General features: G+C 64.8%; 43 protein-coding genes and 3 pseudogenes (1 of these 46 only partly in view). 16 read left to right on the top strand and 30 right to left on the bottom strand.

All coding sequences use genetic code 11. The features are described from left to right. The first annotated feature begins 503 nt into the window (after positions 1–503). Complete coding sequence (locus BDI24065_RS09760; RefSeq protein WP_006486027.1) at positions 504–902, top strand: GreA/GreB family elongation factor; 399 nt, start codon at positions 504–506, stop codon at positions 900–902. Positions 903–1,068: 166 nt separating this feature from the next. On the opposite strand, the gene BDI24065_RS09755 is transcribed toward BDI24065_RS09760, so the two are convergent. Next, positions 1,069–2,151 (bottom strand): porin, encoded by a 1,083-nt coding sequence (locus BDI24065_RS09755; RefSeq protein ID WP_175031058.1) that lies wholly within the window; start codon positions 2,149–2,151, stop codon positions 1,069–1,071. A 609-nt stretch (positions 2,152–2,760) separates the two neighbouring features. Here BDI24065_RS09755 and BDI24065_RS09750 point away from each other — a divergent pair. Next, positions 2,761–3,135, top strand: coding sequence for a YXWGXW repeat-containing protein (locus tag BDI24065_RS09750; protein WP_175031057.1), 375 nt, complete (start codon positions 2,761–2,763; stop codon positions 3,133–3,135). 489 nt (positions 3,136–3,624) lie between these two features. Here the strand turns inward: BDI24065_RS09750 and BDI24065_RS09745 are convergent, their stop codons facing one another. Continuing rightward, entirely contained in the window at positions 3,625–4,011 is a 387-nt protein-coding gene (locus BDI24065_RS09745; protein WP_175031056.1) for a winged helix-turn-helix transcriptional regulator, read from the bottom strand. 329 nt (positions 4,012–4,340) lie between these two features. Between BDI24065_RS09745 and BDI24065_RS09740 the strand changes: the two genes are divergently transcribed. The 3 genes from BDI24065_RS09740 to BDI24065_RS09730 all read left to right on the top strand — a co-directional run bounded on the left by BDI24065_RS09740 (position 4,341) and on the right by BDI24065_RS09730 (position 7,913). Beyond that, positions 4,341–4,817 carry a nuclear transport factor 2 family protein gene (locus tag BDI24065_RS09740; protein WP_175031055.1) on the top strand — a complete coding sequence of 159 codons (477 nt, stop codon included), beginning with the start codon at positions 4,341–4,343 and terminating at the stop codon, positions 4,815–4,817. Positions 4,818–5,052: 235 nt separating this feature from the next. Beyond that, complete coding sequence (locus BDI24065_RS09735) at positions 5,053–5,868, top strand: helix-turn-helix transcriptional regulator (protein ID WP_254609720.1); 816 nt, start codon at positions 5,053–5,055, stop codon at positions 5,866–5,868. A gap of 419 nt (positions 5,869–6,287) precedes the next feature. After that, positions 6,288–7,913, top strand: coding sequence for an amidohydrolase (locus BDI24065_RS09730; protein WP_175031054.1), 1,626 nt, complete (start codon positions 6,288–6,290; stop codon positions 7,911–7,913). A gap of 19 nt (positions 7,914–7,932) precedes the next feature. Here BDI24065_RS09730 and BDI24065_RS09725 read toward each other — a convergent pair whose 3' ends face one another. From BDI24065_RS09725 to BDI24065_RS09715, 3 genes are all read right to left on the bottom strand, one after another. Then, positions 7,933–8,544, bottom strand: coding sequence for a cysteine hydrolase family protein (locus BDI24065_RS09725; RefSeq protein WP_175031053.1), 612 nt, complete (start codon positions 8,542–8,544; stop codon positions 7,933–7,935). A gap of 173 nt (positions 8,545–8,717) precedes the next feature. After that, the gene (locus BDI24065_RS09720) at positions 8,718–9,968 is read right to left on the bottom strand and encodes an MFS transporter (RefSeq protein ID WP_175031052.1); all 1,251 of its coding nucleotides are present in this window, start codon (positions 9,966–9,968) and stop codon (positions 8,718–8,720) included. 156 nt (positions 9,969–10,124) lie between these two features. Next, complete coding sequence (locus BDI24065_RS09715) at positions 10,125–11,441, bottom strand: MFS transporter (RefSeq protein ID WP_175031051.1); 1,317 nt, start codon at positions 11,439–11,441, stop codon at positions 10,125–10,127. A 322-nt stretch (positions 11,442–11,763) separates the two neighbouring features. Between BDI24065_RS09715 and BDI24065_RS09710 the strand changes: the two genes are divergently transcribed. From BDI24065_RS09710 to BDI24065_RS09700, 3 genes are all read left to right on the top strand, one after another. Beyond that, positions 11,764–12,681, top strand: coding sequence for a LysR family transcriptional regulator (locus BDI24065_RS09710; protein WP_175031050.1), 918 nt, complete (start codon positions 11,764–11,766; stop codon positions 12,679–12,681). A 208-nt stretch (positions 12,682–12,889) separates the two neighbouring features. After that, positions 12,890–13,426: a VOC family protein gene (locus BDI24065_RS09705; protein ID WP_175031049.1), complete on the top strand. Its 537-nt coding sequence runs from the start codon at positions 12,890–12,892 to the stop codon at positions 13,424–13,426. 40 nt (positions 13,427–13,466) lie between these two features. Then, the gene (locus BDI24065_RS09700) at positions 13,467–14,222 is read left to right on the top strand and encodes a glucose 1-dehydrogenase (RefSeq protein ID WP_175031048.1); all 756 of its coding nucleotides are present in this window, start codon (positions 13,467–13,469) and stop codon (positions 14,220–14,222) included. 181 nt (positions 14,223–14,403) lie between these two features. Here BDI24065_RS09700 and BDI24065_RS09695 read toward each other — a convergent pair. Both BDI24065_RS09695 and BDI24065_RS09690 read right to left on the bottom strand, forming a co-directional pair. Then, positions 14,404–15,920, bottom strand: a pseudogene (locus BDI24065_RS09695) (purine-cytosine permease family protein). Positions 15,921–16,122: 202 nt separating this feature from the next. Further along, positions 16,123–16,770 (bottom strand): glutathione S-transferase family protein, encoded by a 648-nt coding sequence (locus tag BDI24065_RS09690; RefSeq protein WP_175031047.1) that lies wholly within the window; start codon positions 16,768–16,770, stop codon positions 16,123–16,125. Between the two features lie 104 nt (positions 16,771–16,874). Here BDI24065_RS09690 and BDI24065_RS09685 point away from each other — a divergent pair, with 104 nt between their 5' ends. After that, complete coding sequence (locus tag BDI24065_RS09685; protein WP_175031046.1) at positions 16,875–17,993, top strand: transketolase-like TK C-terminal-containing protein; 1,119 nt, start codon at positions 16,875–16,877, stop codon at positions 17,991–17,993. Between the two features lie 18 nt (positions 17,994–18,011). Here the strand turns inward: BDI24065_RS09685 and BDI24065_RS09680 are convergent, their stop codons facing one another. Continuing rightward, positions 18,012–18,467 (bottom strand): MarR family winged helix-turn-helix transcriptional regulator, encoded by a 456-nt coding sequence (locus BDI24065_RS09680; RefSeq protein WP_175031045.1) that lies wholly within the window; start codon positions 18,465–18,467, stop codon positions 18,012–18,014. A gap of 173 nt (positions 18,468–18,640) precedes the next feature. Here BDI24065_RS09680 and aceE point away from each other — a divergent pair, with 173 nt between their 5' ends. Continuing rightward, entirely contained in the window at positions 18,641–21,325 is a 2,685-nt protein-coding gene (gene aceE, locus BDI24065_RS09675) for a pyruvate dehydrogenase (acetyl-transferring), homodimeric type (protein WP_175031044.1), read from the top strand. Positions 21,326–21,384: 59 nt separating this feature from the next. Here the strand turns inward: aceE and BDI24065_RS09670 are convergent, their stop codons facing one another. From BDI24065_RS09670 to BDI24065_RS09660, 3 genes are read right to left on the bottom strand one after another with little or no spacing between them, the layout of a single operon-like run. Then, positions 21,385–22,893 (bottom strand): efflux transporter outer membrane subunit, encoded by a 1,509-nt coding sequence (locus tag BDI24065_RS09670; RefSeq protein WP_175031043.1) that lies wholly within the window; start codon positions 22,891–22,893, stop codon positions 21,385–21,387. Then, positions 22,890–26,063 carry an efflux RND transporter permease subunit gene (locus BDI24065_RS09665; protein ID WP_175031042.1) on the bottom strand — a complete coding sequence of 1,058 codons (3,174 nt, stop codon included), beginning with the start codon at positions 26,061–26,063 and terminating at the stop codon, positions 22,890–22,892. Before BDI24065_RS09665 ends, BDI24065_RS09670 begins: the two co-directional genes overlap by 4 nt. A gap of 13 nt (positions 26,064–26,076) precedes the next feature. Beyond that, the gene (locus tag BDI24065_RS09660; RefSeq protein WP_175031041.1) at positions 26,077–27,303 is read right to left on the bottom strand and encodes an efflux RND transporter periplasmic adaptor subunit; all 1,227 of its coding nucleotides are present in this window, start codon (positions 27,301–27,303) and stop codon (positions 26,077–26,079) included. 80 nt (positions 27,304–27,383) lie between these two features. Here BDI24065_RS09660 and soxR point away from each other — a divergent pair, with 80 nt between their 5' ends. Further along, positions 27,384–27,863: a redox-sensitive transcriptional activator SoxR gene (soxR, locus tag BDI24065_RS09655; protein ID WP_175031040.1), complete on the top strand. Its 480-nt coding sequence runs from the start codon at positions 27,384–27,386 to the stop codon at positions 27,861–27,863. Positions 27,864–27,918: 55 nt separating this feature from the next. Here soxR and BDI24065_RS41020 read toward each other — a convergent pair. Next, positions 27,919–28,005 (bottom strand): annotated as a pseudogene (locus BDI24065_RS41020) (SDR family NAD(P)-dependent oxidoreductase); the annotation flags it as partial. On the opposite strand from BDI24065_RS41020, the pseudogene BDI24065_RS09650 reads away from it, so the two are divergent. Beyond that, a pseudogene (locus BDI24065_RS09650) lies at positions 27,978–28,220 on the top strand (LysR family transcriptional regulator); the annotation flags it as partial. The pseudogenes BDI24065_RS41020 and BDI24065_RS09650 sit on opposite strands and share 28 nt — an antisense overlap. Before the next feature lie 13 nt (positions 28,221–28,233). On the opposite strand, the gene BDI24065_RS09645 reads toward BDI24065_RS09650, so the two are convergent. Further along, entirely contained in the window at positions 28,234–28,887 is a 654-nt protein-coding gene (locus tag BDI24065_RS09645) for a TetR/AcrR family transcriptional regulator (protein WP_175031039.1), read from the bottom strand. A 150-nt stretch (positions 28,888–29,037) separates the two neighbouring features. Here BDI24065_RS09645 and BDI24065_RS09640 point away from each other — a divergent pair, with 150 nt between their 5' ends. Both BDI24065_RS09640 and BDI24065_RS09635 read left to right on the top strand, forming a co-directional pair. Next, on the top strand, positions 29,038–30,330 hold the full coding sequence (locus BDI24065_RS09640) for an NAD(P)/FAD-dependent oxidoreductase (RefSeq protein ID WP_175031038.1): 1,293 nt from the start codon (positions 29,038–29,040) through the stop codon (positions 30,328–30,330). A gap of 44 nt (positions 30,331–30,374) precedes the next feature. Further along, positions 30,375–30,773, top strand: coding sequence for a DUF3331 domain-containing protein (locus BDI24065_RS09635; RefSeq protein ID WP_175031037.1), 399 nt, complete (start codon positions 30,375–30,377; stop codon positions 30,771–30,773). Positions 30,774–30,802: 29 nt separating this feature from the next. Here BDI24065_RS09635 and BDI24065_RS09630 read toward each other — a convergent pair whose 3' ends face one another. Both BDI24065_RS09630 and ggt read right to left on the bottom strand, forming a co-directional pair. Beyond that, on the bottom strand, positions 30,803–32,131 hold the full coding sequence (locus BDI24065_RS09630; protein WP_175031036.1) for a dicarboxylate/amino acid:cation symporter: 1,329 nt from the start codon (positions 32,129–32,131) through the stop codon (positions 30,803–30,805). Between the two features lie 225 nt (positions 32,132–32,356). Then, positions 32,357–34,108, bottom strand: a complete 1,752-nt coding sequence (ggt, locus tag BDI24065_RS09625) for a gamma-glutamyltransferase (RefSeq protein WP_175031035.1) — start codon at positions 34,106–34,108, stop codon at positions 32,357–32,359. A gap of 362 nt (positions 34,109–34,470) precedes the next feature. On the opposite strand from ggt, the gene BDI24065_RS09620 reads away from it, so the two are divergent. After that, positions 34,471–35,349 carry a MurR/RpiR family transcriptional regulator gene (locus tag BDI24065_RS09620; RefSeq protein ID WP_175031079.1) on the top strand — a complete coding sequence of 293 codons (879 nt, stop codon included), beginning with the start codon at positions 34,471–34,473 and terminating at the stop codon, positions 35,347–35,349. 48 nt (positions 35,350–35,397) lie between these two features. Here the strand turns inward: BDI24065_RS09620 and icmH are convergent, their stop codons facing one another. The 15 genes from icmH to tssH all read right to left on the bottom strand — a co-directional run bounded on the left by icmH (position 35,398) and on the right by tssH (position 56,653). After that, positions 35,398–36,612 (bottom strand): type IVB secretion system protein IcmH/DotU, encoded by a 1,215-nt coding sequence (gene icmH / locus BDI24065_RS09615; protein ID WP_175031034.1) that lies wholly within the window; start codon positions 36,610–36,612, stop codon positions 35,398–35,400. Positions 36,613–36,631: 19 nt separating this feature from the next. After that, positions 36,632–40,726: a type VI secretion system membrane subunit TssM gene (gene tssM, locus BDI24065_RS09610; protein WP_175031033.1), complete on the bottom strand. Its 4,095-nt coding sequence runs from the start codon at positions 40,724–40,726 to the stop codon at positions 36,632–36,634. A gap of 25 nt (positions 40,727–40,751) precedes the next feature. Then, on the bottom strand, positions 40,752–42,062 hold the full coding sequence (gene tssL, locus BDI24065_RS09605) for a type VI secretion system protein TssL, long form (protein WP_175031078.1): 1,311 nt from the start codon (positions 42,060–42,062) through the stop codon (positions 40,752–40,754). A gap of 12 nt (positions 42,063–42,074) precedes the next feature. Then, positions 42,075–42,356 carry a PAAR domain-containing protein gene (locus BDI24065_RS09600; protein WP_175031032.1) on the bottom strand — a complete coding sequence of 94 codons (282 nt, stop codon included), beginning with the start codon at positions 42,354–42,356 and terminating at the stop codon, positions 42,075–42,077. A gap of 25 nt (positions 42,357–42,381) precedes the next feature. Beyond that, the gene (locus BDI24065_RS09595; protein WP_175031031.1) at positions 42,382–43,239 is read right to left on the bottom strand and encodes a DUF4123 domain-containing protein; all 858 of its coding nucleotides are present in this window, start codon (positions 43,237–43,239) and stop codon (positions 42,382–42,384) included. 23 nt (positions 43,240–43,262) lie between these two features. Continuing rightward, positions 43,263–45,479: a T6SS phospholipase effector Tle1-like catalytic domain-containing protein gene (locus BDI24065_RS09590; RefSeq protein WP_254609717.1), complete on the bottom strand. Its 2,217-nt coding sequence runs from the start codon at positions 45,477–45,479 to the stop codon at positions 43,263–43,265. After that, on the bottom strand, positions 45,479–46,081 hold the full coding sequence (locus tag BDI24065_RS09585; RefSeq protein ID WP_175031030.1) for a DUF3304 domain-containing protein: 603 nt from the start codon (positions 46,079–46,081) through the stop codon (positions 45,479–45,481). Before BDI24065_RS09585 ends, BDI24065_RS09590 begins: the two co-directional genes overlap by 1 nt. A gap of 16 nt (positions 46,082–46,097) precedes the next feature. Further along, the gene (locus BDI24065_RS41015; RefSeq protein ID WP_254609716.1) at positions 46,098–46,379 is read right to left on the bottom strand and encodes a DUF3304 domain-containing protein; all 282 of its coding nucleotides are present in this window, start codon (positions 46,377–46,379) and stop codon (positions 46,098–46,100) included. A gap of 359 nt (positions 46,380–46,738) precedes the next feature. Beyond that, positions 46,739–49,264: a type VI secretion system Vgr family protein gene (locus BDI24065_RS09575; protein WP_175031029.1), complete on the bottom strand. Its 2,526-nt coding sequence runs from the start codon at positions 49,262–49,264 to the stop codon at positions 46,739–46,741. A 71-nt stretch (positions 49,265–49,335) separates the two neighbouring features. Beyond that, on the bottom strand, positions 49,336–50,682 hold the full coding sequence (gene tssK, locus BDI24065_RS09570; RefSeq protein WP_175031028.1) for a type VI secretion system baseplate subunit TssK: 1,347 nt from the start codon (positions 50,680–50,682) through the stop codon (positions 49,336–49,338). Positions 50,683–50,713: 31 nt separating this feature from the next. Next, positions 50,714–51,217 carry a type VI secretion system lipoprotein TssJ gene (gene tssJ / locus BDI24065_RS09565; protein ID WP_175031027.1) on the bottom strand — a complete coding sequence of 168 codons (504 nt, stop codon included), beginning with the start codon at positions 51,215–51,217 and terminating at the stop codon, positions 50,714–50,716. A 78-nt stretch (positions 51,218–51,295) separates the two neighbouring features. Then, a complete protein-coding gene (locus BDI24065_RS09560; protein WP_175031026.1) occupies positions 51,296–51,781 on the bottom strand; it encodes an Hcp family type VI secretion system effector in 486 nt (161 codons plus the stop codon). Positions 51,782–51,874: 93 nt separating this feature from the next. Continuing rightward, complete coding sequence (gene tssC, locus BDI24065_RS09555; RefSeq protein ID WP_175031025.1) at positions 51,875–53,368, bottom strand: type VI secretion system contractile sheath large subunit; 1,494 nt, start codon at positions 53,366–53,368, stop codon at positions 51,875–51,877. A gap of 27 nt (positions 53,369–53,395) precedes the next feature. Further along, positions 53,396–53,935 carry a type VI secretion system contractile sheath small subunit gene (tssB, locus tag BDI24065_RS09550; RefSeq protein WP_175031024.1) on the bottom strand — a complete coding sequence of 180 codons (540 nt, stop codon included), beginning with the start codon at positions 53,933–53,935 and terminating at the stop codon, positions 53,396–53,398. A gap of 36 nt (positions 53,936–53,971) precedes the next feature. Continuing rightward, positions 53,972–56,653, bottom strand: coding sequence for a type VI secretion system ATPase TssH (gene tssH / locus BDI24065_RS09545; RefSeq protein WP_175031023.1), 2,682 nt, complete (start codon positions 56,651–56,653; stop codon positions 53,972–53,974). Between the two features lie 538 nt (positions 56,654–57,191). Between tssH and BDI24065_RS09540 the strand changes: the two genes are divergently transcribed. Further along, positions 57,192–57,671 carry the 5' portion of a TagK domain-containing protein gene (locus BDI24065_RS09540; RefSeq protein WP_175031022.1) on the top strand. Its footprint extends 171 nt past the window's final position, so only the first 480 of its 651 coding nucleotides appear in the window; its start codon is at positions 57,192–57,194; the stop codon falls past the right edge of the window.

Genomic DNA, 57,671 nt, shown 5'->3' with positions numbered 1-57,671 from the left:
CCGGTATATGTTCTCTTATGGCGTCGCCTCGGCAGGACTGTCTGAAGCGAATGAATCCAGTGTAGTTCTCGCCCACCCGAGGGGAAACCCTTAGTTTGAACATACAGCGTTGCGATTTTGGCAAAAATCGCCGACATATCCCGAACGATATCGTTGCAACTTGCTTCACCTGCACAACAATCGCTGACGAAATGCCGACAGCCAAATCACATATGCCGAAGGTTGTGTTGTAGAATCGTAAGGTTATATTCGCCAGTCGATCTTCCATCCACCATGTACGCGCTCACGCCCCTTTCGGTTTCGCCGTCCGGCCCCGCCGGCGTGCGCGCGCGCGCCGGTCATCCGGCGCATCCCCTCGCTCGACGCACGGCCCAGGCGCCGCTCGCCCCTGCCCGGCGCCTGATCTGACGGCTCGGCCTCCTCCCGGAGCCAGGTCAGACAGGCTCCGGGCGATCCTCATAGGCACGCCCTGCCTGCCCCTGCCGATCATTTGGAGAACTGCCATGAAACAACGCCTTTACCAGTTGACCGAACTCGACGTTGCTCGCCTCGAGAAGCACGCCGAACACAACCCGCGCTTCCAGACGATGCTCGATACGCTGCTCGAGCGCGCCGACATCGTCCAGCCCGATGCCATCAAGGCGAACGTCGTCACGATGAACTCGCAGATCACGCTGCTCGACGAAGCGACCCAGGAACAAGCCACCTGGACGATTGTTTATCCGGACGCCGCCAATCTCGAGCTCGGCCGCCTGAACGTCTTCTCGCCCGTCGGCATGGCCCTGCTGGGCACCCAGCGCGGCCAGATGGTCAAGGTGATGCAGCCGAGCGGCGCCGAAAAGCTGATGAAGGTCGCCGCGATCGTGTTCCAGCCGGAAGCCAACGGCGAATACACGCGCTGACACCATCCGTCGCCGTAACGGCGCACAACGAAAAAAGCGAGGCACAGGCCTCGCTTTTTTGCGTCCGGGCGATGTGAATCGTCGACATCGCATTCCGCAGACGAAAAAAAAGGCGCCCGAAGGCGCCTTTTTCGATGCTGCGAAGCGGGTTACCCCGCCGTCACGCTTAGAAGCGGTGACGCAGACCAACCGTTGCTGCGGTTTGGTTGATCGACGAGCTCGGAGCCGTCGAGTTGTCGCCGTTGTAGATCGACGTGCCGATCACGTTACCCTTCGCGCCGCGCTGGTACACAGCTTGTGCGTACACGTCGGTGCGCTTCGACAGAGCGTAGTCAGCTTGCACGCCGAACTGGTTCCAGTGCGAGCTGCCACCGCCAACCTTCGTGTTCGTGTACGTGTACGCTGCGCCCAGGCCGAGAGCCGGCGTCAGGTTGTACTTTGCGTTGACTTCGTAGTTGTCCGTGCGGAATGCACCAGCTTGACCCGGGACGTTGTCGATACGCGATTGCGTCCAAGCAGCACCGACTTGCGCCGGGCCGAATGCGTAGCCAGCGCCAGCACCGTACGTGCGGATGCGACCTTGCGAAGCAATGTTCGTCGCGCCGTTCGCGTTGGTACCGTCACCCAGGTTAGCTTGCGAGTACGCTGCACCCAGCTTCAGGCCTTGGAACTGGTACGCTGCACCAGCGCTGTATGCGCGGTTGTTGCCGAAGTTCTGGTTGTTCGAGAACGAGTACGTGCCGCCGAATTGCAGGCCAGCGTAGTTAGCGCTCGTGTACTTGATCGAGTTGTTCAGCGCGACGTCGCCGTTCGTGCTCAGGCGATCGTTGTTACCCGGGTGCGCGAAGTACGTGCCGCCCCACGTGCCCGTTGCCGTCAGCGGCGCCAGGAAGTCTTGCGTTGCGTCGTACTGCTTGCCCAGCGTGACCGTGCCGTACTGGCTCGACAGGCCGACAAATGCTTGACGGTTGAACATGCCGCCGTTGTTGCCCAGCTTGCCGTTACCGATGCCGAAGCCGCTTTCCAACGTGAAGATTGCCTTCAGGCCGCCACCGAGGTCTTCCGAACCACGCAGGCCGAAACGGCTTTGGTCGATACCCGAGCCCATCGACCACAGCGACTTGCTGGCGACGTTGCTTTGGTAGGTGATGCCTGCATCCAGCACGCCGTACAGCGTGACGCTGCTTTGTGCGTGAGCGACGGTAGCAAACGATGCTGCAGCTGCTGCAACGATCAGAGTCTTGTTCATTCGTGGAGCTCCCTTCTAAAAAGAGGCAGGTCTCGCGACCTTGTTCATAAACGGTCTGCAACCGCCCGGGAGCGCCATCGATCCTGCTGGCCGCGCCCGGATAGTTGCCCGTTTGGGAACCGTGAGTTTAGGGGTGTACCCTAGGGGAGCGATCCGCAAATAAAGAAATAAGCTTTTCCAGAACTAGAAATAATGAAAGTGGGGCCGCGTTATAAGTATTTGTTTTGACGTTTGTTTTTGACTTCTTGACGGGGCCTTTTTGGAGGCTCTCATCGCACCATTCTTTCATGTCATCGTCTTGACGGTTGCATAGAAACAACAAACGGATTCGACGCGACACCCCGGAATCGGCAAATTTTACCCGATTCGGTCTCGAATTTCAGGCTCCGGGCACCTAAAACGCATCCGTCAGCCAGTAAACAGGGCGCGACGCTCGCGCAGCGGGTCACCTCCACCCGTCAGCCGCACATGCAGAAAGACCGGCCTCCACCTGCCGACGGTTCGCCCGCCCGCCGTGACACACGGTAACAGCCTTAACGGCTCGCGTAACCCGGCCGGCGGACTGGCAGGCTAATGTAAGGCAGCCTCGAATACAGAACAGGACACGCCATGAATCGACGCTCGTTGTTACGCGCCATCGGATTGACCGCTGCCTTCGTCAGCACCGGCGGCTGGCTGCGTGCGGCCTCGGCCCAGCCCGCGCCGCCCGCTTACCGGCCGTCCGGCCCGAACCGCGTGCCCGGCGGGCCGCCGTATGGGGACCGCCCGGGCTTCGCGCCGCCGGCCGCCAGGTACGACCGCCGCCCGCCGCCGCCACGCCCGCACGGCTATATATGGACGGACGGCTACTGGCGCTGGCAGCGTGGCCGCTATATATGGGTGTCGGGCCGGTGGGTCGCACGGCGCCCCGGGCATCGATGGGTGCCCGGCTACTGGCGTCGCCAGGGGCAGGTGTGGATTTACGTCGACGGTACGTGGCGATAGGCAGCCAACCGGCGCCTGCCGATGGCAGTCCCGGAGCCGGGCGGTGCGAGCGAACCCGCACCGCGCCGCCCCGGCATCATGATGCCCGGCGGGCACCTCCGCGAATCCTGCCCCACCCCGCCCCGACGCCGGCGCCCAAACCGGCGTCGAGGCGTCCGGTCACGCGACTTCGACCGTCGACACGCTCGCCAATCTACGGCGCACCATCCCGCCTCGACCGGCTCCTGCCGCACCTGCGTTGCGCCATGCAGCAGAAGACCGCCGTTTCGGTCACCCCGCGCGTCCCCTTGAAAGCAGAGCACCACCAACACATTGCCGCACTCGGGACGAATGGAACACATCGCAGCATTGGCCCCCGCTCACCGCAACGAGATCATTCGGATAACGAAATCATGCAATGGCGAAGCCCATGGAGTCATGCCATGCCTCGTCGCATCGCACCCGATTCCCAGCACAACGTCCATCGGCAGAGCCGTGCGTGCGTCCCGCTCAGCGCCCACCGCCCTCCAGCCCCCGTGCACGACGTCGCGCCGCGCAGATCGCGCGATGATGTTCGTCGGCCCACCGGATCATCGCCTGCATCGGCGTCAGGAACGAACGGCCGAGGTCGGTCAGCGCATATTCGACACGCGGCGGCACTTCGGCGAACAGCGTGCGACTGACGAAGCCGTCCTGCTCGAGTCGCTTCAGCGTGCGCGACAGCATCTGGTTCGACACATCGCCGATCGAGCGGCCGAGTTCGTTGAAACGCATCGTCCCGCCGGACAGCGCCTCGAGCACGAGCAGGCTCCACTGGTCGCCGATGCGGTCGAGCACATCGCGGATCGGGCACGGCTGATCGAGTTCGACGGGTTCGTCGGTGGGCGGGAACGACATGGCTGGATTCTCTTTCAAGGGCAATGTGCGGTCAGCGCGGCGTGACCTGTTCACACCGCGCTGACTTCTTGTGACGGGTTCGCGGCAACTGTACCATTCGATCGGCCCGGCAGCCGCGCGGATTCGCCAGTTCAACGAAGCATGACGACGACGAACGGCCTCGCCCGATCTGTATCGTGACGATCCGGACCGGGCGGTGAATCCCTGGCGTCGGCAACGCAGGTGTACTCGCAACCATGCCCCGTCGCCCGCCGATCGCCACGGCAGGCTCGACCAGCCGTCGCGCATCGCGCGCCAACCCACGCTTCGTCAAACAAGGAACCCGCTACATGTCATCGCTCCGCTCCCCCGTTCGCGCCGTCGCCGCGCTCGTCCTGCTGGCCGCGTCGACGGCCGCGCTGGCCGCCGGCCCGGCCACGCGCGACCTGGCCGCCGAGGAAACCAACCGCCAGCTCGTGCTGACGTTCTACGACCGCTTCTTCAACAAGCACGAAGCGGTCGAGGCCGCCGCCGTCGTCGCGGACGACTACAAACAGCACAACCCGCACGTGCCGGACGGCAAGAAGCCGTTCGTGTCGTACTTCGTCGGCGCCTTCCAGAAGAACCCGGCTTCGCGCGCGCGCATCGTGCGCAGCGCAACCGACGGCGACCTCGTCTACCTGCACGTGCATGCAACCGAGCGCCCGGGCGATCGCGGCGAAGCCGTCGTCGACATCTTCCGCGTGAAGGAAGGCAAGATCGTCGAACACTGGGACGTGATCCAGCCGGTACCCGAGAAGTCCGCGAACGCGAACACGATGTTCTGACGCGCGGGGCCGGTATGCGGTGCGCAACGAGGCGTGCCGCCCGTCGACGGATGCTCGGCCGCCCGCCGGGCAAGCACGCCTGCCCCACGCCGGCGAAGTCCCCTACAATCGAGCTTCGCCGCCGCGCCGGCCTCCGTCCCGCCTGACCGCACCGCCAGCCGCCGCGCCGCCGGCGCGCCGTCGCCAAGCGAAGCACGGCCGGCACGGGCGGCCGTTCGCGAAGACGGTGTCAACGATGAGCCCCGCCCAACTATCCCTGAGCAATGCCGGCGACCTGGTCGCCAGCCTCGGCAGTCCGCAGTTTCCCGCCCGGCTTTGGGCGTGGCTGCGCGAAACCGTCGATCCGCAGTCCCATTACAGCGTCGCGACGCGCTACCGTCGCGATGCGCCGTCGCAGTCGGTCGACAGCGTCGACGTGCTGTTCTTTGCGGGCGGCGACGATCCGGACGGCACGCGCCACGCGCTCGACCTGTATACCCAGGGCGACTGGCGCACCGACACGCTGCTCCCGCATATCGAGCGCGCCACCGATTCGCAGCTCGTGTTCTCGTGCAACGAGGACATCGATACGGCAACCGAATACGGCCGCCATTTCGCGCTCGGCGAACTCGGCGAAGACTGCACGCTGCTCGGCAGCGAGCGCGACTACGTCTATGCGTTCTCGCTGTTCCGCCGGCGCGGCCAGCCGTCCTATACGCTGGCCGAACTGGCGCTGCTGCGGCAGCTCGGCGATTTCGTGCTGCCGCTCCTGATCCAGCATGCGCGGCTCGCACGCCTGACGCCGCGCTCGGACGACGGCGCGCTGCTGCAGCGGTTCGAGCAGCGCCTGTCGGCCAGCGGCGCGGCGCTGTCGCAGCGCGAACGGCTCGTGTGCCGCGCGGTGCTGCAAGGCCAGCCCGTCCCGCAGATCGCCGACACGCTGGCGCTCAAGCCCAGCAGCGTGCGCACCTATCTCGGGCGCGCGCTCGCGAAGCTCGGCGTCGCGAACCGGGCCGGGCTGTTCGCGTGGTGCGTGACCGAAGAAGAACCGCCGGAGGACCGCGGTCAATAGATGGCACCTCGACCTCGCTGCAATCCCACGCGCCCCCCGCCCGCTTTGTCGCGCGTTGTCCTCAAAACGATGACAGACAGCCGGCCGCCCCGCTCCTAGTATCTGACTCACCCGACGACAGGAACGCGTCGGATCTCACGGAGACACGGCATGCCGAATACCGGATGGACGCCGGCCCGCACGGCCGCGCGCGCGTCGCCCATCGATCCGCCGGTTCAGACCCGGTGGCGCGATCGGCATGACGCTCCGGCCGCGGCCGGCCTTCACCACGACGCATCGCCGCGCCTGCCGCGCGGCACCGGCACCTAGCCGCCCCGCATCTCATTCCAACCCGACCGGGTTCACGCGACCGGACGAGCCACACGGCCCGCCCGCCGGACACGTGCGCCCGTCGATTCGCCCCCATCCGGAGGAGACACATGCAACACGCCGACACCGTCTATCTGAACGGCCTGCTTTACACGGGCGACGCACAGCGCCGCTTCGCGCAGGCGCTCGCCACCCTAGACGGCAAGATCGTCGCCGTCGGCCGCGACGACGACATCCGCCCGCTGGCCGGCCCCGCGACGCGCACCGTCGACCTGGCCGGCCGGCTGATGCTGCCGGGCCTCATCGACGGCCACGTGCACCCGCTCGAAGGCCACCAGATCCTCGGCGACTTCGACCTGTCCGGCATCAACGATCCCGACACGATCCTGCAGCGCATCCGCGCATGTGCCGATGCAACACCGAACGAGCCGTGGGTCTATCTCGGCGGCGCCAACCTGGCCGCATTCGGTGCATATCCGACCCGCGAACTGCTCGACCGGATCGTGCCCGACCGGCCGCTGCTCGTGGTCGGCTTCGACGTGCACAGCGGCTGCCTCAACACGAAGGGCCTCGAAGCGGCCGGCATCCACGCGGACACGCCCGACCCGGCCGGCGGCGTCTACGAGCGCGATGCGTCCGGCGCGCCGAATGGTGTCGTGCACGAAGCGGCGTTCTATCGCGTGTGCCCGATCATTCCGCAACTGAGCCCGGCCGGCTACCCGAAGTCGCTCGCGAAAGCGCACGCGATGGCACACGGTTTCGGCATCACCGGCTGGTTCGACGCGCGCGTCGAGGAAGCCGAACTCAAGGCCTACGCCGACGCGCAGCGCGCGGGCACACTGAAGGTGTACATGAGCGCGGGCCTCTATGCGAACCCGCGCCGCGATCCGCGCGAGCAGATCGAGCGCTTCGCCAGATGGCGTCGCGAATACGAATGCGACAACCTGCGCCTGCATACGGTGAAGATCTTCGTCGACGGCGTGCCCGAATCGAAAACCGCCGCGCTGCTCGAGCCGTACGCCGGCACCGACGACTGCGGCCTCGCGCTGTGGAGCCAGGACGCGCTGAACGAGATCTGCCTGCTCGCCGATACGGCCGGCTTCGACCTGCACTTCCACACGCTCGCCGACCGCGCGGTGCGCATGACGCTGGACGCACTCGAATATGTCCAGATCCGTAACGGCATGCGCGACCGGCGCGCGCAGCTCGCGCACCTGCAGATTGTCGATCCGGCCGACATGAGCCGCTTCAACCGGCTCGGCGCGATCGCCAGCGTGCAGACACTGTGGACGGCCGCGCGCGAGGAACAGCAGCAGCTCTATCGCGACCTGCTCGGCGCGGAACGCACTGCGCGCAACTATCCGTTCCGCAGCCTGCGCAACGCGGGCGCGCTGCTCGCGGCCGGCTCCGACTGGTCGGTCAGCACGATGGACCCGATGCAGATCATCCAGACGGGCGTCACGCACCTGCTGATCGACCAGCCCGACAGCCCGCCGTGGAATCCGCACGAACGCCTCGACCTGCTCACGATGCTCGAAGCCTATACGGTGAACACCGCGTATGCACTGCGCTTCGACGACTGCACGGGTTCGCTCGAAGCGGGCAAGGACGCGAGCTTCGCGATCCTCGACCGCAATCCGTTCGCGCACCCGGTCGAGACGTTCGCGCAAACCCGCGTGATCGAGACGTGCTTCCGCGGCGAAGTCGTGTACGCCGCGCCGGGCTGGGCCGACTGAAGCACGCACCCGGCAGCCGTCAGGCGACGGCCAGCGCCAGCACCTGCTCGGTCGTCAGCACGTCGCCGAATGTGTCCGACAGCGCGGCCAGCGTCGCGCGATGGAGGTCGCGGTGCGATACCGTGCCGCCATCCGCGATGTCGAGGTCGCGCGTCGCACAGGCGTCGTCGACGACGATCACCGCGTAGCCGAGCGGCACCGCATCGCGTGCCGCGCCGGCAACGCACGCATGCGTCATCAGGCCCGTGACGATCAGCGTGTCGATGCCGGCCGCCTTCAGGCGCGCATCGATGTCCGTCGTCGGAAACACGCTCACCGACGTCTTTTTCACCACCGTGTGATGCGGCGCCGGCTGCAGGTCCGCATGAAAGCGGAAGCCGTCGCTGCCATCGGCGAAGATCGGGCCGTCGGCCGCATCGACGTGCTGGACGTGAAACACCGGAATGCCCGCGCGATCGGCGAACGCGATCACACGCTGCGCATTGCCCAGCGCACGCGATCCCTCCGGAATCGGCAGGCGGCCGCTGAAGTATTCATTCTGGAAATCGATCACCAGCAGCGCGGTGCGGGCGGCGGCGATCGACGTCGGCGCGGTCGCGCCCGCCAGGGTACGGATGGTCGGATGTTGCATGGGTCGCTCTCTCGGTTGGCATGTCGAAGGAACGGCGCGCCGGGCCAGCCGGCGCCGCCGGACGCGGCCCGGACACTCCCGGGACGCGAGGCGCCAGTGTCGGGCCGCACGCGCTGACGCGACAGCGGCGCGCGGGACAACGTCCGACAGATTCGGGCCAACGTGCAAATCGGCTATGACAGCGCAGCCGTTCGCGCGCCGGGCTGCGTGCGGCCATACGCGACCATCAAAGCGAAGCTGAGCAGGAAGCCCGCGCCGCCGATCAGCAGCAGGCCGATCTCGCCGAACACCGGCAGCAGGTTCGTGAGCGCGCCCGTGACGACCCACGCGACAGCCATCACCGAACCGGCCACGCCGAGCGCCCAGCCTTGCCGGTCCTCGCTGACCGCGTCGGAGAACGCCGTATACATCGTCGTGTACGCGACCATGTCGAAGCAGCCGACGACCATCGCGAGCACCCACAGCACGGGCTCGTGCGGGAACAGCGCGGACAGGACCTGGCCAATGCCCGCGACGAGCAGGCCCGTCTTCGCGATGTCGACCACGCGCCACATGCGCAGCATCAGCCGCACGACGAACAGCAGCCCGAACACGAAGCAGAGGCCGATCACGCCGCTGAACAACCCGAGCCGCGCGCTCGTGTAGCCGAATTTCGCCTGCAGCAGCAGCATGATGGTCTGCAGGTAGAGTCCGTAGCCGACCTGCATCAGGAAGAACACCACCGACAGGAACGCGACGTTGCGCTGGCGCGCGGCTTCCCCGATGATCCGCAGCGGCAGCAGCGGATCGATGCGGGTGTCGCCGCGCGGCGCGGCCGAGTCGCGATACGACGCCCAGGTCCACGACGCGCAGACCAGCGACAGCGCGGCGACCAACACGAACGGCGTGCCGTAGTCGAACAGCGGCGAAATCGTGCGATCGGACGTCACGCCGCCGAGCACGGGGCCGACAATCACGCCCGCGCTGAACGCGAGCGACATGATGCTCATGTTGTACGCCTTGTTCTCCGGCGTGCTCAGGTCGGTGATCGCTGCCTGCGCGATGCCCTGGCAGCCGGCCATCAGCCCGGTGAGCCCGCGGCCGGCCAGCAGCAGCGCGACGCTCGCGTGCCATGCGCCGGCCGCCATCATCGCGTAGCCGGCCGCCAGGCCGAGCACGCACAGCAGCAGGATCCTGCGGCGGCCGTAGCGATCGGACAGGTCGCCCATCAGCGACGAGCCGAAGAACATGCACAACGGGTAGATCCCGTAGCCGAGACCGAGGTAGAAATTGCGCGCGTGCGCACCGGCGTCGGCCGGCAGGATGCCCGCATGCGGATCGCTGAAGATCGCGGACATCATCGGATAGACGAGCCCGAATCCCATCGCGTCGATCGCGATGGCGAGCAAGCAGGGGCCGAGCAGCTTGTAGTCGAGCCGGGACATGGCGACCTTCCGGACAGAGTGGATGATCGCCCAAGCGTAACGACCGGGCGGCGGCCGCGGTAGGCCGCCGCCCGCGATGCTAAGTATCGGCTGCGCCAATACCCTGCCTGCCGCCGGCGCCGATGGCTCGCCGGCGCGGGCGTCGGGCCACGGCTGCTACTTGGCGCTCAACGGCTCGCCCTGAAACTGCCGGCGCGCGAGCACGCAGGGCGCGCCGTCGTGCATGAACACGCTCGCGAGCAGCCCGAACGATGCCGCGAACAGCACGTACCACGCGGGGGCGACAGGCGACCCGCTCGCGTGCGTCAGCCACGTGACGATGAACGGCGCGAAGCCGCCGAACACCATCACCGCGATGTTGTAAGCGAGCGCGATGCCGGTCGAGCGAGAACGCGTCGCGAACTGCTCGGCAAGCGTGGTCGGCGCGGGCCCGTAGCAGATGCCGATGATCGTGCAGATCACGAGCTGCATCACGAGCAGGCGCCCGATGCCCGGCGCCGCGGCCAGCCACGTGAACAGCGGATACGTGACCGTCAGCAGCGCCAGCGTGCCGGCGATCAGCACGGGCCGCCGGCCGATGCGGTCGGACACGAGCGCCGCGAACGGGATCGTCACCGTCAGCAGCGCAACCGCCGCCATCTGCACCTTGAAGACCTGGTCGAGCGGCAGCCCGAAGGTCTTGTGCACGAATGTCGGCATGTTGACGAGCATCACGTAGAACACGGCCGTGCCGGTGATCGTCTGCCCCATCGACACCAGCACGCCGCGCAGGTTGTCGCGCAGCACGCGTGACACGCTCGCCGGCGGCTCGACGGTCGACTTGCTCGCGTCGAGGAACGCCTCGGTCTCCTCCATGTGCCGGCGGATCCACAGGCCGACCGGCCCGATCAGCAGCCCGAGCGCGAACGGCACGCGCCAGCCCCAGCTATGCAGTGCCGCATCCGACAGCGACTGCGTGGCCCACGCGCCCATCGCGGCGCCCGAGAACACCGCGAGGCACTGGCCGATCAGTTGCCACGATCCATACAGCCCGCGCCGATTCTCTGGCGCACTTTCCACGAGGAAGGCGGTCGCGCTCGCGTATTCGCCGCCGGTCGCGAAGCCCTGCAGCAGCCGCGCGACGACGATCAGGACCGGCGCCGCCGGGCCGATCGCCGCGTACGACGGCGCGAACGTGATCAGCGCGATCGACAGCGTCATCAGGAAGATGATGAGCTGCATCGCAGCCTTGCGGCCCTTGCGGTCCGCATAGAGCCCGAGCAGGATGCCGCCCACCGGGCGCATGAAGAAGCCGACGCCGAAGGTCGCGAGCGACATCAGCAGCGACGCGTACTGGCTCTCGGCGGGAAAGAACAGCCGCGCGATGATGCCGGAGAAGAAACCGTAAACGATGAAGTCGTACCACTCGAGGGTGTTGCCGACGACAGCGGCAACCACCTGCCGATGCCGCGAGTTCCGACGTGAGTCGCGCATGCTTTTCTCCTGCAGTCTCATGGCGCCGCGCCGCATGCGTGCCGCGTTTCGTGGCGGGCATGGGCGAATCGGCGGTTCGGATCACCGGCCGGTGCGGGACTGGCACGCACCGTCGAAACCTCTCGGCCGTGCGCACGACCAGCGCGAAACGATCATAGGGACGCCAAAAACCCGCATCAATTAATGCCCGCGGCGGATGATTAGCCGGAGATTAAATGTTTCCCCGCCGGGCTCCACCGCGCGAAAACCCCGGAAATTCGCGCATTGTTGCAGCCCCGGTTCTGCGGCAGAATCGTTGGCCGCCCTTCCCGCCGTCCGCACCATGCGCAACCGCATCAACGAAGAGATCACGTTCCGCAAGCTCGAGGTGCTGCTCGCCTTCATGGAAGCCGGCAGCCTCGCGAAGGCTGCCGAGGCGCTGGGCGTCAGCACGGTCAGCGTGCACCGTGCGCTGCACACGCTCGAGGAAGGGATGCACTGCGCGCTGTTCCGCCACGAGGGGCGCAACCTGATTCCGACCGACGCCGCGCAGGTGCTCGCCGAAGTCGCGGGCGAAGTACTGAAGACGATGACGGACGGGATCCGCTCGACGCGCGAGGCGGCCGGCTACGGCGCCGGCCAGTTGAAGATCGGTTCGCTCTACTCGCTGACGATCCGCACCGTCCCCGAAGTCGTGATCGCGCTGAAGGAGCGTCGTCCCGAGCTGCAGGCCGAACTCGTGCTCGGCTCGAACGCCGACCTGCTCGACAAACTGCGGCAAGGCGCGATCGACGCGACGCTGATGGCGCTGCCCGAACCGGACGCCGAGATCGAATCGATCGCGCTGTTCGAGGACGAGATGTTCTTCGCCGCGCCGATCGATTCGCCGTACGCGCGGCGCGACGCCATCGATCTCGGCACGTGCGGCGACGCACCGTTCGTGTCGCTCGGCGAAGGCTTCGCGACCCATCACGGCTTCACGGAAGCATTTCGCACGGCCGGCGTCACGCCGAACGTCGTGATGCGGGTGGGCGACATCTTCTCGCTGATCAACCTCGTGTCGGGCGGCATCGGCTGCTCGCTGCTGCCCGGCCGCGTACGCGACCTGTTCGCGCACAAGATCGCACTCGTGCCGCTCGCCGGGCCGACGATCCGCCAGACGATCGGCCTGAGTTTCCTGCACCGGCGCGAGCGCGATCCGAACCTGCTTGCACTCGCGACCGTGTGCCGGCTGACGGTCAAGGGGCCGCACGCGCGGTAACGCGCGGATCGCCCGGCAACACCCCCTCTCCGCTCCGCTTCGCTTTCGCGCATCGTCGCGGCGTCGCGGCGTCGCGCGACCACCCGCCTCGTCAGGACGAGAAACGCACGCACTCATCCGTTTGGACGGCACGCCGCGCGCGCTTTGTTGCGATCATGGCCGTCATTCATTGCGCGGCACGCACACGTGCGTCCGCCACGGAGACGCCATGAACGACCCTGTCCTCGGCCCCATCGACCAGATCGGCTACGTGGTCGCCGATCTCGACCGCAGCATCGCACGCTGGCGCGAACGCCACGACGTGGGCCCGTGGACCGTGTTCCGCAACGTGCGCCTCGACGGCCATCATCTCGGCGAACCGGTGACGGTCACGATGGACGTCGGGCTCGCGTATCGCGGCGATCTGCAGATCGAACTGATTCACGTGACGAACGACACGCCGTCGCCGTACCGCGATGCGCCTGGGCAGCCGCTCGTCGGGCTGCATCACGTCGCGTGGGTCGTCGACGATCTCGATGCCGCACTCGCACGGCTCACATCCCGTGGCCTGCGTGTCGTGTTCGAAGCACGCAACCCGGCCACGCGCGTCGCGTATCTCGACGACGCCGACGATCCCGGCGTGCGCGTCGAAGTGATCGAAGGCGCCGGCATGCGCGACATGATCGCGCACGGCATCGCCGAAGCCCGCGCATGGGACGGCACCGATCCGGTTCGCATCATCGACGCGGCGGCCGCGGCCGCGTAAGCGGCCCCGCGCGCCCCTCTCACTCACAGGAGCAAGCAGCATGAAACGACTCGAAGGCAAGGTGGCGCTGATCACGGGCGGCGCCCGCGGCCAGGGCGAAGCGGAAGCGCGCAGGTTCGTTGCCGAAGGCGCACGCGTGGTGATCGCCGACGTGCTCGATGACGCCGGCCGGCGCGTCGCGGCCGAACTCGGCGACGCCGCACGTTTCCAGCATCTCGACGTGACCCGCGAAGCCGACTGGCAGGCTGCCGTCGATGCGACGCTTGCGCAGTTCGGCCGCCTCGACATCCTCGTAAACAACGCGGCAATCCTGAAGCTCGTGCCGATCGAAACGTGCTCGCTGGACGACTATCGCAAGGTGATCGACGTGAACCAGGTCGGCTGCTGGCTCGGCATGAAGTCGGCACTGGGCGCACTGAAGGCGGCAGGCGGCGGCTCGATCGTCAACGTATCGTCGACGGCCGGGATGGAAGGCGTCGCGGGGGGCAGCGCATACGTATCGAGCAAATTCGCGGTGCGCGGGATGACGAAGGCCGCCGCGCTCGAATTCGGCCGCTACGGCATTCGCGTGAACTCGGTGCATCCGGGCGGCATCGATACCGTGATGGCGCGCCCGCCCGAGTTCGCGGATTTCGATCCGTCGTCGATCTACAGCGGCCTGCCGATCGCGCGCATCGGCAAGCCCGACGAAGTGGCGAACCTCGTGCTGTTCCTCGCGTCCGACGAATCCGCGTACTGCACGGGATCGGAATTCATCGTCGACGGCGGGATGCTCGCAGGCAGTTCGTTCCACTGACACGCATCCAGGTCGACGCACGCCCGCCAATCCGGCGGGCGTTTTCGCTTTCGCTTGCGAGGCGTCGCGTGAAAAGTACGGCCTCGCCCTCAGCCGATCACTCGCCCGGAAACGACAATGCCGCCGGCGGCTCTCCCGCGCGGCGGCATTGTCATTTATCGAGCGACACTTTGCGCGCCGCTTAATAACCCTTCGGCTGAATCGCAGGTGCACCAACGCCGCGCGACGCATGCTTGCCGCCGCGCACCAGGCGGCGCCCATGCGGGCCGTACACGCCATCCGGCTCCGGATACAGCGTCAGCAGCACGAAATACAGCACGCCGCCCACCAGCAGCGATACCGGCACGCTCAGGTCGAGCCCGCCCGCGAGGTTGCCGAGCGGCCCCACGAACTGGCCCGGCAGGTTCACGAACGACAGCCCGACGAACGCCGCCGGCAGCCACGCGCCCATCGCGCGCACGTTCCAGCCGTGCGTGAACCAGTAATGGCCGCCGCGCAGCCCGCGGTTGAACACCTGCAGGTCGTCCGCGAGATAGTAGCCGCGCCGCGTCACGTAGCCGATCACCATGATCGCCATCCACGGGCAACTGAACGTATCGATCAGCGTCGAGAACGTCGCGACGCTTTCGACGAGGTTGAACCAGAAGCGGCCGACGAAGATGAACGCGATCGCGATCGTGCCGATCAGCAGCGTCGCACGCACGCGGTTCAGCAGGCGCGGGAACATGCTCGACACATCGAGGCCGGTGCCGTACAGCGCGGTCGTGCCGGTCGACATCCCGCCGATGATCGCGATCAGGCACATCGGCAACAGGAACCAGCGCGGCGAGATCGCGAGCAGCCCGCCGACGTAGTCGTTCGATGCGATGAACGCGGGCGCCTTCGTCGCGATGATCGTCGCGGTCGCGAGACCGAAAAAGAACGGTACGAAGGTCGCGATCTGCGCAGCGAACACGGCGCCCATCACGCGATGCTTCGGCGTGTGCTGCGGGATGTAGCGCGCCCAGTCGCCGAGCGTCGATGCGAACGACACCGGGTTGCTCAGCGCGACCAGCACCGCGCCGACGAACGCGGCCCAGAAGCCCGCACTACCCTGCTGTACCGTGCCGGCGTAGTTCATGTCGAACAGGCCGGCGAATGCGAACAGGCCCGCGACGAACAGCACGCTCGCGGCCCACACGGCGATCTTGTTGACCCACAGCATGAAGCGGAAGCCGTAGATGCAGACGATCAGCACGAGCACCGCGAACACCATGTATGCCGCGCCGAGCGTGAAGCCGTTGACCGGCACGCCGACCATGTTGTGCGCGCCGCCGACGAGCGCATCGCCCGAGCTCCACACGGCGAGCGAGAAGAACGCGATCGACGTGAGCAGCGCGAGGAACGAGCCGACGATCCGGCCGTGGATGCCGAAATGCGCGCCGGACGACACGGGATCGCTCGTGCCGTTGCGCGGGCCGAACAGGCTCATCGGTGCGAGGATGCAGGTGCCGGCGAGCACGCCGAGCACGATCGCGCAGACACCCGCCTTGAACGACAGCCCGACCAGCACGGGAAAGCTGCCGAGCACCGATGTGGAAAAGTATTGCAGCCGCCGAACAACAACCTGAACAGATCGATCGGCCGTGCATAGCGCGATACATCGGGAATGCGCTCGAAACCGAACGACTCGACCTGCGTAATCCTGCCTTCACTCATTTGTCTCCCACTCCTCTGGTGCATCTGTACGGCCCGGTGCTGCGGCGATACGACACATCGTCATCGATTCGCGGCCACTCTAAACCGGATCGCGCGGCGCAAATATCACGCATTCGAGACGTTTACGACGAAGGAGAACAATGTTTCCCGGCAGGCTGGCGGCCGGCGCCCGCGCCATCCGTACGGCGCGGGCGATGCGACGTCAGCGCGCGCCCTCCGCCGCCGGCGCGCGGCATGCGATCAGGCCCCGCTGAACGGCCTGGCGCGCCTCGATGCCGGCGAGCCAGCACTCGACGTGCGGGTAGCCGGCCAGGTCGAGATCGAGTTCGGGCGCCGTGCGCAACCACGGGAACGCGGCGATGTCGGCGATCGAGTAGCGCGGCGATGCCAGATACGCCGATTCCGCCAGGCGGCCGTTCACGACCCCATAGAGACGCCGCGCCTCGTTCCGGTAACGCTCAAGTGCTTGCGCATTGACCGTCTTCGATGCATGCAGGAACCACCAGAGCTGGCCGAGCATCGGCCCGATCCCGCCGATCTGGAAGTGCAGCCATTGCTGGACCGCCGTGCGCTCGGCCAGCGTGTCGGGCTGCAGAAAGCCCGTCTTCGCGGCGAGATAGCTCAGGATCGCGCCGGATTCGAACACGGTCAGCCCGGTATCGCGATCGACGATGGCCGGGATCTTGCCGTTCGGGTTGATCGCGAGGAACGCGGGGCTGCGCTGCTCGCCGGCGGAGAGGTTGACGTGCACGCGGTCGTACGCGAGTCCGGCCTCTTCCAGGTAAATGGCGATCTTGTGCCCGTTCGGCGTGTTGGCCGTATGAAACGTGAGGGGGTGCGTCGAGATCATGTTGGTCCTTGTCTTCCGGTTATCGTTGCAACTACAATCGTTGCAATTGCAATCCTATGCCGGAACCGACAGCCCGGCGACATGCCAGTACTCGAAGGAGGGACATGCAGACTGCGCGATCCGGTCCGCCCGTGCGGACACTCGACACCCGCCGCGCCGCGGCGGCCTGCCTCGACAGCCTGATCACGCAGCGGCTCGCGCCGCGTGGCCGTGCGGTGTCGCCGCTCGGCGCGATGCGCGCGGCCGCCGATTGCCTCGAACGCGATGCGGCGACATCGGAGCGCGTGTGGATCGTGCGTGCCGATGCGCGGGAGCCGTTGGAAGACGCGGGCGCGCATCGCCGCATCAGCGCATGGCCGTTGCGGTTTCTCGACGCGCGCAAGCGGTCCGAGCGGCCGCTGCTGTACCTGCTGCATGCGCGCGCGACCGACCGGCTGCGGCTGGCGTCGGTCGAAACCGTCGATCGCGGGATCTTCGTGAACGATGCCGAAACGGTCGCGTCATCCTGGCCGAAAGGCGTGACGCCCGACGTCCCGCACTGGCTGGCCGCGAACCCCGCGTGCACGCCGTACGATCCGGCGTCCGGCCATGAGGCGATCGCGATCCTGCGCCACGCGCTGCGCACGCTCTATGTCGCCGGCCGGCCCGGATTCTGTTACCTCGCGAGCCACGACGCCCCCGCGCCCGATGCGAAGCCGCTGTCGGCCGCGGCGGCCCGCGATGCGTTCAGCGGCATGGTGCGGGCCGGCCGGCGCGCGGCAGCCGGCGCGGCCGCGCAGATCCGGCTGTGCGGCGCGGGCAGTACGCTCGCGCAAGTGATGGAGGCAGCCGATCTGCTGCACGACGAATGGCGCATCGATTCGACGATCTGGAGCTGCCCGAGCTACACGCAGCTCGCCCGCGACGGTCATGCAGCCGACCGGTGGAACCTGCTGCACCCGCACGACGAACCGCGCATCGCGCATGTGCGCCGATGCGTCGGCGACAGCCGCACGCCGGTGCTCGCGGTGACGGGCTACGCGGGGCACGTCGCCGCGCAGATCGGCGCGTTCGTACCGGCCCGCTTCGCGGCGCTCGGCGCGGATCTGGCCGGCCCGGGCCCCGCCACGCGCGCGCCGAGTGCGCGCTGGATCGCCGCGGTCGCGCTTCGCCTGCTGGCCGACGACGGCCGCGTGCCCGCCGACTGGGCCGCGCAGGCGATGCGCCGCTATGCGAGCGGCTGACGCGCTGGCCTGCCGCCGCTACTTCGCGTCGGCTCCCGCGTCGCGCGCCGCGGCGGTCGCACGGTCGAGCGCGGCGGCCATCGCTGCCTGCTCCTTGCCGCCGAACTGGTCGAGGAAGAGTTCCGCGACCGTCGACTGGTACACCTTCCACATCTTCTTGCGCAGTGTCCGCCCCTTGTCGGTGATGCTCGCATACGCGGCGCGGCCGTCGTCCGCCGAACGGGCGCGCGTGACGAACCCCTCCTGTTCGAGCCGGTCGACGAGGCGCGTGAGGTTGTAGCGCTCGATCGCAAGTACGTCGGCCAGCTCGTGCATGCGGCGCGTGCCGTCGGGCCCGCTTTCGAGCCCCCACAACGCGTCGTACCACGCATAGGCCGGCAGGCCAGCCGCCGCGAGGCGGCGCTCGATCTCGCGAATCATCGTCCGGTGTGCGCGGACGAACGAGAACCACAGATCGGGTTCGGGTGCGCTCATGTCAGGTCGTTCCTCTCGTTGAATTGCAGTTGCAATTAAATTTTACCTCGATAACAATTGCCCTCATACGATTGCAATTGCAACTATATGCCCACCGATCGGCGGGCGTTCCGTCGCGCGACGCGGCGCCACGACCGTCGCCCCGCGCAGCCTTATGCTTCTGGAGACATTACATGACCCCACCTCTCGCGCTACCCGACATCGACCCGCAGGAAACCCGCGAATGGCTCGATGCACTCGAATCCGTGATCGCGCTCGAAGGCCGTCCGCGCGCGCACTACCTGCTCGACCAGCTTTCCGACCTCGACGCCGCACGCCACGGCGACCTGCACGGCCGCGTGACGACTGCGTACGTGAACACGGTGCCGCGTGAACGGCAACCGGCCTATCCGGGCGATCTCGCGCTCGAACGGCGCCTGAACGCGATGATCCGCTGGAACGCGATGGTGATGGTGCTGCGCGCCGGCCGGCATTCGAACGTCGGCGGGCACATCGCGACCTACCAGTCGGCCGCGGTGCTGTACGACGTCGGCTTCGATCACTTCTTCCGCGGCCGCACCGACACCTTCGACGGCGACATGGTCTACATCCAGGGCCATTCGGCGCCCGGCATCTATGGCCGCGCGTACCTGGAAGGCCGCATCACGGACGCGCAGCTCGACAACTTCCGCCGCGAGACCGGCCGCGAAGCGGGACGCGACGGGTTGTCGTCGTATCCGCATCCGCGGCTGATGCCCGATTTCTGGCAATTCCCCACGGTGTCGATGGGGCTCGGGCCGCTCACGGCCGCGTATCAGGCGCGCTTCATGCGCTACCTCGAATATCGCGGGTTGAAAGCGCATCAGGGCCGCAAGGTCTGGGCATTCCTCGGCGACGGCGAAATGGACCAGCCCGAATCGCTCGCCGCGATCTCGCTCGCCGGCCGCGAACGGCTCGACAACCTGATCTTCGTCGTCAACTGCAACCTGCAGCGCCTCGACGGCCCCGTGCGCGGCAACGGCAAGGTCATCCAGGAGCTCGAAGGCACGTTCCGCGCGGCGGGCTGGAACGTCATCAAGGTGATCTGGGGCGCCGGCTGGGATCGCCTGCTCGAACGCGACACGACGGGCCTGCTGCGCCAGCGCATGATGGAGTGCGTCGACGGCGACTACCAGACCTTCAAGTCGCAAAGCGGCGCGTACGTACGCGAGCATTTCTTCGGCAAGTATCCCGAACTGCTCGCGCTCGTCGCCGACCTGTCCGACGACGACATCTGGAAACTGGCGCGCGGCGGCCATGACCCGGAAAAGGTGCATGCGGCCTATGCGCAGGCGATGCGCGCGGACGGGCGGCCGACCGTCGTGCTCGCGAAGACGGTCAAGGGCTTCGGGATGGGCGAAGCCGGCGAAGGCCAGAACGTGAACCACCAGTTGAAGAAGATGAGCGCGGATGCCGTACGCGCGTTCCGCGACCGCTTCGCGCTGCCGGTCAGCGATGCGCAGCTCGATGACCTGCCTTACCTGAAACCGGAGCCGGGCAGCGCCGACGCACGCTACTTCGCGGAACGCCGTGCCGCGCTCGGCGGCCATGTGCCGGCCCGCTTCAGCACCGTGGCGCCGCTGCCGGTACCGCCGCTCGCCGCGTTCGACGGTCAGCTGAAGGACAGCGGCGAACGCGGGCTGTCGACGACGATGGCGTTCGTGCGCATCCTCGGCACGCTGCTGAAGGATCCGGCGCTCGGCAAGCTCGTCGTGCCGATCGTGCCGGACGAGTCGCGCACGTTCGGGATGGAAGGCCTGTTCCGCCAGATCGGCATCCACTCGCATCTCGGCCAGCTCTATACGCCGCAGGACGCAGGCCAGCTCAGCTACTACAAGGAGGCGAAGGACGGGCAGATCCTGCAGGAAGGCATCAACGAATCGGGCGCGATCGCATCGTGGATCGCGGCCGGCACCGCTTACAGCAACCACGGCCTGCCGGCGATCCCGTTCTACATCTTCTATTCGATGTTCGGGCTGCAGCGCGTCGGCGATCTCGCGTGGGCGGCCGGCGACGCGCGGACGCGCGGCTTCCTGCTCGGCGCGACGTCGGGCCGCACGACGCTGATGGGCGAAGGGTTGCAGCACGACGACGGGCACAGCCACGTGCTGTCGTCGGTGATTCCGAACTGCGTGTCGTACGACCCGACCTATGCGTACGAACTCGCGGTGATCGTGCGCGACGGCCTGCGGCGGATGTTCGCGGAACAGGAAGACGTCTACTACTACATCACGCTGCTCAACGAGAACTACCCGCATCCGGCGCTGCCGGACGGCGCGGAGGCCGGCATTCTCAAGGGGCTTTACCGGCTGCGTGAAGGCGCGTCGTGCGCGGCCGATGCGCCGCATGTGCAGTTGATGGGCAGCGGCGCGATCCTGCGCGAAGTGCTCGCCGCGAGCGACCTGCTCACGCAGGACTTCGGCGTGTCGAACGACGTGTGGAGCGCGACGAGCCTGAACGAGTTGCGCCGCGACGGGCTTGCGGCAGAACGCTGGAACCTGCTACATCCGGATCAGGCACCGCGCGTGCCATACGTGCAGCAATGCCTCGACGGCCGCACGGGGCCGGTGGTGGTCGCGACCGATTACATGAAGATCGTCGGCGACCAGATCCGCGGGTTCGTCGACGGCCGGCGCTTCGTGTCGCTCGGCACCGACGGCTTCGGCCGCTCGGATACGCGCGACGCGCTGCGCACGTTCTTCGAGGTCGACCGGCACTTCATCGCGATCGCGGCGCTGAAGGCGCTCGCCGACGACGGCGCGATTCCGCGTGCACGCGTCGGCGAAGCCATCCGGCGCTACGGCATCGACATCGACAAGGTCGATCCGGCCAGCGTGTAGTCACGCGGCGCGCGGCAGGCAGGAGGGTTCCGGCCTGCCGCGCCGCCGTCCTGCCCGCGCTACTGCCCCGACTGCGCGAGCGGGCCTTGCGGGCCCTGCCCCGTTCCCGACGGCCAGCCGCCCGCCAGCGCCTTGTACAGCGCCACCGTCGACGCCGCGCTGCGCATCTGCCCGTCGGCCGCCGCATCCTGTGCCTGCAGCAGCGTGCGTTGCGCGTCGAGCACCTCGTAGTAGTCGATCGCGCCCGCCGAGAACCGCGCCTGCGCCAGTTGCGCTGCACGCGCGCTGTCGGTCGCGGCCTGCACGAGATGGCCCGTCTCGTCACGCGTGCGGGCGGCGCGCAGCAGCGCGTTCTCCGTTTCCTCCAGCGCCCCGAGCACGGTCTGCCGGTACTGCGCGAGCTGGCCGGCCGCTTCCGCATCGCTCGCGGCGATCCGCGCACGCACGCGGCCGACGTCGAGGAACGACCAGTCGATGCCGAGCGCGATCAGGTTCGTGTCGCTGCCTGCTCGGAAGAACCCGTAGCTGCTCGTCGCGCTGCCGAGCAGCCCCGACAGCGTAAAGCGCGGAAACAGGTCGGCCGTCGCGACGCCGATGCGTGCGGTCGCCGCGTGCAGCCGCGCCTCGGCAGCCGCGACGTCGGGCCGACGCCGCAGCAGGTCGCCCGGCGTGCCGGGATCGATGTCGGCGGCCAGCGCCGGCAGCGGCACCGGCGTGCCCGCCGACGCGGCTGCCTTCGGGAGATCGAAGCGGCCGATCAGCGCGTCCGGCGTCTGCCCGGTCAGCACCGCGAGCCGGTGCTCGTCGACGCCGATCGCCGCTTCGTACACGGCGATCCGCGACGTCGTCGATTCGTACTGCGCGCGCGCCCGCGCCGCATCGAGTTCGGAACCGCGCCCCGCGCCGACGCGTGCATTGATCAGCGCGAGCGTCTGCTTCTGGTTGTCGGCGTTCTCGCGCGCGATCCGCAGCCGCTCCTGCGAGCCACGCAGATCGACATACGTGCTCGCCACCTCGCCGGCGATCGCGACGCGCACCGCGCGCACGTCCGCCGCGCTGGCAGCCGTTTCCGCACGCTGCGACTCGATCGAACGGCGCACGCGGCCGAACAGGTCGAGCTCCCAGGCCGCATTGATCCCGACGCTGGACGTCGGCGAATCGCGCTGGCTGCGCGGCGCGCCGAACGCCTGGTCCTTGCTCATCAGCTGATGGCCGATCTGCCCGCTCGCGGTGATCGTCGGGTAGCGGTCGAACGTGGCCTGCGACAGCAGCGCATTCGATGCGTCGTAGCGCGACACCGCGACCTGCAGGTCCTGGTTCGCCGCGAGCGCCGTGTCGATCAGCTGCGTCAGCGCTGGATCGCCGAAGCCGCGCCAGAACGCGGCATCGGCATCCGCCGACGCGTCGGGCGGCATCTCCGGCGTCGCACCGGACGGCGCCGCCGGATGCGCATCGCGCGCGAACCGCGCAGTCGTGGCCGTGTCGGGCCGCTTGAAATCGGGGCCGACCGCGCACGCGGCGAGCGTCACCGACATCGCGAGCGCGGAAAGACGGAAAGCGGCGCTCATCGGTTTTCTCCTTCGAGGGTGCCGTGGTGTTCGCTCCACACGGCCGGTGTGCCGCCCGCGAGCTTGCGGATCGCCACATAGAACACAGGCGTCAGGAACAGCCCGAACAGCGTGACGCCCAGCATCCCCGCGAACACGGTGATGCCGGTGGCCGCACGCACTTCACTGCCCGCGCCGCCGCCGATCAGCAGCGGCACCGAGCCCGCGATGAACGCGACCGACGTCATCACGATCGGGCGCAGCCGCAGCTTGCACGCTTCGAGCGCGGATTCGATCACGCCCTTGCCCTGGATTTCGAGCTCGCGCGCGAACTCGACGATCAGGATCGCGTTCTTGCACGCCAACCCCATCAGCACGACGAGACCGACCTGCACGAACACGTTGTTGTCGCCCCCCGACAGCCACACGCCGAACAACGCGGCGCAGATGCACACGGGCACGATCAGGATCACCGCGAGCGGCAACGTCCAGCTCTCGTACAGCGACGCGAGCACGAGGAACACAAGCATCACCGCAAGCGGGAACACGACGATCGCCGCGTTGCTCTGCGTGACCTGCTGGTAGCTGAGGTCGGTCCATTCGAGCGTGATGCCCGGCGGCAGCACGTCCTTCGCGATCTGCTGGAGTTTCTCGATCGCCTGCGACGACGACATCACCTTCGGATCGGCATCGCCGATCAGGTTCGCAGCCGGGTAGCCGTTGTAGCGCACCACCGGGTCGGGCCCGTATGCTGGCGCCACCGTCACCATCGAGCCGATCGGCACCATCTCGCCCTTCGCGTTGCGCGTGCGCAGGTTCGCGATGTCGGCGGCCGTCTGCCGGTGGCCGGCATCCGCCTGCGCCATCACGCGATATACGCGGCCGAACAGGTTGAAGTCGTTCACGTACATCGAGCCGAGATAGACTTGCAGCGTGCTGAACAGGTCGGTCAGCGCGACGCCCTGCGCCTTTGCCTTCAACCGGTCGACCTTCACCTCGAGCTGCGGGATGTTCGCCTGGTACGAGCTGACGGGGTAGCTCATACCCGGCGTCTTCGCGACCGCGGCCTGGAACGCAGTGAGCGCGTTCTGCAAGGCGCCGTAGCCGAGCCCGCCGCGATCCTCCAGGTACAGCGAATAGCCCGAGCCGTTGCCGAGGCCCTGGATCGGCGGCGGCATCAGCGCATAGGTAATGCCGCCACCGATGGCCGCGAAGCGCGCGTTCAGGTCCGCGTTGATCTCCGCGGCGCTGCGGTGGCGCTGGTCGAACGGCTTCAGGATCACGTACGAGTTCGTGATGTTCGGCGTGTTCACGCCCTGCAGCGCATTCAGCCCGGCAAACGCCGGCACCATCTCGACACCGTCGGTGCCGAGCGCGATCTTCGTCATCTGCTCGGTCACCTCGCTGGTGCGCGCGAGCGACGCGCCTTCCGGCAGCTTCGCGCCCGCGAACAGGTACAGCTTGTCCTGCACGGGGATGAAGCCGCCCGGCACCGCGTTGAGCAGCAGCGTGGTCGCCGCGAGCAGCGCCGCATAGACCGCGAACACCACCCCGCGCCGCTTCAGCGTGCGCGACACGAAGCCGTGATAGCGATCGGAACTGCGGTCGAAGAAGCGGTTGAACGGATGGAACAGCCAGCCGAACGCGCGATCGAGCCCGCGCGTGAGCGCATCCTTCGGCGCGCCGTGCGGGCGCAGCAGCTTCGCGGCGAGCGCGGGCGACAGCGTCAGCGAGTTGATCGCGGAGATTACCGTCGAAATCGCGATCGTCACCGCGAACTGCCGGTAGAACTGGCCCGTGACGCCGGACATGAAGGCCATCGGCACGAACACCGCGCACAGCACGAGCGCGATCGCGACGATCGGCCCCGACACCTCGCGCATCGCCTGGTGCGCGGCGTCGCGCGGGCTCAGGCCCTGCGCGATGTTGCGCTCGACGTTCTCGACGACCACGATCGCATCGTCGACGACGATCCCGATCGCAAGCACGAGCCCGAACAGCGTCAGCGTGTTGATCGAATAGCCGAGCAGATAGAGCCACGCGAACGTGCCGACCACCGACACGGGCACCGCGACGAGCGGGATGATCGACGCGCGCCACGTCTGCAGGAACAGGATCACGACGAGCACGACCAGGACGACGGCCTCGATCAGCGTGTGCTGCACCGCGCGGATCGATTCGCGCACGAACACCGTCGGATCCCACACGGGACGGAACGCGACGCCGGGCGGGAAGCGCTTCGACAGTTCGTCGAACTTCGCATACACGGCCTTCGCAACCTCGAGCGCGTTCGCGCCCGGCGACAGGAAGATGCCGACCACCGCCGATTGCTTGTCGTTGAAGTACGAGCGCAGCGTGTAGTCGCCCGCGCCAAGTTCGACACGCGCGACGTCGGACAGCTTCACGACCTGGCCGTCGTCGCCGGTGCGCAGCACGATGTCGCCGAACTCCTGCGCCGTGCGCAGCCGGCCGCGCACGTTGATCGACAGCAGGAAGTCGTTTTTCTTCGGCGTCGGCTCCGCGCCGAGCTGGCCGGCCGACACCTGCACGTTCTGCTCGCGCACGGCGGCAATCACGTCGCTCGCGGTCAGCCCGCGCGATGCGAGCCGGTTCGGGTCGAGCCACAGCCGCATCGCATAGTCACCGGCACCGGACAGGCCGACATCGCCTACGCCCGTGAGCCGCGACAGCTCGTCCTTCACGTGCAGCGTCAGGTAGTTGCGCAGGTACAGCGAATCGCGGCTGTTGTCCGGCGAATAGAGGCTCACGTACATCAGCGGCGTGGGCGACTGCTTCTGCGTGGTCACGCCGTACTGGCGCACCTCGTCGGGCAGGCGCGACAGCGCCTGGCTCACGCGGTTCTGCACGCGCACGGCGGCCGTGTCGGGATCGACGCCCTGCAGGAACGTGACGACGACCTGCAGGCTGCCGTCCGAACCGGCCACCGACTTCATGTACATGATGCCTTCGACGCCGTTGATCGCCTCTTCCAGCGGTTCGGCGACCGATTCGGCGATTTCCTTCGGGTTCGCGCCCGGGTACGTCGCACGCACGACGACGCTCGGCGGCACGACCTCCGGGTATTCGCCGGCGGGCAGCATCGGGATCGAGATCAGGCCGATCGCGAAGATGACGATCGACAGCACGACCGCGAAGATCGGCCGGTCGATGAAGAATCGGGAGAAATCCATTGCCTGTCTCCCGTTATTGCGCGGCCGGCGCGCCGGCATCCGCGACGGCCTGCGTGCCGTTGCCCGGGCCGTTGCCCGCGCCATTGCCGGCACCGGCGTCGGCGCGTACGGGCAGCGCCTTCGGCTTCACCTGCGCGCCCGGATAATAGATCCGCTGCATCCCGTCGACGACCACGCGGTCGCCCGCCTGGATCCCCTTCTCGATGATCCGCTCGCCATCCAGCCCGCGGCCGATCGTCACGTCGCGGCGCAGCGCCTTGTCGCCGGGCCCGATCACGTACACGTACTTGCGGTCCTGGTCGGTGAGCACGGCCTTGTCGTCGACGAGCAGCGCATCCTGATCGCGGCCGCTGACGAGCTGCACGCGCGCATACAGGCCCGGCGTAAACGTATGGTCCGCATTCGGCAGCCGCACGCGCGCGCGGATCGTGCCGGTTTGCGGGTCGAGCCGGTTGTCGAGGAAGTCGACGGTGCCCGCATGCGGGAAGCCCGTCTCGTTTGCGAGGCCCACACGCACCGGATCGGCGCCGATCGCCCGATGCTTCGGATCGGCACGCCGCGCGTTGTAGCGCAGGTAGCTCTGTTCGTCACAGTCGAAATACACGTAGACGGGGTTCTGCGACACGACGGTCGTCAGCAGCGTGTCGTCCGCGCGCGCCAGGTTGCCGACGGTAGCGACCGCGCGGCCGACGCGGCCCGCGATCGGCGCACGCACTTCGGTGAAGCCGAGATTGAGCTTCGCATCGGCGACGGCCGCTTCGGCCGCCTGCAGGTCCGCACGCGCCTGCTCGGCCGTGGCGCGCGCGTTGTCGAGTTCTTCCTGCGACGTCGCATGCGCATCGATCAGCGTCTGTACGCGCTTGAGCTGCACGTTCGCGAGGCTTGCGGCCGCACGGGCCCGTTGCAACTGCGCGTTCGCGCGATCCAGCGCGATCCGGTACGGGCGCGGGTCGATCTCGAACAGCAGCGCGCCCTGCGCGACCAGGTCGCCCTCCTTGTAGGCGACGCGTTGCAGATAGCCGCTCACGCGCGGCCGCAGCTCGACTGCGTCGACCGCTTCGACGCGTCCGTTGAATTCGTCCGCAAGGCGGATCGTGCGCGGCGCGATGGTGGCGACGCCGACTTCGGGAAGGGATTGGGCCGACGATGCGCCTTTGCCGTCGTGACAGCCCGACAACGCCAGCAGCAGTGCACAGGCCGCGCCCAAAGGCGACGTCCTGCGTAGGGATAAGGAGAGCATGATGCCTCGCGACGGGTTAAACTGCCGCGTAGCATAAAAGTTGAAGTTAACTTCAAGTCAAGTTTTCCCGGAGGGGCAACATGGGTATCCAGGAAATCCCGCAATGGCCGCTGATGTCGATTCGCGAAGTGGCCGCACGCAGCGGCGTGCCGGCGTCGACACTGCGGTTCTACGAGACGCGCGGGCTCATCAAGTCGCACCGCAACGGCTCGAGCCATCGCCACTACTCGCGCGCGGTGCTGCGGTTGATCGCGTTCATCGTGTTCGCGCAGAAGATCGGTTATTCGCTCGACGAAATCGCCGAGCAGCTCGTCAGCCTCCCCGAGGACACCGCACCGAGCAACAAGGACTGGCAGCGGCTGTCGCGCGGCTGGAAGCAACGCGTCGCGAGCCGGATCGAGGAGTTGCAGCGGCTCTACATCAACCTCGACGAATGCATCGGCTGCGGCTGCCTGTCGCTGAAGCGCTGCAAGCTGACGAACCCGGAAGACCGCGCGGGCCGCAACGGCCCCGGCGCGCGGCGCTGGCTCGGTGACAAGCCGCCCACGGATATCGAATGACCAGCGGACCGGGCGTGGCGCGCGATGCCTTGCCCGGCCGCCGTCGAAGATTGCATCACCCGACGCGCCAGCCGCCGTTCACCGCGATCGTCGCGCCGGTGACGAACGACGCACGCGGCCCGGCGAGCCACGCAACCGCGCCAGATGCAGACGACGGCCGGGCTCGTCGCGGGCGGCATCTGCGTCGCGCTGATGCCGCGCCTGTTCGTGCCGATGCAACCGCAAGGCATTACGTTCTGCGAACTGAGGGATGCGGGCAGCCCGCTCGCGTACCGGGCGCCATCGCCGCTCGGCGATGCGCTGCGCGAAACCGCGCGAAGCGCGGTGCGTGAATTGGGGCTGGTGCTGGCGGCGTGACCGCGCGCGGCGCTCAGCCGCCGACGATGTTGAACGCGACGTCGATCACGGCCTTCCGGAACGCGTCCTGCTGCGTGGGCAGCGACGTGTACTCCAGCATCATGTGGCTGTACGACACCGTCGTACCGATCGCACTCGCGAACATGAAGAACAGCACGGTCGGATCGACCGGGCGGATCACGCCGGCCTCGACGCCGTCCGACAACAGCGGAAACAGCACGTCGTAATACGGGCGCACGATCCGCTCCTGCAGCCGGTCGAGCCGCCCGCTCACTTCGGTCGCCGCCGTCGAGAAGAACATGCCCATGTCGGGCTCGTTGAACTCGTGCTCGACACACAGCTCGATCGCGCGCAGCACGCGGTCGCGATGCGACAGCGGCGACGTGCGCAACGCGCGCAGCGCGTCGAACATCGGCACGGCCAGGTCGGCGATCTGCTCGACGACCGCCAGCCACAACGTTTCCTTCGTACCGAAATGGTGCGCGATCAGCGCCGCATCGACCCCCAGCTCGCGCGCGACTTCGCGCACGCTCGTGGCGTCGTAACCACGCTTCGCGAACGTGCGACGCGCGGCCCGCAATATCACGTCCGACCCCACGGACGCCCCGGCCAGCGGCCGCCCTCGCATACGCCGCTTGGCCGGCGCGCGCTCAGTGACTTCAGCCACGTTCTCCTGCTCTCCTTGAATGATGCGAATACCCCATGTTCCGGCCCCGCTTTAGCGACACCGAAAACCGGGTGACCTGCCCCACTCCGTTGACACGCGAAGCGGGGAAGCGCTAGGATCATACCTTATTCATCACTCGATGATTTATCCATGACAACCCCTACACGCATCGTCATCGTTGGCGGCGGGATCGCCGGACTGCAGCTCGCCACCCGCCTGGGCGAGCGCCTCGGGCGGTCCGGGCGCGCCCAGGTCACCGTCATCGACCGCAGCCCGACCCACATCTGGAAGCCGATGCTGCACACGATCGCAGCCGGCACGCGCGACGTGCAGCAGCAGCAGGTGATCTTCCTCGCCCATGCACGCGACCACGGCTACTCGTACCAGCCCGGCGAACTGAAGGGGCTCGATCGTGCGCGCCGCCGCGTGCAGCTCGGCGAGATCCGCTCGCAGGACGGCGAACTGGTGCTCGAGCCACGCGAACTCGAATACGACGTGCTGATCCTTGCACTCGGCAGCCAGGCCAACGATTTCGGCGTGCCGGGCGTGCGCGAGCACTGCTACTTCATCGACAGCCAGCGGCAGGCCGAGACCTTCAACGAAGCGTTGCGGGTGCGCGTATTTCGCAGCATCGCGCGCGACGAGCCGTTCCGCGTCGCGATCGTCGGTGCGGGCGCGACCGGCGTGGAACTCGCGGCGGAGCTGAGCCGCTTGCTGGAAGTCGCGCAGGCGTATGGCGACGCAACGGTGCGCGAGCGGCTGCATCTCACGCTGCTCGAAAGCGGCCCGCGCATCCTCGCCGCATTTCCGCCGCGGATTTCCGCGTCGGCGCAGCGAAGGCTCGAACAGATCGGCTTTCACGTGCTGACGTCCACCCGCGTCACGTCGGCCGACGCGAACGGCTTTCACTACGGCGACGGTTCGTTTGCGGAAGCAGACCTGATGGTCTGGGCGGCCGGCGTGAAGGCGCCCGATTTCATGCAGGCGCTCGACGGGCTCGACACGAATCGCGCGAACCAGATCGTCGTCGGGCCGACGCTGCAGGCAACGGGCGACGAGCACGTGTTCGCGATCGGCGATTGCGCGAGCCTGTTGCCCGACGGCCACGAACGGCCGCTGCCGCCCACCGCGCAGGTCGCGACGCAGCAGGCCGAGCATCTCGCGAAGCACCTGCCCGCGTGGCTCGACGGCAAGCCGATTCCGCCGTTCGCGTTCCACGATTTCGGCGCGCTCGTATCGATCAGCGACTACGACGCGTTCGGCACGCTCGGGCAGTTCGGGTTCTTTCGCGGCGGCTTCATCCAGGGGCGTTTCGCGCAGTTCAGCCACCTGATGCTCTACCGGCGGCACCAGCAGGCGCTGCACGGCTTCTCCAAGGCGACCCTGCTATGGATCGCCGAACGGATCAACGGCTGCGTACAGCCGCGCATCCGCCTGTCCTGATACCGCGCGTGGCGGTGTCGCGTAATGTTTCGAGGAAAACTGACATGAACAACCATTTAGCGCCCTGGCTCATGACTGTCGCAGCGATCAGCAGCTTCGACATGCCGTCCGTCTCGTGGGGCGCGCCGCGTCGGCGCAGCGTCACGCGCGACCGGCTGCCGTCGTGGGACGCGACGAGCAAACCGTCCATCAGCGTGCTCGAGCGGCCCACGGCCGACACCGTGATGATTTCATGGTGCGACGCGTGCACCGGGCACTACGGTTATCAGAAGTGGCGGCTGTTCACCACGCGCAAGCGCGGTGTGTGCGCGCTGTCGGGGCAGCCAATCGAGATCGGCGACAGTGTCTTTGCGCCGCAATTGCTCGGCTCGACGCCGGGCAACGCCGCCGCGATGGTGCTGGCCACGTGCATCGACGCGGCCCGCCCCGCCGAAGCGGCCTGAAAACCCGGGATTGGACCCGGGATTCCGCTTCAGGCAGTGGTGACGCGATCCGTATCGCGAACCGCCTCGTTCATGCGTGCTTCGGCTTCCGCATCCAGCCGCGCCGCATTCGCTTCGGCTTCTGCTTCCGGCATCAGCTCGCCTTCCCATTTCGCGACCACCGCGCTGGCGATCGAGTTGCCCACTGCGTTCGTGGCCGAACGGCCCATGTCGAGGAACGTATCGACGCCCAGAATCAGCAGCAGCCCGGCTTCCGGGATGTTGAACTGGTGCAGCGTCGCGGCGATCACGACGAGCGACGCACGCGGCACGCCTGCCATGCCTTTCGACGTCAGCATCAGGATCAGCAGCATCGTGACCTGCGTGCCGAGCGACAGGTGAATGCCGTACGCCTGCGCGATGAACAGCGACGCGAACGTGCAGTACATCATCGAGCCGTCGAGGTTGAACGAATACCCCATCGGCATCACGAAGCTCGAGATCTTGCGGCGCACGCCGAAACGGTCGAGTGCATCGAGGATCTTCGGATACGCAGCCTCCGAGCTCGCGGTCGCGAACGACAGCATGAACGCTTCCTTGATCAGCACCAGGAGCTTGAACACGCGGCGGCCGAGGAACAGCAGCCCGGCGGCGACAAGCGTGCCCCACAGCAGGAACAGGCTCAGGTAGAAGTCGCCCATGAACACCGCGAACTTCAGCAGGATCGACAGGCCGTTGATCGCGACGGTCGACGCCATCGCCGCCAGCACCGCGAGCGGCGCGAGTTTCATCACGTAACCGGTGATCTTCAGCATCACGTGCGAGAGCTGGTCGATCGCCGCGACAAGGATCCTGGCGCGTTCGCCGAGCGACGCGAGCGCGACGCCGAAGAACATCGAGAACACGACGATCTGCAGGATCTCGTTGTTCGCCATCGCTTCGGCGATCGACTTCGGCACCATGTGGCCGACGAAATCCTTCAGCGTGAACTTGGACGTCGCGAGATGCGCGGACGCGCCGATATCCGGCAGCGGCAGCCCGAGGTTCTCGCCGGGGCGCAGCAGGTTCGCCATCAGCAGCCCGAGCAGCAGCGAGATCAGCGACGCGGTGATGAACCAGCCGAGCGCCTTCACGAACACGCGGCCCACCGACGACGCGTCGCCCATGTGCGCGATGCCGACGACCAGCGTCGAGAACACCAGCGGGCCGATCACCATCTTGATCAGCCGCAGGAACACGTCGGACACCAGCGAGATGTAGCCGGCGATCTCCGTCGCGGCCTGCTTGTCCGGCATTTGCGTATAGATCATGTAGCCGATCAGGATGCCGGCCGCCATCGCGAGCAGGATCCAGCCTGCCGCGGACATTCGTTTGTTCATAACGGAATTCGATGCACGGGAAGAAGTTGACGGATGAAAGACGCGCATCCCGTGCCGTGCCAGGGCGCGCGCGTGGCGAGCCGGTGGTGCCCGGTATGTCGGGCACGGGCACCGGCGCCGGTCAAACTCGCGGATGTCCGCGAACTGACGTGCTGCCGCCGCAACGGCATTCGCGCGAGGGCGAATGCCGGCGGCAGCGATTCAGCATGATGCGATCAGTGCAGGTCAGTAACCGATCGCCGAACCGGCCGGACGGCGCGGGTCGTTGTAGCCGTAGATGAAGCCGACACGCACGTTGCCGGACACGGACGAATCGTTTCCGGAACTCTGGCGGCTCGCCGCTTCGGTGCCCGGCAGGCCGACCATGATCAGCTCGGCGGCGCCCCACGGCGTCTGCTCGACCATCTTGTAGCCCATGTTGCGCAGGATCGCGAGCGTGTCGGGCGACAGGCCGTAGGTTTCGTAATAGACCTCGTCGGGCAGCCACTGGTGGTGGATGCGCGGCGCGGTGACCGCGTCCTGCGGCGTCATCCCGTAGTCGATCACGTTCAGCACCGTCTGCAGCGTGATCGTGATGATGCGCGAGCCGCCCGGCGAACCGACCACCATGAACACCTTGCCGTCCTTCTTCACGATGGTCGGCGCCATCGACGACAGCGGACGCTTGCCCGGCGCGATCGAGTTGCGCGTGCCCTGCACGAGACCGAACAGGTTCTGCGCGCCGACCTTCACGGTGAAGTCGTCCATCTCGTCGTTCAGGAAGAAGCCCGTGCCCGGCGCGATGACCACGGCGCCGAAGCGGCCGTTGACCGTGTACGTCGTCGATACCGCGTTGCCGTCATGGTCGATGATCGAGTAATGCGTCGTCTCCGGCTTCTCGTGCACGCCGACACCCGGCTGCACGTCGACCGACGGCGTCGCCGTATCGGCATGGATGCTCTTGCGGATCTGCGCCGCGTAGTCCTTGCTCGTCAGCTTCGCGACCGGGTTGTCGATGAAGTTCGGGTCGCCGAGCAGCGTGTTGCGGTCTTCATACGCATGGCGCATCGCTTCGGTCATGTAGTGCACCGCCGCGGCCGAATGGTAGCCAAGCTTGCGCATGTCGTACCCTTCGAGGATGTTCAGCGTTTCGCACATCGTCACGCCGCCCGAGCTCGGCGGCGGAGCCGACACGAACTCGTAGCCGCGATACGTGCACGTCAGCGGCGCGATGTCCTGCGCACGGTACGACGCGAAATCGGCCGCCGTGATCAGGCCGCCGCCCTTCCTGGCCGCGGCCTCGACGATCTTCGGGATCTCGCCGTGATAGAACGCGTCGGGCCCCTGCTCCGCGATGCGCTCGAGCGTGCGGGCCAGGTCCTTCTGCACCAGGCGATCGCCCGGCTGCAGCGGCGTGCCGTCCGCCCGCAGGAAGATGCGGGCCGCATCCGGGTCCTTCTTGAAGCGGTCGATCGTCGTGTCGAGGATGTCCGTATCGGCGCGCGTCAGCACGAAGCCGTCGCGCGCGAGCCGGATCGCCGGCTCCATGACCTGCTTGCGCGTCAGCTTGCCGTACTTGCGCTGCGCGAGATCGAGGCCGGCAACCGTGCCCGGTACGCCGACCGCGCGATAGCCGTACAGGCTGTCGTCCGGAATGACGTTGCCCTTCGCGTCGAGATACATGTTCGCGGAAGCCGCGGCCGGCGCGGTTTCGCGGAAATTGATGAAGCGGTCGCGGCCGTCGGCCAGGTGGACGGTCATGAAACCGCCGCCGCCGATGTTGCCGCAGCACGGATTGGTCACGGCCTGCGCGTAGCCGACCGCCACCGCGGCGTCCACCGCGTTGCCGCCTTCCTTCAGGATGTCGACGCCGATTTGCGACGCGAAATGCTGCGACGAAACGACCATGCCGTTCTTCGCTTCAACCGCGGGGTCCGATGCCGCGAACGCGCACACGCTCATGGCCGACAACAGGGTGAGTACTACGAGCCGCCTCATGACGGGATCCTCCAGACAAATAAACCGTTGCATGCCGGAACGCGACGCCGTGTCGGCGCGTGCCGACACGTCAATCGAACATGTAATAAACAATACATTCCAGCGAGGCCGCGATCATAGCACTCGCTTTTTTGCGCTAAAACCTAGGGTTATCACTGAATATCGGCCGGATCATGGTCGGCGCAACTTCTTTAGAGATGTTTGTTTTATTACACTAACAGGTGAGCCGTCGGTCGTGCGATACGTCCCTCTAATTTCGGAACGTGCGCGGCCGGCTGTACGTCAATCGGCTAACATGCGTGGGTTCGCCGGCAGACGCAGGTCTGCCGTTTGTCATACGGATAGGAAAGTCGGAGTGCCCGATGGGGACGAGCATCAGGGCGTTGCTGTTATCCCAGATGGATAGCTTCACGCCGTCGGAACAGAAGGTCGCGCAGGCGCTGCTGGATCGCTATCCCAGTCTCGGGCTGGGGCCCATCGCGCAGTTTGCGAAGCAGGCCGACGTGAGCGACCCGACCGTGTTTCGCTTCGTCGTCAGGATCGGGTTTCCCAACTACTCGTCGTTCCAGCAGGCGCTGTACGGCGAGATCGACACCGCGATGAATTCGCCGCTCGCGCGGATGGATGCGTTCCACTCGGCTGCCGGCATGCGCGACAGTCACACGGCGATCTTCCAGCGGCTCTCGCAGTCGCTGGCCACCACGATCGAAGGGCTCGACGCGGCCGCGTTCGATGCGGCCGTGACGCTGCTGGCAAAGCCGGATGTCCGCATCTTCTGTGGCGGCGGACGCTATACGGCGCCGCTCGCTTCGCTGTTTTCGTTCACCCTCGCCTATGCGCGACCGCATATTCAGTATGTCGAACCGAACGTCAATCTGGCGTCGGTCGCGCTCGCGGACATGGGGTCCGGCGACGTGCTCGTCATTTTCGATTTCCGCCGCTATCAGCGGGACAGCATCCGGTTCGCGCAGGCCGCGCATCGGCTCGGCACGCGTGTGCTGCTGATCACGGACGAATGGCACTCGCCGATCGGCGAGTTTGCCGAGATCGTGCTGCGGATTCAGGGGCGGCCGTTCGCGATGCTACAGACCAATGTGCCGGCGCTCGCGCTTGCAGAAGCGCTCGTGATCGGTGTGACGAATCAGCAGCCGGAATTGGCACGGCAGCGGATGGAGAAGATCGAGTATCTCAATTCCGGGGGGAGCGAGCCGGATATCAGTCAAAGGGATTTGCCGGAGTGAGGCGCTAGTATCGGGCAGGGAAAACCACCGGAGCGAAGTTTTCCTGCGTTAATCCGAAACGATCACTTCGACGCGGCGATTCCTTGCCCTCCCCGACTCAGTACTATTGTCCGCCAACGATTCAGCATCACCGCGCCCCTCTACGCTGATGCTCGGCACCGGTACACCAGCCGCAACAAGAATCTGGGCAACATGTCGGGCACGTGCTTCGGAAAGCGCCTGGTTGGAAACCTGACGCGCTGAACTGGCCGGCGCACTGTCCGCGTATCCCGCCACTCGGACAGTCGCATCTTCGGTCATCGTTGCGATTTCCCGTCCGGCTGAAGCCACGACGGAAGCACCCCACGGTGCCACCGCAACATCGCCAGGCGCAAACATGCCGCCAAAGCGAAGCGTCAAGGTGTTACGCGCAGGATCCCGGATCAGTTCGACATTCCCAGCGGCGACCTCGTCACGGAGTCGCTGTTCCAGATCGCGTGCCAGCAAGTCAAACGGCGACACGCGCCGCACCTCTTTCAGACGGGCCCAATAGTCCACTGCGGCATATCCGGCAGCCCCCACCAGCAACGCAATAGCCAGGCCGACTACGGCTCCGATGCGTGATCGGCGTATGACCAGGGGACGTACCCACGGATCGACCGTCTGTCGCATTGATCTGACCGGCTCGCTTGCATCACGCATGCGCAGCCCGCCGGTCACAACCACGTCGTGCACGCGCTCACGAACGACCTGCAATCGCTTAGGGCCATCACGCTCAAATCGGTAGCGGCCGCGAAAACCGAGGTCGAGTATGTTCTGGTACAACTCGATCAGATCGAGATGCTCGCGCGGGCTGCGCAACGCCTCGTCGATCAACTGGAAAACACGGTCTCCACCCTGACGATCGTGCCCCATCGCGGCAGCCAGTCCATTGACTTGCCATTCGGCACCGGTCGCTTCGCCTTTTCCCCAACTCACCTGCATCGCGGCCTCGTCGAGCGCGGAACACAGGCAATAGCTTGCGTTGCGGACATGCTCCGGCCGGAGGTCGAGTTCGCCACACATTCGCGTGAAGAGCCGGATTTCATGCTCCAGCCAACGTCGCCGACGGACAACCGAATCCGCGTCGAGAATTTCGGGTCTGTCTGCCAGCGCGCCGAGCAGGATTCGCGCGCCTTCGAGCAACGGATTGATCGCCTGCTCCACCGCCTTGAGCCTTGTTGCGATAGACGGCGACGCCAAAGCCCCGGCGCGGCTCAGCGGATCGGCTGTTGAAAGACTCATCTTGGACGCCCCTCTCGATTCAACGGGAAACGCTTCCCGCGTTTATCGGCAACATGCCCTGCGGCAATCCCGGCGGGGGACCGCTATCCGGCAAATTGAACATCGCCATCGAGGTCGGGCACCGGAACGTCTTCAGTACATCGCTCGTCAACGGATTCGCGACACTGCCAGCGCTCGCGATATCGAGCGCCGCTTCACGCCCGTCAAAACTGAACGCGACTCGTGTGCGGCCCGGCGTGGCCGCTCCGACCACCTGACCTTTCTGAAGCAGCCGCATCAATGCCCACGGACCGTCGGTTGAAATCGTCGACGTGTCCGGCCGGATGCGCGGGCTTGCCGTGATCTCCGCGTGGACGCCGCCACGCGGTCCCGGCCATGTGACCGCGAAAGGCGCGACCGGACCGTGCTGGTAAAGCGTCGTCTGCCCGTCGATGTCGAGCGAGAGACTCATGATGGTTGGAGCCAGCTCGGGAATCCGGATATCGGCCTTCCACGTCATCTGCTTGTGGCTAGGATCGCTGAAGAAAATGTCACGAATCGCCTTCGCATGCTCAAACGGCTCAAGACTCGGCCCCTGTACGGGCTCCGTCGCACCGGGCAGCGTTCGATAACGCCACGGCTTTGCGGATGTATCGACAAATGACGCCAGCGTCTTCTCGAAGAAGTCGTCGATCACGCCCCCCTGCGCAAACACGCGCGTGAAGTCGTCAATGCCGACGTCGCGCTTGCTGTCAGGCGAGAACGGGTAGTTTCCTTCGACCGTCAGCCGACAGGTGTCGCCGACCACCGCCTGCATCTGCCTCGACAGCAGTTGACCGATTCCCTGATTGACCTCGCGTGACCCATCGGCAGCGAGCTTGAGCAAGATCGCGCGGAACGGTGCAGGCATCGTGTCGGCGGCCATCTTGAGCTTCGCGGCCGTGTCGCTCGCCGGCGGCATGCTGTTGTTCGACAGCGCGTTATCTGCGACGGTAAGCGCCGTGTAGTAGTCGTTCAGCAGGTTGGCAACGCCGTCCAGCCCCGTCTTGTCAGACTGCGCGCCGGCCGATTGCCCATCGAGCTGCGCATCCGCGTTTCCCGTCACGACCTCGCGCAACGCAGCGAAACGATTGTCGACGAGCTCCCGTTCGACACGCTCCGACGCCCGAATACCCAGCGCCTTGTCGGCTTTCTGGTTCAATTGGTCGGCGGCCTTCTGCAGCAGCGAACCATTCGACGCAGCCGACTGCTGCGTGAGCGTCGTTTCGCGAGCCGCCGCGCGGGCGAGACGTGCAAGCGGAGAATTGGGCGCCGCAAAGCTGCGCAGCACCTTCAGATTGAACGCCAGACTCGTACCGCTTACGGTCCGAATGTCGTTGAGAAACGCTTCCCACTGCTGGGCGTACTCCATCAGGTATTCGCGACGGACTGCGTCGGTCAACGCATCTTCCGTTCCGGCGGCGTTACTCACAATCTCAGCCGTTTTTTTTTGAGCATCGCCCAAGTACGAGCGGCCCATCACCCATGCGTCATCATCGCGAGCGATCTGTATGAACTCGGGCAGCCGCTTGTCGAACAGATTCCGATAGCCGTCGAACGTGAAAAGCCCCGACACGCCACGCGACAAGGGTGCGTCGCTCGCTCGCGTGAATACCGTGCCGGCTTGCGGGCCTACTGCGCGCAGCAACGTAAACTCATCGGGTGCTTCCTTGAGCATTGCCGCCTTCGCACGTTGATAAAGACGGTCGGTAGCGTTGCTGCCGTCGAGAAACGCGCGTGTCTGGTGTAGCAGCGCGTCGTTGCGGATCAACGGAGACTGCACAACACGCTCCCCTGAGAAGAGCTGTTGCACGTGGTCGATCATCGACGCTCTTCCACCGAAAGCAGCCGCGCTGTCGGTCTTAGCCCAGTCGTCGAGCACCCATGCCTTGACGTCACCTGCATTGAACTTCGCCTTGTCGTACAGCATCAGGTACACGCGCAACGCGTCGTAGGCGGCCCTTGGATCCCTGTTGGCAATCGCACCGGACATGACGTCTTCCAGACGATGCACGATCTGCGGCAACAGCAGATTGTCTTCGAGCGCATCGTAGGCGTGGCGACTTTCGGTTGCAATGTCCGCCGGCGTGTAGAGACCGTAGCGCCACGCGATGTCCGGGGCGGACAGGTCGAGTCCCGGGAAGGTCGGCAGATAGCGCGCTTCCGTCAGCGTGTCGGGTACGGCTTGCAATTCGGGTGTCTTGTACAACGCCGTGACGCGAGCGGTAAGCGCCTGCACCTTGCCGCCAATCGTGTCGAGATAGTCGCTGTTGTTGCCGAAGCTCACGCGCAAACCAATCGCTAGCCACACGAACAACAGCAGCGCCAATGCGTGGCCGATCAGGCGCAACAGCCGGTAGCGGTATTCCCAACGCAGGTTGGGACTCACGAGATGCGCTTCCGGGAACACGACGCGGGTCAGGAGATCGTGCAGGAAGAAACTTTGGTTGCCCTCGGCACGCGCCGACGAAGTGGAAGCATGGCCCTGAGTCGACAGAAGGCGTTGAACGACTGTACCGCGCTCCGCTGCGATCTCGCTGTCCCGTTGCCGCGCACTCGTGAAATACACGCCGCGCAACGTCGAATGGAGCTGGGTATCGTCGTACCGTGAATCGAGAAACACCCGGTCTATCAGGTCGAGCAGCGGTCCGAGCAGTGCGGAAAACTCTTCAGGTAGCGCCGCAAGCGACCGGCGCTTGCGCGAATCGTACTCATCCTGCAGATGCGTTTCGATCGAACCGCCAAGCCGTTGCGCGAGTTCGGCAAGTTCCGCGTGGCAGCGGGCCCGCAGCCCTTCCTTCGCAACCGTTTCCTTGCCATACGGAAGCGTAAAGCCCCACGTCTGCGCCCGCCCCTCGGCTGTCAGCGCCCCGAAATACTCGGAGAAACCCGTCAGACGGTCCATCTTCGTGACCATCACATAGACAGGGAAACGAATACCCAGCTCCTGTCTTAGTTCGGCGAGCCGTGCGCGCAACACGGCAGCCTCTGCCACACGCGCCTGTTCGTCGGCGCCCGCCAACGTGGCAAGATCGATCGTCAGCAACGCCCCGTTGATCGGCGCGCGAGGCCGATGCCGGCGCAGCATGCCCAGAAATCCAAGCCATTCGGCGCGATCGATCTTCTGTCGGCGTTCACCCGCACCTTGACCGGACGGAACGACATGGCCACTGGCTGTCGACACGGCGGCAGCTTTCGATTGCGACGCCTCATGCTGCTTCGCATCTTCTTTAGCCCCTCCAGCCGGCTGAGCATCCGCGTCGTCCTTGCCCGGAACGCCAGTTGCCGGCTTTCCCGTTTCCGAGACGGGCACATCGTCGTCCTCGGCCGTCGACATGCCATGATGCGTGTAGTAGCCGGCCGTGTCGATCAACACTGCGTCATTGGTCAGCCACCAGTCCACCGCGGCAGCGTCGCCGGCCGGAGCCCCGGCCGCGCGCTGCATCTGCTCGGCAACGGGAAATACCAGTCCGCCGTTCATCAGGACGCTGGTCTTGCCGGATCCTTGCAAACCGAGCGTGATGTACCACGGCAATTCGTACAGATAGCGCTTTCCCTGGAACAGCTTGCCAAGACCCCGCGCGCCAGTACGCATCGATTTGAGGCGCGTGAGCGCGCTGGTCACGATCTCTTCGATTTTCGACAAGCGTGGTGCAGCAGGCGATTCATCCTTGCGGCGATCCATACGCAGCATCTTCTTCAGGAACGCATCGTCTTCGCGCATTTTCCGCCACAGGCGGAACATCCCGACAAGAACGAAAACGGCCACCACCAGCGCGATCGCGGTGAGTCGGGCCGACTCCGGCTCGAATGGCACGACGTGACCGAACGAGAGCAGCGGCGCGGCGTACCAGATCAGCAAGCAAAGCAATGCAGCAAACACGACGCTCGTCGACCAGCCCACGAGCCAGAGCAGCACGCCGGCGAGCAACAGTGCAATCAGGAGCACACGCATGCCGGCCCAGGCAAACGGCTTGAGTCCGCCAAACGAGAAAAACGGGCCGACGAACCAGATCACCAGTGCGACGACAATCAGTGCGAGGAACGCGAGGAACTGGCGCGAGGCCAGAAACGACAGGAACTGGAACTTCTTCATGTGTTATTCCGGAAACGGATCTGGCTTATCGTGCGACGTCGATCTCGACGCGCCGGTTCTGCGCACGCCCCTGCGCGGTGCGGTTGTCGCCGACCGGATCGGCGTCGCCCTTGCCCACGGCCTCGAGCCGGTTCGCCGGCACCCCAGCGGCTTGCAGCATCTGCATGACCTGGGTGGCACGCTCTTCCGACAGCACCTGATTCGATGCGAAATGCCGGCTGCGAATCGGCACGTTGTCTGTGTAGCCGATGATCGTTACCTTGCCCGGCACCTTGGCGATCTCGGCCGCGATCTTCGAAATCAGCAGATTCATCGATGCCTGAACCGAAGCGCCACCGGGCTTGAACATCGCATCGCCGCGGAACGTGACGGCGCTGTGGCGGGCATCCTCATCGACGCTGACAGTGCCGGCCGCGATTTCATCCTTGAGCAACTGTTTGAGATGCAGTTGCTGTGGTGGCGCCGGTGGCGGTGTCATGCGGGCGATGTCGGCAATCTGTTTCTGGACGTCCGCGCTGCGACTGAACAGTTCGTACTTGAACCATCCGAACAGTCCGAGCAGGATCACCGACGCGACGGTGACGGTAATCCACACCGGAAAATCGGTGAACGACAGGCGCTTGCCTTTCGCGGTCGATTGCCAGTGGGGTGAGAGCGTCAGCGGCACGGGTTCGCGCTGCGACGTGATCACGTTGTAGAGCCGCTGACGAATCGCGTCGTGCTTGCGTGGACCATCGGTCACGCCTCGGTAGCGTCCTTGGAAGCCGAGACTGAGAATGCGGTAAATCACTGCCAACAGGTCTCGATGCTCGTGAGGGTCTTCCAGCAACCGACCGATCAGCAAATAGACCTTGTCGCCGCCCTTGAGGTCTCTGTGGAAAGTAGTCGCGAGCCCCCCTTGGATCCATTCGATCGCCGACGAGCCCTCCTTGCCCCATGCGGTTTGCGTTGCGGCCTCGTCCAGTGCCGTGCACAGGCAGTAGCTCGCGCCGATCATGTGGTCGCGTCGGATGTTTGCCTGCTCGCACAGCTTCTCGAATATTCGAACCTCCTGTTCAAGCAACGACTTTAACCAGGCAATGGCTTGGTTCGACGTCAACATATCGGGCATGTCCGCCTGAGCGCGGAGCAAAACACGGGACGCCTCCATCATCGGATTCCGTGCCACGCGAACCGCAGCCAACCGCTGGTCAAACGGTTCCGACGGGAGATCTTCTGGAATCGCTTTTGCGAAAGTATCTCCATCGCTGAAAGCGATCGGGACGCTGGCCGAAGATGATCCACCGGTTTCTTCAACGGCAGACTGTTCCTTAGCCTCGTCAGCCGAAAAATTCATTGTCGCCATACGTTAGCCTCCAGCGTCCGCTGAGACACTGCCGATCAGCGTGCAACCGCATTCCGTGCGATGACCGTGCATCGCCACGCGTCGGTTACCGATGGTAAACGTCGGATGTGCCTCGACAATCCGGTTGACCCCGTGCGGACGACCATCCGAATATTTTTCGGGGCAATCGACCAAGTCATCCAGCCGGGCAATCGGCCGACCGCCGATGGTGTGAGTTTCCGAGCCGCTGATGACTCGGCCCCCGTGCGAGGTCGTATCGCCGACCACGATAATTTTCAGCGCCATGTTTATTTTCCGAGTCGATGACTTGTCAAGATTGCGCGCGCAATCCAGCTTCACTCTCGCGCTTGAGTTCGCCCCATACCCATCCAGGTATCTGATCCACCATCGCGTCGAATCCCTCGCCAGTTCGACAACGAGCCGTCAGTGCGTCGCGAATGTACCGGTGCCGATCAAAACCTACTCCGTAGCGGTACGAGTAGTTGCAATAGGCCAACCGGTCTCCGGGTTCGGTGAATCCCCATTCCAGTGCCCGTCGGTACCGGGGCTCGAATTCGGTGAAGCGGCTCCTGTAAGGCAAGCTTTCATCGATGTGTCCCAGGTCAATCAGCGATGCGATGAGTTCATCTGGCTCGGTATGCGCCATCAGCTTGTCAACATCCTTCTGGTCAAGCTCGATCATCACGGATCGGGAAATTCGCCCGACATTCAGCGAATCATTTTCGACCGTCTGCCACTGTGCGTGACGCCCGCGATATTTGATCCGTTCGATCGGCGCCATGAACACATCGCCGATCTGCTTACCCCACATATCTAGCACCGCACCGGTATTGCGAGGATCGAAGAATCGGACCATCGCGGTCATACCGTCCCCGATCCCTGCAAACAGGAACGCGCGAAAATGCGTGGCGAGTTCCTGCAAACCGACACGGCTCCAGACAAGCGTGAGACATGGCGAGTGAAGGTCAATTCGATCTAGCTCGCTTACCCACGTTGCGGCCGGATCATCAATACGGGCAAGAAATAGAGAAGCCGGTCCAAGTTGCTCTTCAGGCAACCCGTCAAAGAGCGAAACGAACTGCGTGCCCGACTGCTCAAGTAAAGGCAAGATCCCCACCGGGTTGGCTGCCCCGTCGACAAGACCGAATGATTGTGCGCGTTGTTGCATATGGTTGACTTCCTCTCCTGCCTCTACGCCCATGCGGCCTTACCGGTGTTCCCGGCCACCAGCAGTTCGGATTCGGAAGTCAGACCCAGATAAGCTATCCGCTTTTTACCGCCCTCGAAGATCACGCGAGGCCAGCCATAACCGCCCGGCGCGTATTCGTGAAACCAGGGCACGCGGAACCAGATGCGACTGTCGTGGACATAGTCATCGAGCAGGACGATGCTCTCCTTCTGGAGCCGGTTGGCGGCGTCCATGGAGGCATGCTTTTTCAGGAAACTGACGACACCGCGTGCGGGCGCCGCCACGATGTCATTTGGCGGACTGAATATGCTGAAAATCGTGCTCCATGTCGATGCGAGCAGAATTCCGCTCTCGGCAAGCCTGACCTCGGGGGTATCACTGCCAGGCTGCTCGTGCTTCACAGAAAGTGTCGTTGTCGTCGTACCCGCGTCCGGGTATTGTCGGAGTGCCGAGTCCATCCGTAAGGTCACGGTGACCTTCCACTTCGATTCGCGATCCTCAGGATGCAAGTAGCCCAGCAGCAGGCGCATCTCCTCCGCACCCTGGCGCAAATCGGTCTGCTCGTTGGTTGTAATGTCACAGGCACCTTCGCCGGGCCGCGCTGGCGCCGCATCGTCGGCGTCCGGATGAGCCACCTCGCCACACAGTGCTTCCGTGCGTCGGTCGATCTCCAGCTGGACTGCCGCGATCTGCGCGTTCAGCTCCATAATCCTGGGCATGTTGGCCGGATAGCGATGATTTCCCGTTTCCTGGGATTTCTGCACCTGCAGCCGCGCTCGCTTAGCCTTGAGCGCTTTCAACTGCGGATCAGACTTCTTCGCTTTCTCCAGTGCCTCTTCAACCTTGAAGGGCGTCATGCCGTCTTCCTTCGCCTTGAGGAAGAATTCCCGACTGGCCACGTATTCGGGCGTCTCCGGCTGAGCACGTAGCGTCCGCCATGCCAGCATCTCAGCCATGCCGTGCTTGATCGCATCTTCCATGCGCCCGATCGGCCCGGCGGTTTTCAGCCAGTTGTTGAAGGCTTCGATCGTTTCCGGAAACAACGCGAAATCGGCCCTTCTTAACGGACTGTAGAGAATCTCGTCACCCTTCAACATTGGCACGCCATACTTGAGCGCATGAATGTACATGTCGTGCAGCGGAATCTGGCTTAGCTTGCCACCGTCACCCTTATCGGGATCACGGCCCTTGCCCTGTTCGTTCGGCGCATAGCCACCGCCGACATCCGAATGCACGCCGGGATAGGCAATCTCGTGGCGTATGCCGGTTGGATAAGCTCCCCCCACCTCGCGGATCGAATCGACCGGAAAGCTCATGCGCTGCTCGTGGATCGAGAACGCATGAACGCAGTAGCGAACCGAATCGGGGATGCGCATTGCACCGTCGTTGGCAAAGGCAAAGTGCCCGTCGAAAGACCCGACGTCGACGGTCGCACGGGTCGAGTCAGGCGGCCCCACGGATGCGACGGTATCGAATAACCCTAGGAAATTCACCTGGTACGGCAGCGCGTACTTGCCGGCGAACTTGACGAGATTGCCGCCGGGCGCCCAACTGTTGACCAGCTTGTGGACGAATGCGCGCGCGCCGGCGGCCCCACGGGAAAAACCAATCACGTTGATCCAGATTTTCCTGATCGTCCCGGGGGGATGCTGGGCATCCACCGCAAGCTTGTGGGTCACGCCCAGCGTCTGGATCGCTTCTTCGAACCCGCTGACGTCACCGTCTGCGGCGGCGTCGCATAACGTTTTTGCTTGTTCACGGGTGATCAAAGGCAAGGTCTTGTCTGGCGCGATCGCATAGTAGACCGCATTCAGTACGCGAACATAGCCCAACACGCAACGCGCATTGAATCCTTTGGCCATCGCCTTGCCCATCTGTAGGTAAGTCATTTCGCCGATTTCTGGCAACGGCGTACCGACACCCGGGAGATAGAACTTAGAAATGCCATTGTCGGAATCATGGATTGCAGCATTGAAGAGCCGCGCGACATTGGTATGAGTATGATTGAGCGAATCGCGCAGTGGATTACCCGATGCATCGTTGGGATTGTCCGGCGCATCGTTGTTATTCGTACCGTCAAAGAACAGACTGATCTGCAGCGTTTTCTGACACGACCGCGTTTCGTCATGCATCCGCAGGGCGCCCTGCTTGTACGCGTCTTCGCTTTGGGAGAGCGGCAACCGGCCGCCTTCCGGCATTGCCTCGGGCCATCGAATCATCACTGCATCCCCCCCTTTCTGTATCGCCGGTTCCATTCTTCGTCGATCACGCCCTGTGCAACGTAGGGACCGTTGTCCGCCGGGCGAATGTTCGGGTTGTTCCCGCCATCGCGATTACCATCCGTCAGCATGATGCGTACCCGATCTCCCGGCAAAAAGATGGCCCACGCATCACCCGTGTTCCCACTGCTATACGGGGCAATCTGCACGTTCTCCGCTTTGTACCAGTAGCCTGGAGTTATTCCATCCTGCTTTTTGTCCACCAGCCAGCGAACCGTCAACTTCAGATCCGGTTGCCACTCGGCGGGTAGGCTCGTGCAACAAACGGCTTTGCCACCACCTGATGGTCTCCCGCTTGGCTGGATCGGCATTACATTCGGCCCTCCCCCTCCAATGCCACTTCCGCGCGGACCAACCATTGAGAACGTGTGGATATACCAAGGTGTGTAGTTCAATGCCTTCGTGTCCCCAGCCAGCAGCCGGACCTTTCGGGGCATATCGAGTTGTACTGTTACCCCTGTTGGTTGTCCGCCCGCGCAAGCACCCAATGAAAGGCAGAGCACCGACAGCATGGTGGTTACCGCAATACGCCATCGAATCATGACTGCATCCCCTTTCTCAATCATGAGCCGGCGGATAACGCCGGTTCCATTCGTCGTCGATCACGCCCTGTGCAACGTAGGGATCGTTGTCTGCCGGGCGAATGTTCGGGTTGTTCCCGCCATCGCGATTACCATCCGTCAGCATGATGCGCACCCGATCTCCCGGTAAAAAAATGGCCCATGCGTCACCGGTGTTCCCACTGGCGTACGGAGCAATCTGCACGTTCTCCGCTTTGTACCAGTAGCCCCACTTCTTTCCGTCCGTTCTTCTCTTCTCCACCAGCCAGCGCACCGTCAACTTCAGATCCGGTTGCCATTCAGCAGGCAGACTGGTACAGCATTTCCCCCCCCCCTTCGGATGGCCTTCCGTCTGCCTTTACCGCCACCACATTCCCCCCCCCTCCCCCGATACCGCTTCCAGATGGTCCGAAAAGCGCGAAAGAATGGATGTACCAAGATGTGTAGTTCAATGCCTTGGAATCCCCAGCCAGTAGCTGGACCTTTTTTGGCACCTCAAGTTGTACCGTCGTGCCAGTTGGTTGTCCTCCCGCGCAAGCCGCCAATGACAGGCAAAGTCCCGGCAGCATCTTCTTCAGGAAAACTCCCAACCGTGAGAAACAAGCGCTATTGACCATGCTATCTATCCGAAGGTTGAAGTTATCGCCGTGGCACCAGCGCCGAACCGCCTCTGGCGGCCTTGATGAGACACTCGATGCAGATACTCTTCGGCGCAAGGCTGACCGGCGAGTCTTTCGGTCCCGGTAGCGAGTGAGTGGATGCGAACGCAACGAACTTGCCCGGCGTAAAGATCTGGGCGCCACTGTCGTCAAGCACCATGCGAGTCTTGCCGCCTTGCAGCTCCAGCTTTTCAACGCCCGTGATCTGAATGACTTTCGTCAGTAACTGGATAGACTTCGCAGACTCCAGCTTGATCGAACTGGTCAACGCGTGAAGAACGATGTCACCGAGCGCGGCCGATATCCGGATTGCCGCACGCTGCGCGAACAGGCTGATCGTGTCACGCACGCTTGCAAAGAGGCTGCGACCGCTGGCGACGCCAACATGCCCTTCACTCGTGACTGCGACTTGTTGCGCAGCCACGTGAATCGTTGCAGGCGTGGTGATTTCAACACCCGCCTTACCATCGATCATCAGATGGGGCTCAGAAAATTCCGGGAACGGATTTCCGTCACTCGCGACACCGCGGATCTGGTCGTTCTGCGCTTTAATCGTCTTCGCCAAATCGGACTGGTGTCCGTCGGCCTCCTGGGCTTCACCTTCCTGGGCTGCCCTGCTCATCGCGACATGCAAGCTCTGTGCATCTTCGAGCCGCCGAATCGCTTCCGACACGCCCTTGGCATGGCCCTGCGCGTTAGGACGGCCTTCCGTCGTGAGCAACATGCCCGTCGCCGCGCGGAAGACGCCGTCCCCATCCGTGCGCAATTCGACACCCCGACCGCGCTCGTCCTGCCGCCCCGCATTGCCGGCAATGCGCGTGATATACCCCAGATTCAACTGCGAAGTGCCTTCGTCGCTCGACAGGTGCGCCTGAATTTTTCCGTTCGTATCGTCGAAGGCGAGCGTATTCGCGCGCCGGCCGCCGACCTCCCGGCTGCGATAACCCGCCAGCGTCTGGTTCATTGGCAGCGCGAACGGCGGCATGTTGAACGCATTGGTCGCACTACCTACGATGATCGGCAAGTCCGGATCGCCGTTGACGAAAGCGACCTCGACCTCATGCCCTCGACGCGGCAGAAAGATTCCACCGAACTGATCGCCATGCCATGCACCGGCCACGCGCACCCAGCAACTTGAACGCTCGTCGTTGTTGCCGAGCCGGTCCCACATAAACTGGAGCTTCACGCGGCCATATGCATCGGTCCATATTTCCTGATTCTCCGGACACGTCACAACGCCGTATTCGACGCCGGTCATGCGCGGCTTCGCGATCGTGCGCAACAGCCGGAATGGCTCGTTGGTCGGCTGCAGCGTGAAATCCGCTTCGCAGCGGTAACGTTGGCCGGAACCCGACGCTTCGCCAATATCCTCAATCGTCAGCATGCAACCGACGACCGCATACTCTCGGTTGGCCGCGTCCTGCGGGTAGTGCGCCAGCACGAATGTCTGCCCGGTAGTTATGCCGCGCAAGTTGCCCTTACCGTAAGCCCTCAAGCCTTGGCAACGCCATGCCTGCATCTGCACCAGCGTCAGATACTCCGCCTCCGTGCGCGGCTCGTTGTGGTCGCCTGAAAGACCGGCCGCGCCGGCTTGAGGCTGCGCATAATCCCCCCACGAGTACTGCTCCTGATGGGCGAGTCCGGTGTCGCGGGGATCTTCGCGCGTCACCTTGATATTTGCGCGCGGCAACGTGTAGTCGTAGTCGACACTCGTCACAGCGCCCGTGGTCAGCGCATGTGATACCGAGAATTCGTGAATGTGTTCCTCGTCGATCCGTCGACTGGTCGGCGGATCGTAGCGAAGTACGGCATAGGCATCACTCAGCGGTTTGAGTGCCCCCATCGAGTCGCAAAGTACGAGATGATGCTTGCCCTGGTCGTGCTCGAAGAAGTAATAAATGCCCCACTCTTCCCACAAGCGCTGCAGGAATGTCCAGTCGCTTTCGAGGTGCTGGCGTTGGATGTCCCGTTTGGGCCATACCTTGTTCGGCCGCGGAGTCGTGAGTCGTTTTTCGACCGGAAACGGGTATACCGAGAGCACCGCATCGGTGATCTCCACAACGGACATATCCTGAAAGATGCGGCAATCGAAGTTCTTGGTCGCGTGCCACAGCCACGGTCGGAGCGTGAGCTCATAGACGATCGACCGTCCGTCTTCACGCACGATCGTCGCATGGCTGACAACACCAGTGATCTCACGTGCGCCAGCACCGACGTTCGCCATTCCGGCGGCGCCGGCTAGACCCGGAATGAAACGTCCTTTGCCCTCGAGCTGGATCGATACGGTCACTTCCGTGCCGATCAATGCATCGAGATTGACGTTCGCAGCGATGCTCTGCGAAAACCCAAGTGCATCCGGCGTTTTCAACTCCAGGACGTACTCGAATAATTCGCCAATCGTTTCGCCGCCAGCGAGCTTCACCGGCGTCAGGATCGACTGACCACCGTACATCGGCAGCGCCACGCCGGAAACCGACAGCGTCCGTGGTGCGTCAAACAAAGCCATTCCGACATCTCCGTTGAATCAATCGAATCCCCCACATCCGGCGGCTCCCCGCCCGCTCGTGTCCAATCCGCTTACGCGCGCACGCCCCACAGCTCAAGCTTGAGCGACGGGAAATCCCCCGCTATATGCAGCGCAACCCCACCATGCCGCACCACCTCCTCCCACAGCCCCCCGCCCTGCATCAGCTCGTAATAGATATATCCGGCGTTGAACGGAATCTGCCGCGGCGGCACCGGAAGGACCTGCATGCCGATACCCGGCAGATGACTGCGCACCAGGCTCGGCAGCTTCTCCGACGGCCCCGCCTTCGCCTGCGCGAGAAACTGCTGCCGCAGCGCATCGGGCGGCATCGCCGCATGCACGGCCAGCACCAGCGAAGCAAAGCCCTGCATATCCACCGGATCGACCACCGCATTGCGCATGCCATGTCCCTGATCCTCGAGCACGATGCTCTGCGCGCTGCGCACCAACACGGCGTTGAGCAGCCGATGCGTATCGTCGACCACCGGCTTCAGGCAGAGATGCGGCGTCGTATGCCGATATGGCGGATGCGTATCGAGCGGTCGACGCGTGTTCGTACGCAAATGCGTCGACAGCTCGCCCGCCATCGCGATCAGCAGCGTGTACACGTCGGCAGGCGACGTGGTCGGCACGCGCAGCATGTGCTGCAGCAACGGCTCGTACCGGTTCAGGATCTGCAACAGCAGGTAATCGGTGACCGTCGCCGCACTCGCGGTCGTATCGTCGGTACCGGCCAGCCGTTGCGACAACGCATTCGCGCGCAGGTGAGCGAGATCGTGGATCTTCGTGACCCAGCTCGTCAGCAGATCGCTCGCGCCATAGCCGGACACGGGCGGTACGATCGTGTCGTCCAGTTCGATGCTGCCGTCCGCACGGATGGTCTTCACACACGTCAGCGCAAGGCCGATCCATGCATCGCCCAGCTCCTTCTCGGGCACGAGGCGAAGCCGCAGGTTCGACAGCTGCACGGATTCGGGCGCAAGGCCGACCGAATTCGAATCGCGCAGTTCGGTGTCGAACACCTGATAGCGCGCCATCGAATCCGCCGTGTTGGCGAACGTCGTTTCCTCGCAGTTCGGCAAGCGCACCGGCACCGCCAGATAGATCACCTGGTCGAGGTGTTCCGGACGGATCGTCAACGGCGGCGGCAACGGCGTATTGCCCGGCGCATCGAACGGCGTGCCGTCGGCGAACACGCCGGCGGCCGACTTGACGATCACCTTCCCGAGCGCGAGCGACTCCAGATCGAGCCCGTAGTGCGCGAAGCCGAAGAAAAACGGCGACAGCGGCGCCGCACGCATGTGTGCGTACTTCTCGAAGTAGCGTTCCTGTTGCTGGAACAGTTGCGGTCTGAAAAACAACCCTTCCTGCCAGGCGACCTTGGCGTACCAGCTCATACGTATCGTCCGTTGTGTTGCGCGACGTGTTTCATTTCTTCTTCGCTTCGTCGATCCTGACGGCCTTGGCCTCGAGATCGACAGTCAGTTTCACTTTGGGTGTGAAGCGGTACCACGCCTTGTCGGGCGCGGCCGGCATCGTGTAGACCGACCGCCACACCGCGTTCGGCAGGTCACGATAGGCCGCGATCACGCCAATGGCGGTCGTTTCCGGATCGGGCCGCCTGACGACTTTCCGTTGCTCGCCGGGCCGCAACTGGAACTCGTCGCGCTTGACGACATCGTCGGCCAGCACGGTCTTCTCCTGGTTCTCGAGCATGAAGAAATCCGCCGCCTCGAACGCGTTGCCATTCTTCAGCTCGTAGATGCGGACCACGATCGGCGCTGCGCGCCCGCGATCGTCCGGATTGACGTCGGATGCCGCCTTGACGGCCAGTTCGAGCCGAACCGGCTCCTTCGGCTTCGGTTCGCCGCTCGCGCAGGCCGAGAGCAGCACGACACCGGCGAGCGACGCGGCAGTCAGAATCGAACGCATGCAGAATTCACCTCGATGAAGCGCGAAATGCGCCGCGCGCGGAGAGCACGAACACTCGGCCGCACGCGGCACCCGCACTTACGCTTCCTTGTTGCCCTTGATGTCGAAGCTCGCCGTGACGGCGCCGCCGCTGCCGCCCTGCGCGTTCTGCACGACGTACTCCTGCTTGACCTTCGAGAACGACAGCGACACCGTCTCGCGGCTCTTCTCTTCACCGACCTTGCTGCCGGACGGCTTCACGCGCGTGACGATCACGTCGCTCATCGTGAGCTTCAGGTATTCGAGCGGATTGCCGCCGGCCTTGCGCATCACCAGCACCGCCTGGTCGATGTGCTTGCCCGTCAGCGCGTACTTCATCAGGTTCGGGCTCGCGCGATCGATGTTGTGTTCGAACGTGAGATCCTTGACCGTTGCCTTCCCGGCGCCGCCGCCGCTACCCGAATGCATCGACGATTCCTGCTGGATTTCCCAGTCCCAGTTCAGGATCTCGATTTCGTCCTTGTGCTTGTCGTCGAGCGATTCGCCGTTGATGCCGTCGATCTTCAGAAAAATGTCCTGTGCCATGTGTAGTACTCCTTTTATTTAACGATTTGAAACTGGCCGATCGTCGGTTGCCGAAGCAAGCCGATGTCCGGCCCTGCGGGACCTACCGGGCGGTCAAGCGGCTTCCTTGATCGACGGCAGCTTCGTCACGAGCCGCAGCGAAACGGTCAACCCTTCGAGCTGGAAGTGCGGACGCAGGAAGAACTTCGCCTGGTAGTAGCCGGGATTGCCTTCCACTTCCTCGACGAGCACTTCCGCCGCCGCGAGTGGCCGGCGCGCCTTCGTGTCCTGCGACGAGTTCGCCGGGTCGGCGTCGACGTAATGCATGATCCATTCGTTGAGCCAGCGCTGCATGTCCTCGCGCTCCTTGAACGCGCCGATCTTGTCGCGCACGATGCACTTCAGGTAATGCGCGAAGCGCGAACACGCGAACAGGTACGGCAGGCGCGCGGACAGATTCGCGTTGGCGGTTGCGTCGGGATCGTGATACTCGGCCGGCTTCTGCAGTGACTGTGCGCCGATGAAGGTCGCGTGATCGGTGTTCTTGCGATGCACGAGCGGGATGAAACCGTTCTTCGACAGCTCGGCCTCGCGACGATCCGAAATCGCGATCTCGGTCGGACACTTCATGTCGACCCCGCCGTCGTCCGTCGGGAACGTATGGCACGGCAGGTTCTCGACCGTACCGCCAGATTCGACGCCACGGATCAGCGAGCACCAGCCGTACTGCTTGAACGAGCGATTGATGTTGACGCCCATCGCGTAGGCCGCGTTGGCCCAGCCATAGCGGCTGTGGTTCGAGCCGTTGGTGTCTTCCTCGAAATCGAACTGGTCGACCGGATTGGTCTTCGCACCGTACGGCAGGCGCGCCAGGAAGCGCGGCATCGCGAGACCGACGTAGCGCGCATCCTCGGTATTGCGCAGCGAATTCCACGCGGTGTATTCGAGGTTCTGCGTGAAGATTTTCGTCAGGTCGCGCGGGTTGGCCAGTTCCTGCCAGGACTCCATCTGCAGCACCGACGGGGCCGCACCGGTCACGAACGGCGTGTGCGAAGCCGCCGCCACCTTCGCGATCGAGCCCAGCAGGTCGACGTCCGGCGGCGTATGGTCGAAGTAAAAGTCGGCCACGATGCAGCCGTATGGCTCACCGCCCAACTGACCATACTCCTGCTCGTAGATCTGCTTGAAGAGCGGGCTCTGATCCCACGCCAGCCCCTTGTAGCGACGCATCGAGCGATGCAGCTCGGTCTTCGAGACGTCCATCACGCGGATCTTCAGGTGTTCGTCCGTCTCGGTGTTCGACACGAGGTGGTTCAAGCCGCGCCATGCGGACTCAAGCGCCTGGTAGTCGTCGTGATGCAGGATCAGGTTGATCTGCTCGGAAAGCTTGTGATCGATCTGCGCGATGATGGCCGCGATGCTCTTGTAGGCGTCGTCGCTGATCGTGATCGATTGCGTGAGCGCCTGCTCCGCAAGCGTCTGCACCGCATGTTCGACCGCCGCGCGGGCCTGGTCCGTTTTCGGCCGGAATTCCCGCTCCAGCAACTGCGTAAAGTCTGACTGGGTGGTCGCCTGGGCCTCGACGGCCCGTGCTTGCTGTTTTGCCATGATGGTCATCCTGGATCGGTTGGTCGGTCAGCTCGCGTCGCCCGAATCGGCCGCGCCTGCTTCTTGCGACTCGAGCCGCGGCGTCGCGGCCAGCGACTTCAGCAGGGCCGGGTCCTGCAGCAACTGGGTGACGAGCGCTTCCGCCCCCGATTTGCCGTCCATGTACGTCTGCAGGTTCGCCAGTTGCGTACGCGCCTGAAGCAAGCGGCGCAGCGGCTCCACCTTGTCGGCGATCGCGGCCGGCGAGAAGTCCTCCATGCTTTCGAAGGTCATGTCGACCATCATCTGGCCTTCGCCCGTCAGCGTATTCGGCACGGCAAACGCAACGCGCGGCCGGATCGCCTTCATGCGCTCGTCGAAGTTGTCGATATCGATTTCCAGGAACTGGCGATCCGATACCGCGGGCAGCGGTTCGACCGGATGCTTGCCGGACAGGTCGGCAAGCACGCCCATCACGAACGGAAGCTCGATTTTCTTCTCCGAGCCATACACTTCGACGTCGTATTCGATCTGCACGCGCGGCGCACGATTGCGCGCGATGAACTTCTGCGAACTGCTAGCGGACATGAACAGTCTCCTGACAGTGGTTGACGGATGTCGAGCTCAACGGCACGGCTCGACACGATGAGAAGGGGTCGCCTCGAACGTCAGCGCCTGGGCAGGCGATGCGGAGGCATCGGCCACGCCGATCGCGATGCGCGCGAGCGGCGCGCGTGATGCAAACGCGTCGAGCCAGAGCGCGGAAAGGCGCGGCAGCACGTGTTGTTCGATGAAGCCGATGAGCACGCGCGCACCGGTCTCCTGAACCAGGCAACGGCCGACGATGTAGTTCACGAGCGTTTCGTCATAGACAAGCGCGATGTCGTGGCTGTCCGCCATGCGCTTCACGACGCGATCCAGATGCAGGCAAACGATGCTGGCAAGCGCGTAGTCGGCAAGCGGCCGGTACGGCACGACCGTCACACGCCCCATGAACGCCGCCGGAAATGCCTTCAGCAATTCCGGGGCAAGCGCGGCCCGCAGGCCGTCGAGATCGGGCGACAGTGCCGGATCCGCGCAGAAGCTCGCGCTCAGGTCGGCGCCGACGTTGCTCGTCAGCAGGATGGTGGTATTGCGGAAATCGATATGGCGGCCGTCGCCGTCTTCCATGTATCCCTTGTCGAACACCTGGAAGAACATTTCGTGCACGTCGCGATGCGCCTTCTCGATCTCGTCGAGCAACACGACCGCGTAGGGACGACGACGCACGGCTTCGGTCAGCACACCGCCCTCGCCGTAGCCGACATAGCCGGGCGGCGCGCCTTTCAGGCCCGACACGGTGTGCGCTTCCTGATACTCGCTCATGTTGATCGTGATCAGGTTCTGTTCGCCCCCGTATAGCGCCTCCGCAAGCGCCAGCGCGGTCTCGGTCTTGCCGACGCCGGACGGGCCGGCAAGCAGGAACACACCCAGCGGCTTCTTGGGATCGGTCAGACCCGACCGCGCGGTCTGCACGCGTTCGCCGATCAGGTGCAGCGCGTCGCATTGCCCGATCACGCGCATGCCCAGCGTTGCCGGCAAGCGGCGAACGGCGGCGATCTCGTCGGTGACCATGCGGCCGACCGGGATACCGGTCCAGTCCGAGACGATTTCGGCGACGATGGCTTCGTCGACCTCGGGGAAAACGAGCGGCACATCGCCCTGCAGCGTGGCTAGCGTGCGTTCAAGTTCGCGCAGTTGATCAACCGACACCGGCGAATCCTCCGCGTCCGCGATCGCGGCGTCTCTTCCTGCGAGCAACGCCTGGGCGGCCGACACCTGCTCGCGCCAGCGAGCCGTGAGCGCCGCTTCCTCTGCCGCCAGCGCGTCAATGCGCGTACGCACGCGATTCAACGCCTTGTCCGCATCGAGACCGATACGGGCCTCCTGCACCAGCAGTGTCTCTTCGGCACGCGCGGCTGCCACGCGCTGCCGCACGTCGTCGAGCTCGCGCGGCGTCGCGTGCTGCGACAGCGCGACGCGCGCACACGCGGTGTCGAGCAGGCTGATCGCCTTGTCGGGCAACTGGCGAGACGGAATATAGCGATGCGACAGCGTCACTGCGGCACGGATCGCTTCGTCCCGCACGACGACGCCGTGATGCGACGAAAACGTCGGCACGAGCCCGCGCACCATGTCGGTCGCGGCCGCCTCGGACGGCTCCTCGACCTGCAACACCTGAAAGCGCCGGGTCAGCGCCGGGTCCTTCTCGATATGCCGCTTGTATTCGGCCCAGGTCGTCGCACCGATTGTGCGGATCGTGCCGCGCGCAAGGGCCGGCTTCAGGAGGTTGGCGGCATCGCCGGTGCCGGCCTGCCCGCCCGCGCCGATCAGCGTATGGATTTCGTCGACGAACAGGATGACGGGCGCCGCCGATCTTGCCGCCGCCTCGAGCACGCCCTTCAGGCGAGCCTCGAACTCTCCCTTCATGCTCGCCCCTGCGAGAAGCGCGCCGACATCGAGGCTCAGCAAACGTACGTCCGCAAGATTCGGCGGCACGTTGCCCGATGCGATCGCACGCGCCAGCCCCTCCACCACGGCCGTCTTGCCGACGCCGGCCTCGCCGGTGACCAGCGGGTTGTTCTGCCGCCGACGCAGCAGCACGTCGATCATGGTGCGGATCTCGAGCTCGCGGCCGATGACGGGATCGATTTCGCCGGCGCGGGCCCGTGCGGTGAGATCCAGGCAGTACTGCTCGAGCAAATTGCCTTTCGACGTGACCGGCAGCGCACCGGAGGTCTCGCCCGGCAGCGCCGGCGCGAGTTCACTGTGATCGTACGGCCCGTCGGCGGCTTCCGGCGACCCGTCGATCCACGCGGGAAGCACATTGCCAAGATCTTCCACTGAAATCTTGCCGAATTCCGGGGAAATGGCGAGAAGTACGCGCCGCAGTTCGGGGGTCGACACGAGCGCCGCAACCAGCCATGCACCGCGCACGCGACAATCGCCATGACCGAGCGTTGCCAACACCCAACCGCGTTCAATGGCCGCTTCGATATGCCAGGAAAAATCGCTGATCGAACTCGCGCCGGCCGGCAACGCAGCCAGCGCCCGCGCAAGATCGCGCTCGAGCGTATCTCGATCGATCTCCGCATGACGCATGATCCGCTGCAGATCGCCGTCCGGCTGCTGGAGCAGTTGGTGCAGCCAATGGACGAGTTCGACGAACGGGTTCCCGCGCAGTTTGCAGAAACTCGTTGCCGACTCGATTCCTCGGTAAAGCTCGACCCCGAGCTTGCCGAACAAGGTCTGGCGTGAAATGTTCATGGTGGTCTTGTTCTGTTCGTTAGCGTGCTGCGGACGATGCCGTCATGGCAATCAGGAGTCCTTGATGGATTCCTTGCCAGACAGGACCTCGAATATTCGAAACACGCCTCTCTCTCCGATTCGGAAAAGACGGCCACCCCGAATCAGGAGCCGCATTATCGACACGAAACAATAATTACGTCAACGCATTAATTTCCGATTCATCAGCAATTAATAATTAAGACAAGTCCTATTTCACACCGTATCGGAATCCATGCAAACGACGCCGACCCGTCTTGCACAAGTCACGGACCACCCATCAATCACTCACTCGCAAGTCATTGTTATTTCGAGATAAACGGCAAATCAAAAAAACCTTAAATGCAAACAAACGGCCTCACCCTATTGATTGGAATCATATTTTTATTTAACCGTTGCAATTTTTGACAATCACCTCTCCATCCATTTCCAGACATTTATCGTCCGAGTGCTTTTTTGAGATGAAAGATTCATCGATACTCGCGTTTGATTTTCAGATCTTTCGCTATCGAACCTACTCATGCGCCCCCTTCGCCTGCCCTGGCGTCGTCAGTCGAACACCTCGCTCTTCGCGCCCGCACCGGAGGACGCACGCTCGCAGCCGGTTGCCGACACGCTGCCGCGGGACGACGCCTTCGGCCCCGCTTGCCTCGACGACGACATGCTCGGCCTCCTCGGTATCGGCACCCGTGACGGTGCTGCAGCCTATTCGCATGCCTCAGCGGACACGACCGCCATCGACGCCGACCACACCGACGCACTGATCGATGCGCTTCATGCGCAGTACTGGCGCGCCCTGACCGACCCCGGCGCGCCGATCGCTTCGGCCTGGGCCCCATCGGTAGACGACACGCTCCCGCACGAGATCACGCCGGATCACCCGCACGACGCACATGCCGACGAAAAGACCGGGCGTTCGGATTCGATCGAGACACTCCTGTCCGGCAATCGCACGATCGAGGATGCCTTCGGTCATCTGGGCGGCCATGTGGAACCGGCG

The organism is Burkholderia lata, assembly GCF_902499025.1.
Taxonomy (GTDB): domain Bacteria; phylum Pseudomonadota; class Gammaproteobacteria; order Burkholderiales; family Burkholderiaceae; genus Burkholderia; species Burkholderia lata_C.
This window is presented reverse-complemented; position numbering and strand designations above follow the sequence as displayed.

What these genes read in the sequence shown, in the direction of transcription:
- BDI24065_RS09760 (WP_006486027.1), top strand. Translation starts at nt 504, where the DNA reads ATGAAACAACGCCTTTACCAGTTGACCGAACTCGACGTTGCTCGCCTC.
- BDI24065_RS09755 (WP_175031058.1), bottom strand. Translation starts at nt 2,151, where the DNA reads ATGAACAAGACTCTGATCGTTGCAGCAGCTGCAGCATCGTTTGCTACC.
- BDI24065_RS09750 (WP_175031057.1), top strand. Translation starts at nt 2,761, where the DNA reads ATGAATCGACGCTCGTTGTTACGCGCCATCGGATTGACCGCTGCCTTC.
- BDI24065_RS09745 (WP_175031056.1), bottom strand. Translation starts at nt 4,011, where the DNA reads ATGTCGTTCCCGCCCACCGACGAACCCGTCGAACTCGATCAGCCGTGC.
- BDI24065_RS09740 (WP_175031055.1), top strand. Translation starts at nt 4,341, where the DNA reads ATGTCATCGCTCCGCTCCCCCGTTCGCGCCGTCGCCGCGCTCGTCCTG.
- BDI24065_RS09735 (WP_254609720.1), top strand. Translation starts at nt 5,053, where the DNA reads ATGAGCCCCGCCCAACTATCCCTGAGCAATGCCGGCGACCTGGTCGCC.
- BDI24065_RS09730 (WP_175031054.1), top strand. Translation starts at nt 6,288, where the DNA reads ATGCAACACGCCGACACCGTCTATCTGAACGGCCTGCTTTACACGGGC.
- BDI24065_RS09725 (WP_175031053.1), bottom strand. Translation starts at nt 8,544, where the DNA reads ATGCAACATCCGACCATCCGTACCCTGGCGGGCGCGACCGCGCCGACG.
- BDI24065_RS09720 (WP_175031052.1), bottom strand. Translation starts at nt 9,968, where the DNA reads ATGTCCCGGCTCGACTACAAGCTGCTCGGCCCCTGCTTGCTCGCCATC.
- BDI24065_RS09715 (WP_175031051.1), bottom strand. Translation starts at nt 11,441, where the DNA reads ATGCGCGACTCACGTCGGAACTCGCGGCATCGGCAGGTGGTTGCCGCT.
- BDI24065_RS09710 (WP_175031050.1), top strand. Translation starts at nt 11,764, where the DNA reads ATGCGCAACCGCATCAACGAAGAGATCACGTTCCGCAAGCTCGAGGTG.
- BDI24065_RS09705 (WP_175031049.1), top strand. Translation starts at nt 12,890, where the DNA reads ATGAACGACCCTGTCCTCGGCCCCATCGACCAGATCGGCTACGTGGTC.
- BDI24065_RS09700 (WP_175031048.1), top strand. Translation starts at nt 13,467, where the DNA reads ATGAAACGACTCGAAGGCAAGGTGGCGCTGATCACGGGCGGCGCCCGC.
- BDI24065_RS09690 (WP_175031047.1), bottom strand. Translation starts at nt 16,770, where the DNA reads ATGATCTCGACGCACCCCCTCACGTTTCATACGGCCAACACGCCGAAC.
- BDI24065_RS09685 (WP_175031046.1), top strand. Translation starts at nt 16,875, where the DNA reads ATGCAGACTGCGCGATCCGGTCCGCCCGTGCGGACACTCGACACCCGC.
- BDI24065_RS09680 (WP_175031045.1), bottom strand. Translation starts at nt 18,467, where the DNA reads ATGAGCGCACCCGAACCCGATCTGTGGTTCTCGTTCGTCCGCGCACAC.
- aceE (WP_175031044.1), top strand. Translation starts at nt 18,641, where the DNA reads ATGACCCCACCTCTCGCGCTACCCGACATCGACCCGCAGGAAACCCGC.
- BDI24065_RS09670 (WP_175031043.1), bottom strand. Translation starts at nt 22,893, where the DNA reads ATGAGCGCCGCTTTCCGTCTTTCCGCGCTCGCGATGTCGGTGACGCTC.
- BDI24065_RS09665 (WP_175031042.1), bottom strand. Translation starts at nt 26,063, where the DNA reads ATGGATTTCTCCCGATTCTTCATCGACCGGCCGATCTTCGCGGTCGTG.
- BDI24065_RS09660 (WP_175031041.1), bottom strand. Translation starts at nt 27,303, where the DNA reads ATGCTCTCCTTATCCCTACGCAGGACGTCGCCTTTGGGCGCGGCCTGT.
- soxR (WP_175031040.1), top strand. Translation starts at nt 27,384, where the DNA reads ATGGGTATCCAGGAAATCCCGCAATGGCCGCTGATGTCGATTCGCGAA.
- BDI24065_RS09640 (WP_175031038.1), top strand. Translation starts at nt 29,038, where the DNA reads ATGACAACCCCTACACGCATCGTCATCGTTGGCGGCGGGATCGCCGGA.
- BDI24065_RS09635 (WP_175031037.1), top strand. Translation starts at nt 30,375, where the DNA reads ATGAACAACCATTTAGCGCCCTGGCTCATGACTGTCGCAGCGATCAGC.
- BDI24065_RS09630 (WP_175031036.1), bottom strand. Translation starts at nt 32,131, where the DNA reads ATGAACAAACGAATGTCCGCGGCAGGCTGGATCCTGCTCGCGATGGCG.
- ggt (WP_175031035.1), bottom strand. Translation starts at nt 34,108, where the DNA reads ATGAGGCGGCTCGTAGTACTCACCCTGTTGTCGGCCATGAGCGTGTGC.
- BDI24065_RS09620 (WP_175031079.1), top strand. Translation starts at nt 34,471, where the DNA reads ATGGGGACGAGCATCAGGGCGTTGCTGTTATCCCAGATGGATAGCTTC.
- icmH (WP_175031034.1), bottom strand. Translation starts at nt 36,612, where the DNA reads ATGAGTCTTTCAACAGCCGATCCGCTGAGCCGCGCCGGGGCTTTGGCG.
- tssM (WP_175031033.1), bottom strand. Translation starts at nt 40,726, where the DNA reads ATGAAGAAGTTCCAGTTCCTGTCGTTTCTGGCCTCGCGCCAGTTCCTC.
- tssL (WP_175031078.1), bottom strand. Translation starts at nt 42,062, where the DNA reads ATGAATTTTTCGGCTGACGAGGCTAAGGAACAGTCTGCCGTTGAAGAA.
- BDI24065_RS09600 (WP_175031032.1), bottom strand. Translation starts at nt 42,356, where the DNA reads ATGGCGCTGAAAATTATCGTGGTCGGCGATACGACCTCGCACGGGGGC.
- BDI24065_RS09595 (WP_175031031.1), bottom strand. Translation starts at nt 43,239, where the DNA reads ATGCAACAACGCGCACAATCATTCGGTCTTGTCGACGGGGCAGCCAAC.
- BDI24065_RS09590 (WP_254609717.1), bottom strand. Translation starts at nt 45,479, where the DNA reads ATGATTCGATGGCCCGAGGCAATGCCGGAAGGCGGCCGGTTGCCGCTC.
- BDI24065_RS09585 (WP_175031030.1), bottom strand. Translation starts at nt 46,081, where the DNA reads ATGATTCGATGGCGTATTGCGGTAACCACCATGCTGTCGGTGCTCTGC.
- BDI24065_RS09575 (WP_175031029.1), bottom strand. Translation starts at nt 49,264, where the DNA reads ATGGCTTTGTTTGACGCACCACGGACGCTGTCGGTTTCCGGCGTGGCG.
- tssK (WP_175031028.1), bottom strand. Translation starts at nt 50,682, where the DNA reads ATGAGCTGGTACGCCAAGGTCGCCTGGCAGGAAGGGTTGTTTTTCAGA.
- tssJ (WP_175031027.1), bottom strand. Translation starts at nt 51,217, where the DNA reads ATGCGTTCGATTCTGACTGCCGCGTCGCTCGCCGGTGTCGTGCTGCTC.
- BDI24065_RS09560 (WP_175031026.1), bottom strand. Translation starts at nt 51,781, where the DNA reads ATGGCACAGGACATTTTTCTGAAGATCGACGGCATCAACGGCGAATCG.
- tssC (WP_175031025.1), bottom strand. Translation starts at nt 53,368, where the DNA reads ATGGCAAAACAGCAAGCACGGGCCGTCGAGGCCCAGGCGACCACCCAG.
- tssB (WP_175031024.1), bottom strand. Translation starts at nt 53,935, where the DNA reads ATGTCCGCTAGCAGTTCGCAGAAGTTCATCGCGCGCAATCGTGCGCCG.
- tssH (WP_175031023.1), bottom strand. Translation starts at nt 56,653, where the DNA reads ATGAACATTTCACGCCAGACCTTGTTCGGCAAGCTCGGGGTCGAGCTT.